48 protein-coding genes (2 of these 48 only partly in view) are annotated in these 57,671 nt (G+C 48.4%); 15 read left to right on the top strand and 33 right to left on the bottom strand.

Features of this window, described 5'->3' with window-relative positions; translation table 11 throughout:
- The 5 genes from Q5L94_RS07035 to ctlX all read right to left on the bottom strand — a co-directional run.
- Positions 1 to 777: the 5' portion of a GNAT family N-acetyltransferase gene (locus tag Q5L94_RS07035; RefSeq protein ID WP_317497738.1), read on the bottom strand. It extends 357 nt beyond the left edge of the window; only the first 777 of its 1,134 coding nucleotides appear in the window; its start codon is at positions 775 to 777; its stop codon lies off the left edge, out of view.
- A 3-nt stretch (positions 778 to 780) separates the two neighbouring features.
- Positions 781 to 1,617 carry a putative RNA methyltransferase gene (locus tag Q5L94_RS07040; RefSeq protein WP_317497739.1) on the bottom strand — a complete coding sequence of 279 codons (837 nt, stop codon included), beginning with the start codon at positions 1,615 to 1,617 and terminating at the stop codon, positions 781 to 783.
- 134 nt (positions 1,618 to 1,751) lie between these two features.
- Positions 1,752 to 3,917: a S46 family peptidase gene (locus Q5L94_RS07045; protein ID WP_317497740.1), complete on the bottom strand. Its 2,166-nt coding sequence runs from the start codon at positions 3,915 to 3,917 to the stop codon at positions 1,752 to 1,754.
- Between the two features lie 196 nt (positions 3,918 to 4,113).
- The gene (locus tag Q5L94_RS07050; protein WP_054490405.1) at positions 4,114 to 4,323 is read right to left on the bottom strand and encodes a cold-shock protein; all 210 of its coding nucleotides are present in this window, start codon (positions 4,321 to 4,323) and stop codon (positions 4,114 to 4,116) included.
- 238 nt (positions 4,324 to 4,561) lie between these two features.
- Positions 4,562 to 5,467 carry a citrulline utilization hydrolase CtlX gene (gene ctlX, locus Q5L94_RS07055; RefSeq protein ID WP_317497741.1) on the bottom strand — a complete coding sequence of 302 codons (906 nt, stop codon included), beginning with the start codon at positions 5,465 to 5,467 and terminating at the stop codon, positions 4,562 to 4,564.
- Positions 5,468 to 5,613: 146 nt separating this feature from the next.
- On the opposite strand from ctlX, the gene Q5L94_RS07060 reads away from it, so the two are divergent.
- The 3 genes from Q5L94_RS07060 (at position 5,614) to Q5L94_RS07070 (ending at position 9,461) form a co-directional block, all read left to right on the top strand.
- Positions 5,614 to 6,759 carry a PepSY-associated TM helix domain-containing protein gene (locus Q5L94_RS07060; RefSeq protein ID WP_317497742.1) on the top strand — a complete coding sequence of 382 codons (1,146 nt, stop codon included), beginning with the start codon at positions 5,614 to 5,616 and terminating at the stop codon, positions 6,757 to 6,759.
- The gene (locus Q5L94_RS07065; protein ID WP_317497743.1) at positions 6,759 to 7,229 is read left to right on the top strand and encodes a hypothetical protein; all 471 of its coding nucleotides are present in this window, start codon (positions 6,759 to 6,761) and stop codon (positions 7,227 to 7,229) included. The genes Q5L94_RS07060 and Q5L94_RS07065 overlap by 1 nt, the downstream gene beginning before the upstream one ends.
- Before the next feature lie 72 nt (positions 7,230 to 7,301).
- Complete coding sequence (locus Q5L94_RS07070) at positions 7,302 to 9,461, top strand: TonB-dependent siderophore receptor (RefSeq protein WP_317497744.1); 2,160 nt, start codon at positions 7,302 to 7,304, stop codon at positions 9,459 to 9,461.
- Positions 9,462 to 9,535: 74 nt separating this feature from the next.
- Here the strand turns inward: Q5L94_RS07070 and Q5L94_RS07075 are convergent, their stop codons facing one another.
- The 4 genes from Q5L94_RS07075 to Q5L94_RS07090 form a co-directional block, all read right to left on the bottom strand.
- Positions 9,536 to 10,192 (bottom strand): epoxyqueuosine reductase QueH, encoded by a 657-nt coding sequence (locus Q5L94_RS07075; protein WP_110013507.1) that lies wholly within the window; start codon positions 10,190 to 10,192, stop codon positions 9,536 to 9,538.
- A 92-nt stretch (positions 10,193 to 10,284) separates the two neighbouring features.
- The gene (locus tag Q5L94_RS07080; protein WP_317497745.1) at positions 10,285 to 10,758 is read right to left on the bottom strand and encodes a nucleoside deaminase; all 474 of its coding nucleotides are present in this window, start codon (positions 10,756 to 10,758) and stop codon (positions 10,285 to 10,287) included.
- A gap of 92 nt (positions 10,759 to 10,850) precedes the next feature.
- Complete coding sequence (locus Q5L94_RS07085; protein ID WP_317497746.1) at positions 10,851 to 13,271, bottom strand: TonB-dependent receptor; 2,421 nt, start codon at positions 13,269 to 13,271, stop codon at positions 10,851 to 10,853.
- A 141-nt stretch (positions 13,272 to 13,412) separates the two neighbouring features.
- Positions 13,413 to 14,123, bottom strand: coding sequence for a ZIP family metal transporter (locus Q5L94_RS07090; RefSeq protein WP_317497747.1), 711 nt, complete (start codon positions 14,121 to 14,123; stop codon positions 13,413 to 13,415).
- A 236-nt stretch (positions 14,124 to 14,359) separates the two neighbouring features.
- Between Q5L94_RS07090 and Q5L94_RS07095 the strand changes: the two genes are divergently transcribed.
- Positions 14,360 to 16,300 carry a S8 family serine peptidase gene (locus Q5L94_RS07095; RefSeq protein WP_317497748.1) on the top strand — a complete coding sequence of 647 codons (1,941 nt, stop codon included), beginning with the start codon at positions 14,360 to 14,362 and terminating at the stop codon, positions 16,298 to 16,300.
- A 74-nt stretch (positions 16,301 to 16,374) separates the two neighbouring features.
- Here the strand turns inward: Q5L94_RS07095 and Q5L94_RS07100 are convergent, their stop codons facing one another.
- Positions 16,375 to 17,655 (bottom strand): anti-phage deoxyguanosine triphosphatase, encoded by a 1,281-nt coding sequence (locus Q5L94_RS07100; protein WP_317497749.1) that lies wholly within the window; start codon positions 17,653 to 17,655, stop codon positions 16,375 to 16,377.
- Positions 17,656 to 17,904: 249 nt separating this feature from the next.
- Between Q5L94_RS07100 and Q5L94_RS07105 the strand changes: the two genes are divergently transcribed.
- Entirely contained in the window at positions 17,905 to 18,228 is a 324-nt protein-coding gene (locus Q5L94_RS07105; RefSeq protein WP_317497750.1) for a HigA family addiction module antitoxin, read from the top strand.
- 331 nt (positions 18,229 to 18,559) lie between these two features.
- Here the strand turns inward: Q5L94_RS07105 and Q5L94_RS07110 are convergent, their stop codons facing one another.
- The 7 genes from Q5L94_RS07110 to Q5L94_RS07140 all read right to left on the bottom strand — a co-directional run bounded on the left by Q5L94_RS07110 (position 18,560) and on the right by Q5L94_RS07140 (position 31,650).
- Positions 18,560 to 19,333, bottom strand: a complete 774-nt coding sequence (locus tag Q5L94_RS07110) for a substrate-binding periplasmic protein (protein WP_317497751.1) — start codon at positions 19,331 to 19,333, stop codon at positions 18,560 to 18,562.
- 94 nt (positions 19,334 to 19,427) lie between these two features.
- Positions 19,428 to 20,480, bottom strand: coding sequence for an alpha/beta hydrolase (locus Q5L94_RS07115; protein ID WP_317497752.1), 1,053 nt, complete (start codon positions 20,478 to 20,480; stop codon positions 19,428 to 19,430).
- A 203-nt stretch (positions 20,481 to 20,683) separates the two neighbouring features.
- Entirely contained in the window at positions 20,684 to 21,538 is an 855-nt protein-coding gene (locus tag Q5L94_RS07120; RefSeq protein ID WP_317497753.1) for an HNH endonuclease, read from the bottom strand.
- A 43-nt stretch (positions 21,539 to 21,581) separates the two neighbouring features.
- The gene (gene recD / locus Q5L94_RS07125) at positions 21,582 to 23,504 is read right to left on the bottom strand and encodes an exodeoxyribonuclease V subunit alpha (protein WP_317497754.1); all 1,923 of its coding nucleotides are present in this window, start codon (positions 23,502 to 23,504) and stop codon (positions 21,582 to 21,584) included.
- Positions 23,501 to 27,199: an exodeoxyribonuclease V subunit beta gene (gene recB / locus Q5L94_RS07130; protein ID WP_317497755.1), complete on the bottom strand. Its 3,699-nt coding sequence runs from the start codon at positions 27,197 to 27,199 to the stop codon at positions 23,501 to 23,503. Before recB ends, recD begins: the two co-directional genes overlap by 4 nt.
- A complete protein-coding gene (recC, locus tag Q5L94_RS07135; RefSeq protein ID WP_317497756.1) occupies positions 27,196 to 30,663 on the bottom strand; it encodes an exodeoxyribonuclease V subunit gamma in 3,468 nt (1,155 codons plus the stop codon). The genes recB and recC overlap by 4 nt, the downstream gene beginning before the upstream one ends.
- Positions 30,664 to 30,753: 90 nt before the next feature.
- A complete protein-coding gene (locus Q5L94_RS07140; protein WP_317497757.1) occupies positions 30,754 to 31,650 on the bottom strand; it encodes a glycosyltransferase in 897 nt (298 codons plus the stop codon).
- A gap of 182 nt (positions 31,651 to 31,832) precedes the next feature.
- On the opposite strand from Q5L94_RS07140, the gene Q5L94_RS07145 reads away from it, so the two are divergent.
- Positions 31,833 to 32,447, top strand: coding sequence for a LysE family translocator (locus tag Q5L94_RS07145; RefSeq protein ID WP_317497758.1), 615 nt, complete (start codon positions 31,833 to 31,835; stop codon positions 32,445 to 32,447).
- A gap of 86 nt (positions 32,448 to 32,533) precedes the next feature.
- The gene (locus tag Q5L94_RS07150) at positions 32,534 to 33,643 is read left to right on the top strand and encodes a sensor domain-containing diguanylate cyclase (protein WP_317497759.1); all 1,110 of its coding nucleotides are present in this window, start codon (positions 32,534 to 32,536) and stop codon (positions 33,641 to 33,643) included.
- On the opposite strand, the gene Q5L94_RS07155 is transcribed toward Q5L94_RS07150, so the two are convergent.
- Both Q5L94_RS07155 and Q5L94_RS07160 read right to left on the bottom strand, forming a co-directional pair.
- Entirely contained in the window at positions 33,640 to 34,506 is an 867-nt protein-coding gene (locus Q5L94_RS07155; protein WP_317497760.1) for a hypothetical protein, read from the bottom strand. The genes Q5L94_RS07150 and Q5L94_RS07155 overlap by 4 nt on opposite strands.
- A 15-nt stretch (positions 34,507 to 34,521) precedes the next feature.
- The gene (locus Q5L94_RS07160) at positions 34,522 to 36,393 is read right to left on the bottom strand and encodes a DUF885 domain-containing protein (protein ID WP_317497761.1); all 1,872 of its coding nucleotides are present in this window, start codon (positions 36,391 to 36,393) and stop codon (positions 34,522 to 34,524) included.
- A 94-nt stretch (positions 36,394 to 36,487) separates the two neighbouring features.
- On the opposite strand from Q5L94_RS07160, the gene Q5L94_RS07165 reads away from it, so the two are divergent.
- Both Q5L94_RS07165 and Q5L94_RS07170 read left to right on the top strand, forming a co-directional pair.
- Entirely contained in the window at positions 36,488 to 36,739 is a 252-nt protein-coding gene (locus Q5L94_RS07165; protein WP_011235762.1) for a hypothetical protein, read from the top strand.
- Positions 36,740 to 36,746: 7 nt separating this feature from the next.
- Positions 36,747 to 37,853 (top strand): threonine aldolase family protein, encoded by a 1,107-nt coding sequence (locus Q5L94_RS07170; protein ID WP_317497762.1) that lies wholly within the window; start codon positions 36,747 to 36,749, stop codon positions 37,851 to 37,853.
- A 2-nt stretch (positions 37,854 to 37,855) separates the two neighbouring features.
- On the opposite strand, the gene Q5L94_RS07175 is transcribed toward Q5L94_RS07170, so the two are convergent.
- Entirely contained in the window at positions 37,856 to 38,296 is a 441-nt protein-coding gene (locus Q5L94_RS07175) for a DUF6746 family protein (RefSeq protein ID WP_317497763.1), read from the bottom strand.
- Between the two features lie 117 nt (positions 38,297 to 38,413).
- Here Q5L94_RS07175 and Q5L94_RS07180 point away from each other — a divergent pair, with 117 nt between their 5' ends.
- Positions 38,414 to 40,246, top strand: a complete 1,833-nt coding sequence (locus Q5L94_RS07180; RefSeq protein WP_317497764.1) for an ABC transporter ATP-binding protein — start codon at positions 38,414 to 38,416, stop codon at positions 40,244 to 40,246.
- Here Q5L94_RS07180 and Q5L94_RS07185 read toward each other — a convergent pair.
- Together Q5L94_RS07185 and Q5L94_RS07190 are read right to left on the bottom strand one after the other, a co-directional pair.
- Positions 40,243 to 41,067, bottom strand: a complete 825-nt coding sequence (locus Q5L94_RS07185; RefSeq protein WP_317497765.1) for a mechanosensitive ion channel family protein — start codon at positions 41,065 to 41,067, stop codon at positions 40,243 to 40,245. The genes Q5L94_RS07180 and Q5L94_RS07185 overlap by 4 nt on opposite strands.
- A gap of 24 nt (positions 41,068 to 41,091) precedes the next feature.
- Entirely contained in the window at positions 41,092 to 42,096 is a 1,005-nt protein-coding gene (locus Q5L94_RS07190) for a hypothetical protein (RefSeq protein ID WP_317497766.1), read from the bottom strand.
- A gap of 225 nt (positions 42,097 to 42,321) precedes the next feature.
- Between Q5L94_RS07190 and Q5L94_RS07195 the strand changes: the two genes are divergently transcribed.
- Positions 42,322 to 42,795, top strand: a complete 474-nt coding sequence (locus Q5L94_RS07195; RefSeq protein WP_317497767.1) for an Hsp20 family protein — start codon at positions 42,322 to 42,324, stop codon at positions 42,793 to 42,795.
- 27 nt (positions 42,796 to 42,822) lie between these two features.
- On the opposite strand, the gene Q5L94_RS07200 is transcribed toward Q5L94_RS07195, so the two are convergent.
- From Q5L94_RS07200 to recQ, 3 genes are read right to left on the bottom strand one after another with little or no spacing between them, the layout of a single operon-like run.
- Entirely contained in the window at positions 42,823 to 45,615 is a 2,793-nt protein-coding gene (locus Q5L94_RS07200) for an EAL domain-containing protein (protein WP_317497768.1), read from the bottom strand.
- Entirely contained in the window at positions 45,608 to 45,868 is a 261-nt protein-coding gene (locus Q5L94_RS07205) for a DUF3630 family protein (protein ID WP_110013532.1), read from the bottom strand. Before Q5L94_RS07205 ends, Q5L94_RS07200 begins: the two co-directional genes overlap by 8 nt.
- A gap of 9 nt (positions 45,869 to 45,877) precedes the next feature.
- The gene (recQ, locus tag Q5L94_RS07210) at positions 45,878 to 47,722 is read right to left on the bottom strand and encodes a DNA helicase RecQ (RefSeq protein ID WP_317497769.1); all 1,845 of its coding nucleotides are present in this window, start codon (positions 47,720 to 47,722) and stop codon (positions 45,878 to 45,880) included.
- A 60-nt stretch (positions 47,723 to 47,782) separates the two neighbouring features.
- On the opposite strand from recQ, the gene Q5L94_RS07215 reads away from it, so the two are divergent.
- Positions 47,783 to 48,247, top strand: coding sequence for a thioesterase family protein (locus Q5L94_RS07215; protein ID WP_011235772.1), 465 nt, complete (start codon positions 47,783 to 47,785; stop codon positions 48,245 to 48,247).
- A 26-nt stretch (positions 48,248 to 48,273) separates the two neighbouring features.
- Entirely contained in the window at positions 48,274 to 49,209 is a 936-nt protein-coding gene (gene rarD / locus Q5L94_RS07220) for an EamA family transporter RarD (RefSeq protein WP_317497770.1), read from the top strand.
- On the opposite strand, the gene Q5L94_RS07225 is transcribed toward rarD, so the two are convergent.
- The 8 genes from Q5L94_RS07225 to lptM form a co-directional block, all read right to left on the bottom strand.
- Positions 49,186 to 49,608, bottom strand: coding sequence for an OsmC family protein (locus tag Q5L94_RS07225; RefSeq protein WP_317497771.1), 423 nt, complete (start codon positions 49,606 to 49,608; stop codon positions 49,186 to 49,188). The two genes, rarD and Q5L94_RS07225, sit on opposite strands and share 24 nt — an antisense overlap.
- A 75-nt stretch (positions 49,609 to 49,683) precedes the next feature.
- Entirely contained in the window at positions 49,684 to 51,855 is a 2,172-nt protein-coding gene (gene uvrD, locus Q5L94_RS07230; RefSeq protein WP_317497772.1) for a DNA helicase II, read from the bottom strand.
- A 97-nt stretch (positions 51,856 to 51,952) separates the two neighbouring features.
- Entirely contained in the window at positions 51,953 to 52,663 is a 711-nt protein-coding gene (locus Q5L94_RS07235; RefSeq protein ID WP_317497773.1) for an HAD-IA family hydrolase, read from the bottom strand.
- A 26-nt stretch (positions 52,664 to 52,689) separates the two neighbouring features.
- Positions 52,690 to 53,592: a tyrosine recombinase XerC gene (locus Q5L94_RS07240; RefSeq protein ID WP_317497774.1), complete on the bottom strand. Its 903-nt coding sequence runs from the start codon at positions 53,590 to 53,592 to the stop codon at positions 52,690 to 52,692.
- Entirely contained in the window at positions 53,579 to 54,274 is a 696-nt protein-coding gene (locus tag Q5L94_RS07245; RefSeq protein ID WP_317497775.1) for a DUF484 family protein, read from the bottom strand. Before Q5L94_RS07245 ends, Q5L94_RS07240 begins: the two co-directional genes overlap by 14 nt.
- Positions 54,271 to 55,098 carry a diaminopimelate epimerase gene (gene dapF / locus Q5L94_RS07250; protein WP_317497776.1) on the bottom strand — a complete coding sequence of 276 codons (828 nt, stop codon included), beginning with the start codon at positions 55,096 to 55,098 and terminating at the stop codon, positions 54,271 to 54,273. Before dapF ends, Q5L94_RS07245 begins: the two co-directional genes overlap by 4 nt.
- Before the next feature lie 2 nt (positions 55,099 to 55,100).
- Positions 55,101 to 56,363, bottom strand: a complete 1,263-nt coding sequence (gene lysA / locus Q5L94_RS07255) for a diaminopimelate decarboxylase (protein ID WP_317497777.1) — start codon at positions 56,361 to 56,363, stop codon at positions 55,101 to 55,103.
- A complete protein-coding gene (gene lptM, locus Q5L94_RS07260; protein WP_011235781.1) occupies positions 56,360 to 56,506 on the bottom strand; it encodes an LPS translocon maturation chaperone LptM in 147 nt (48 codons plus the stop codon). The genes lysA and lptM overlap by 4 nt, the downstream gene beginning before the upstream one ends.
- Positions 56,507 to 56,598: 92 nt before the next feature.
- On the opposite strand from lptM, the gene hemC reads away from it, so the two are divergent.
- Both hemC and Q5L94_RS07270 read left to right on the top strand, forming a co-directional pair.
- Positions 56,599 to 57,540, top strand: a complete 942-nt coding sequence (gene hemC, locus Q5L94_RS07265) for a hydroxymethylbilane synthase (protein WP_317497778.1) — start codon at positions 56,599 to 56,601, stop codon at positions 57,538 to 57,540.
- Positions 57,515 to 57,671, top strand: partial view of a uroporphyrinogen-III synthase gene (locus tag Q5L94_RS07270; RefSeq protein WP_317497779.1) — the 5' portion only. The gene runs 605 nt beyond the window's last position; 157 of the gene's 762 nt are visible here — the first part of the coding sequence; the start codon lies at positions 57,515 to 57,517; the stop codon falls past the right edge of the window. The genes hemC and Q5L94_RS07270 overlap by 26 nt, the downstream gene beginning before the upstream one ends.

The following is a 57,671-nucleotide window of genomic DNA, read 5'->3' on the forward strand; positions in this document are numbered from 1 at the left end:
GAAAACTATAATATAATCGGCTAAATGTTCAGCCCATAGTTTAAAGGTAGCAGGGGTTAAATAGCCGCCATGCCCCGAACGTTTTAAATAAGTACGCTGGTAGAACAGAGTAAATTGCTGCCAAAACTCCGCAGTTAACTCATTACCCTGCAGAGTTCGCATTTGCATATTTTGTTCAGAAACCTTTTGCCGCTCTTTACGAATCGACTTACGCTTACGCGACACCAGAGCCGCTAAAAAATCATCAAAACTTCTGTAGTCCCGGTTTTGCCAGAGAAACTGAATATCGAAGCGCTGCCACCAGCCTTCTTCGGTTAAAGCACGGCTTAAGTCAGGTTCAACATACAAACTCTGCAAGTTACTGACGTCATGTTGCTTTAACAACTCCGACTCAATAATAGACAGCATCTCTCCGCGGTTAACGCCCTCGCTAATAGCCAAACGCGGTCCCTGACATGGGGTAAAAGGTATTGCGTTAATCAGCTTAGGGTAATATTGAAAACCATAGCGTTCAAAAGCTTCGGCGAATGCCCAGTCGAACAGATACTCACCATAGGAATGCGTTTTCTTAAACCACGGCATAGCCGCAACCATGGTTTCATTGTCATCATAAACAACAGCATATTGCGGCAACCAGCCGCGCCGCAGCCCAAGACTGCCACCCTGCTCAAGCGCCAGCAGAAAATCATAGCGCGTAAAGGGATAATGGCTCCCAAACAGGCGATCCCAGTCGTTTTTGGCCACAGTGGTGATTGTTGAATGAATAACTGCTCGCATGCGTTAGGCGCTCAAAGTAAAAACCCGCACCCAGACATCAGCGGTCAGCTGTAAAGAGCTGATAGCCCCGGCGCGTTCGCGTCCATCGGCGCTGCTACGGTAGAGGTGTGGTGTCATAGTGAGTAAGTTTTTAATAGTATCATTATTATTCAGTTCAAATTGGAAGGTCACTCGCTGCTCTGATGCTAAAGACCAGTATTCTGAGTTTACAGGCAGGTTATCTGACTTTGTTTTTATCTCAGAATAAATAATGGCTTTTAGCTCTTTTAGGTGATCACCTGCAGGGTCTACCATAATCAGCCGCCCGCCGGGCTTTAGAACCCGCTTAAATTCAGCTTCAACAGGGAAGCCAAACACGCATAAAAGGGTATCGACACTGTTATCGTCCAGTGGAATAGAGTTATTGGAAGCAACCATCCAGCTTAGGCGTTTATCGCGTTTTGCCGCAGCCTGCACTGCCCATTTTGAAATATCCAGGGCAGCCACACTTAAATCCGTACCTTTTTGTTCCGCCTGTTCAACCAAGTAGCGCAGGTAGTAGCCTTCGCCGCAACCGGCATCGAGCACCGCCTGCTCGCCCTGTGCTAACACAGTATCTGCCAGAACCTGCGCCAGCGGTTCATAATAACCCTGCTCCAGAAACTCCCGCCGTGCCTGCACCATGGCTTTGCTGTCGCCGGGATCTTTCGAGCGCTTATTCTGCACCGGCAACAAATTCACGTATCCCTGTTTTGCCACATCATAGCTGTGACCATTATCACAGCGCCAGCTGCCACCCACCGCCTGCAAAGGTGAGTGCTCTATTGGGCAACGTAAGGCGAATATTTTTGTTATTGGCATACCATCTACTTTTACAGCGCTATTTTCCGACCATCTTATTCTTCCTGCTCGCCTTCTGCCAGCACAACAAAAAAACCACCACCGCTAAAAATTAACGATGGTGGTTTTGCTATAGCTACTACGTTAAATAATAACTACTGGCTTGTACTGACGCCTAACTCACGCAATACGTTATCTGCGTGATCAACATACTGCATTTGCCACAGCATGTATCTGACATCTACCTGAATAGAACGGGTGTTCTCCAGGTTGAAGTCCCAGTCGGAAATAATTGAATCTAGTGTGCCGTCAAAAGCCAGCCCGACAAATTCGCCTTTATGGTTCAGAACCGCAGACCCCGAGTTGCCGCCGGTAATATCCAAAGTGGCAAGGTAGTTCACAGGTACAGAATTTAAATCCGCTTTTTCATAAGGACCGAAGTCATCTGCTTCAATCGCCTTCAGTTGTTCTTGCGGCGCATTAAACTCGCCTTCACCCGTGGCTTTTTCTGTCACGCCCCGCAGGGTAGTGAAAGGAGCCCAGGCATTACCATCTTCAGTACCATGCGCACGGCCAGCAACGTTACCGTAGGTAATTCTCAAGGTGCTGTTAGCGTCAGGGTAAACGGCCTGACCTTTGCTCTGCATAAAGGCAATTTTTGCCCGCATATAACTGGCGTAAGCTTCCTGAATTTCGCCGGCTAGTTCTTCACTTTCTTTCTCTTCTTCTAAGTCAGAAGGGTATAAGGCGACAGCGGCTTTCACGAAGGAATCATCGCTTTGCTCAAACTGCTCTGGGTTGTATTCCAGCAAAGCCATGCGGCTATCCAAATCGGTTAAACCGGTTGCTTCATACCAGCTGTCAATTAAGTTGCTCAGCTCTTCTTCGCTCATGCCGTCGCGTAAGCCTAGAGCTTTATCAAAATCGGCGTCACGATCTGACTTAGGCTGCGCCATATAATTGCTTAGGTTGTGCAAGTCCAGCGCCTTTTCAACGCTAGGGTCAAAGTTACGCTCCATACCGGCAAGGTATGATTCAAAGCGCGGTACATCACGTTCCTGGTAACCCGCTTTACGCTCAGCATCCGGCTTAGTGCCTTCCTGAGCCAGGCGGTAAACAGCACGTGCAACCATAAGCAGGCGCGGAGTGGCGTTATTCAGCAAATAATCGGCACGACTTTGAGCGTGACGTTCCTGTAATAAGGTTTCAATGGTTTTAAGGTCGTCAGCATAAGCCTTTTTATTCTCGCGGCTGCTGTTAACCCAGGCGCTCAGCTCTTTATGTTCCTGCTGCTTGCGCTCTAACAAGTCGCTGTTCGCAAAACTGTCCAGCATGCCCTGACGGTTTTTCAGGTAGTTGTTCAGGCCCGCTACGCGACTGGCGTATTTAAGCTCTGCGTCTTTATTGTCTTTGGTTTCCCGCGCAATAATTTCCAACGAGTCCTGGAATTGCTCTACCGTTTTAGGGTAGCTCCACTCGAAGGTTTCTTTTACTTCAGACGGCAGGCGGTGACGGTTGGTACGGCCGGGATAACCCAGCGCCATAACAAAGTCACCCTCTTCCAGGCCTTCACTGGCTATCGTTAAGTGGTAATCCGGCTTATAAGGTACGTTGTCTTCACTGTAATCCGCTGACTCACCTTCCGGGCTGACATAAGCGCGTAAAAAGCTGTAATCGCCAGTATGACGTGGCCACATCCAGTTATCAGTATCGCCACCAAATTTGCCCACACCACTTGCCGGTGCATGGACTAAACGGACGTCTTTTATTTCCAGTTGCTTAATAAGGTAGTACTCCAGGCTACCGTAGTAAGCTGCAACCTGACACCGATGGCCTTCGTCCTCTTCACACTCTGCCACCAAAGCTTTTTTATTGTCTTCTATGGCATCCAGACGTGCTTTACCGTTTAGCTCGGCTGTACTGGCATCAATAACTTTGTCAGTCACTTCATCAACGGCTTTAGTCACAAAAATACGACTGCCCGGCGCCGCCGGTACTTCTGCACTTAAATTTTTGGCTAAAAAGCCATTAGCAAGCAAATCGTTCTCTGGTGTCGAGTTATGAGCAATGCTGTTGTAAGCGCAATGATGGTTCGTTGCCACTAAGCCTTCTGGTGACACAAAAGAGGCCGAACATCCGCCCAGGCTAACAATGGCAGCAGCGGGGAACTCGGTTAATTTAGAAATATCATTAGGGTCAATAGTCAGACCTGCCGCCTTTAGCTTATCGGCAATTTCCGGTAACTGTTTGGGCATCCACATACCTTCATCAGCTGCCGCAAAACAGCTGACTACAGACAAAGCAATCAATAACTTTTTCATAGTGTCTCTTCTGTTAATTGTTAGGGAGGGAAAAATAACCTCTGATAAAAGCTATAGTCATAGTCTTGCCGAAACTTGTCAATAATCAGACAAGTAATGTTACAAAATAACAGTGTCAAAATTCAGGCACAAAAAAAGCAGCCCGTGGGCTGCTCTTCATAATTTTTAGCTTGCTTAGAAGCTTAATCCATACAAATTAAATTGCTTGGATGTTCTCAGCCTGAGGACCTTTAGGACCCTGAGTTACTGAGAAAGAAACGTTTTGGCCTTCGGCTAGCGTTTTGAAACCGTCGCTAACAATCGCGCTGAAATGAGCGAATACGTCTGCGCCGCCTTTCTGCTCGATAAAACCAAAACCTTTTGCTTCGTTAAACCACTTAACAACACCGTTTACTGTATTAGACATAATAAATATCCTGAAATTTTATAAAATAAGTAATCGCTCCGGGCGTTCCCAGTTGCGATGATCATGCGGGGTAAAAAATGAAACTTAAAACTGCAGGACGAAGATATTACTAAGAGTAAAGCGACGTAGAGGAGTGTTTAACTAACTGTTTCTTATCCAACGCCGACTACTCTACGCACATTCTATATAATGTCAAATAATAGTTTTAATTTATTTTATAAATGATCTTTATAGTTTTTTAGGTCTTTGGAAACACCTGTGCCAACATACAACGAATAGAGCCACCGCCAAGTTCTATGGTGGGAACCGCTATTGGCAATAGCTCAACCCATTGTTCCAGTTGCTGGATTTGTTCTGCTTTTAATGAACGGAAAGCCGTTTCCGAAATAGCGAGAATTTTGCGACCGTTACCCCCTATTTCTAGTGTATTGCCTGCAAAGTTTCTTATCTGTTGTTCGGTTAATAGCACTAAGGCTTTGCCCGAGCTTTTAACTGATCGGACAAACTGCTGTTGTTGCTGAGCATCACGTATCATATCCACGCAAGCCATAACAAAGTGACTCCCAACCGCCATAAGCACATTAGTGTGATACACCGGCTTACCGTCACTGCTAATGGCATCAAAAGCAATTGGCTGGTAACCCAACTGCCCACTCAATTGCTTCAGCGCGTTCTCATCCATTCTTTTTGAGCGAGCTGCGTAGGCCAATTTCTTATCGTAATCAAAAACCACCGAACCAGTGCCTTCCAGGAAAACTTCTTCTTGCTCTAATGCACTAATGTCGAGTATTGGGTCATACCCATAAGTTTCTAGCAAAAAGTTGATAATGTCTGCTCGGCGTTCCTTACGGCGATTATTGCAATACATAGGGTACAGCACGAACTCTCCGGTACTGTGAGTACTAAACCAGTTATTTGGGAAAACTGAGTCGGGTGTTTCTGTGCCGGTATCTTCAAACAAGTGAACTTTAACGCCTTTACTCTGCAACTGCTCTGCAGCCTTTGTGACTTCATCGTAAGCCGCCTGAGCAACGTTTACGCCTTGCTCTGCTATCGATTGGAAAGCATTATCATCCATCGTTTCAGGGTTAGAGAAAAAGTGATGCGGACGCACCATAACGACGGTATCAGACGACTGACTCATGAGATTAAAACACGTTACAAAATTTGCGCGCAGTTATAGCAACTTGGCGATGTCATAGCAAACACCCCAAACCCAAATAGAAATGCATTTGATAATCATTACTATTAGCAATATCATTTACAAAAAATATTAACTGAGTAAGAAATATGACACAAAGGCAATGGTTTAAATTACATGGGTGGTGCTCGCTACCAATATGGATCCTGTTTTGCTTTATCTGCATTACCGGCACCATCGCTGTATTCAGTCATGAGCTAACCTGGCTGTTTAACGAAAATGCGCGTGCGGTCAATCCTGAAGGTTTGCCAGCTCAGCCGGTATCAGAGCTGGTTGCTACCGTCAAAGACCAGTTTCCAACGGCCAACGTTACGACGGTAATGGCTTTCGAACCCTACATTATTAATGCTGTCATTTTTTCAACCGAAAACATTCCTACCGGTATTGCCTATGTAAACCAGTACACCGGCGAAATTCAGGAAGTTAATCAGGGCATCACTTTTATTAACTTTATGCGCTCACTGCACAGCTGGTTACTATTCCCCTGGCAAGACGGCTACAGCGTTGGTTACTATTTAGTGTCCGCCATGTCCTTTGTCATGATTGGCGCTCTGGTTACCGGCCTGGTTATCTATAAGAGGTTCTGGCGCGCCTACTCGCAACCTAAAATTCGTACCGAGCAAGGCAAAAAAACTTTTTTAACCGACTTACACAAGCACGGCGGCGCCTGGTCCATTTGGTTCCTAATTGTTATGAGTTTAACTGGCCTCTGGTACTTTACACAGCAAGTGCTCTGGCACGCAGACATTGATATTGAAGAACACGCTCCTCTGGTTGAAGTATCTGACATTCCCCTGGGTGAAAAAGCACAGCCACCGGTGTCTTTTGAAGATGCTTTACTCATAGCAGAACGGCGTTTTCCCGATATCCGCCCCAGCTTCATTATGATGCCGGAACATAACCGCGACATGTTTAAAATTGTGGGCGGCGGCGACTTTATATTTTACGATCAGTATTCCTATCGCTTGGATATTAATCCATGGAACGGCGAGGTAGCCCGTGCGGTTTCACCCGACAACATGAATACGCTGCAAACCATTCAGCATATTGTTAATCCGTTGCACTACGGCACCATTGGCGGTATTTGGACCAAAATCATTTGGTTTATTTTCGGACTGATCTTGTCCGCCATGTCCATTACCGGATTTATGATTTGGGGTTCTCGCACGATGAAAGCGGCAAAAGCCAAACGCACACCATTGCAAGAGTCGTTACAGAATGAAGGAGCTAATTAATGGCGCGCCGTAAAAATACCTTCTGGAACCGGAATAAATTTAAACTTAGTGGCTTAATTCTTATTCTGCCCTTTTACTTTCTGTACCAGCAACTGCAGCTACCAGAGCTGCCTCCCGTCTGGGATGAAAAGCAAGCAGGCCCGTTTAAAGTAGCCTTACAACCAGCAAATAATGACGCGCCTTACGCGCATCACGAAGACTGGGTGAAAGACTTTTCAGCGTACGTTAACGAAGGGAAAGTCAGTGATATTCGGCAGGGTTACGTGAACATTGGCGAAAAGCCAATTGCTATTGAGGAATTGCAACAAGATGATGTCGGCATTTTGCACGGTAGTGAATTATTGCAGCACGTTCATGCCATCGCGCCACAAAAGTTTGAGCCTCAGCAACGCGTTTGGGTCACTCTGCAAACCTGGAATGGTGAGGTTCACAAGGCAAGTTGGCAGCTTCCTGAAACTTGGGTTAAATAAAACTTTAAACGCGAATTGTTTTCATTTACAATTCTTTTCAATTTAGATCACATCTAATATTTGAGGGGAATAATGAAGATTCAAAAAACTATACTGGCGGCTAGTATTCTGGCCGCTATCGGCTTACCCGTAAAGGCTACAGCCGAAGAACCGCAACAAACAGATAAAGTCATAGAACGTTTAAAAGTCATCGGACAGGAACAAGATGGATACCGAAGCTCTGATGCAGATGGTGCAACAAAGCTAGGCCTAACCATTAAAGAAACTCCACAAGCGATTACCGTCATAACACGTCAACAAATTGAAGACTTTGGTCTCAATGACATTAACTCTGTGCTGGAAAGCGCAGCGGCAGTCAATGTGGAAAACGTGGAAACTGACCGTGTTTATTACACCTCAAGAGGGTTTGAACTCAACAACTTTCAAATTGACGGGCTTGGTCTTCCGCTGATCAATAGCAATACGCATGGACGAGTTGATACAGCATTGTATGAGCGTGTAGAGGTGATTCACGGTGCCAACGGTATTATGACTGGTGTCGGTAGCCCCGCCGCCACAGTCAATATGGTTCGCAAACGCCCAACATCAGACACTCAGGTTCGTCTTGAAGGTAGTCTTGGCTCTTGGGATAACAAGCGGTTGGAAGTAGACGCATCAGGCAAAATCAATGATCGAATCAGGGCTCGTTTTGTCGGTGCAACTGATAGCGGTGAATCCTACTTAGACCGTTATGAAAACGATACTAAATTGTTCTATGGCGTTGCCGACTTCGCATTGTCTGACAATACACTTCTAACGGTAGGGCACAGCGAACATAAAAGTCACACCGATGGCAATATGTGGGGCGCTTTAACTCTTTATTATGGCGACGGCACCCCAACTAACTTCGACGAATCAACCAATGTCGCAGCGGATTGGTCAGAGTGGGAAGTTAGCGAGAGCCGCAGTTTTGTCGATATTGAGACTGCACTATCCGACAGTTGGACATTACGCGCAGCCTACAATCGAGTGCGCACTGACGAGGACAGCTTGTTATTTTACACTTATCTAGCTGACTCAGAAGTCGGTCTTGATCCTGAAACCGGACTAGGACTTATTGGTTATGGCAGCGAATACGATCTGGATGATAAGCAAGACACTCTCGATCTATACGCTAGCGGTTCATTTGCAGCCTGGGGTCAATTACACGAGGTAGTAGTGGGGGCTAACTACTCACGCCTCGACTATGTCGATTATTCACTTTATGACTACCATACCGGAAATGGTTTCCCTGCTATGCCGTCTCTTCAAGACTGGGATGGAGATACTCCTTTACCTGAATTCACCGATTCGCGGGCTGGAAGTGTTGTGGATAACACACAAAAGGCCGTTTACGCACAAACTCGGTTAGCGCTTAGCGATAATTTAAAAGTTCTACTTGGAGGACGCTACAACGACTTCACAACCGAGGGCGTAGGTTATGGTGTCGATCAATCGCGCGATGACGCAAAATTCATTCCTTATGTTGGGGTGACCTATGCTATCAGTGATGCCTTAACGACCTACGCATCTTACACTGAGACATTCCTTGCTCAAACTGAGCGTGACCAAAACTTTGAACGCCTGGAACCGTTGACCGGAAAGAACTCTGAAATCGGATTGAAAGCAGACCTCTTTAATCAACGCGCATTACTGAGTCTTTCTTACTTCCATATTAATCAAGAAAACTTAGCAGTCGGTGACGGGGATGCCATTAATCCAGAAACAGGAGTACCCGAACCAGTTTATCGCGCTGCCGACGGTATCAGCAGCGAGGGGCTGGAGATGGAACTGGCCGGAGAAATCGTCCCAGGCTTACAAGGTCAAATGTCCGCAACTGTATTTGATGTCGACGGCGATGAGTTAGTTGAGAACTATACAGCGGAAAAACTATTCCGGACGTCACTGACTTATCAATTCCCACAGCTACCACAGTTAAAATTGGGCGCAACTTATCAGTGGCAGGACGAAACAAGTCGAGTACAGGGTACTGTCGGATCTATTTATAACAATGCGGGAGAAACGATCATAACTCGCCAGCCCGCATACGGCCGGTTAGGTCTAATGGCAAGTTGGCAAGTCACCGATGCTTTATCGGTGCGAGTTAACGGCTATAACGTAACTGATGAAAAGTACCTCAATAGCTTATATTGGGCGCAAGGCTATTACGGAGCGCCAGCAAACTACTCGGCGTCACTAAGTTACCAGTTTTAATAAGACTTATAGCTTTCACGCGCAGCCCCGGGCGTCTCTCTTCCCAGCGTCCGGGGCTCTTTTCTAGGTGTGATTTATTCGTTGGTGTAGTATTGAACGCCTATTTCTATGCGATCACGGCCATTTTTCAGGCGCCAGCGGTTCATGTCTCGTAATGAGTACACACAGCCACAATATTCCTGCTGATAAAAACGTTCACGTTTGGCAATTTCCACCATACGCGCCGCGCCGCCTTGTTTACGCCAGTTAAAGGTCCAGTAATGCAAACCTGGGTATGGCGCTACCGCGCGCTTACCGCAGTCGTTAATCTGGTCCATGTTTTTCCAGCGCGAAATACCTAAACAACTGGTAATGGTGTCAAAACCGTTTTCATGAGCATACAACGCTGTACGCTCAAAGCGCATATCGAAGCATTCGGTGCAACGCTCACCGCGCTCCGGTTCCCACTCCAGGCCTTTAACCCGTTCGAACCAGTTTTTAGAGTCGTAATCGCAGTCAATAAAGTCCACACCCAGCTTTTCAGCAAAGCGGATGTTCTCTTCTTTACGCAGCAGATACTCTTTTTCCGGGTGAATATTCGGATTATAGAAGAAGATGGTAAATTTAATGCCAGCTTCCGCCATGCGCTCCATAACCTCACCTGAACATGGCGCGCAGCAAGAATGCAGCAGCACGTGATCAGACCCCGTCGGAGTCTCCAAAACAATGGATTCTTTCTTGTTTCTAGCCATAATTCTCTCTTCGCGGCTGAAATTTGTGCGAATTATAACTCAAACAGGCCTTGAGGATCACGACTAACTTTGCACGCGATAGCGGCTTAACCCTATTCGCTTTCTACGTGGCGCTTATGCAGCTCATACATTCTTGGCAACAGCTCTTCTACAGGCCCGTCCACTTGTATTTCGGGAACCACTGAATTAAAGGGCAACTGATTAACACGAGAGTGGTTACGTCCAAACTCCTGATACCAGCGAACCAAATGCTGAGTTGAATGAATGAAGACCACTCGACCCAAACCGGCCCAGCCGTGTGCTGCGGAGCACATTGGGCAATGCTCCCCAGAAGTGTACATTATTGTATTCTGTCGTTGCTTTGACGACAGGTTTTGTGCAGCCCATCGGGCGAGTTCAATTTCGGGATGATAGGTTTTATCGACTGAATTAACACGGTTTCTGTCTTCTTTTAAAACACGCCCATATTCATCGACTAAAACCGAACCAAAAGGAGCATCTCCGGCCGTTAAAGCCTCTTCGGCCAATTCAACACAGCGTAACAAATAGGAATTTATGTGGGTCATGGTTGCTCCTTTGATCCAGTTGGGTCACGCTGTTGCCTGACGCAGGCAGATAAAATCAGCTATCTTCGAATTATCCGCCTGCTCAGCCGATTTTAGAAGTTATACACTGCCTTAAATTCTACGTTGCGGCTTTCCCCAGGTAAACCACCTAAGAACAGCGCTTTAGTATAGTAAGCTTCATTCAGTAAGTTTTGCACGTTCAACTGGAAGTTCCAGTTACCCGCGGTGTAAGCCGCTGCAGCGTCCCACACGACATAAGAATCTACGGTTGAATCAGGCAGGCCAAAAGCAGTGGAATTAATGCTTTTCTCATCTTCGTAAGTCACACCAAGACTTAACTTAAGTGGCTCTGGCAGAGCACTAAAGCTGTAGTCATAACTCGTCCACAAGCTTGCAAACTTTTTCGGTACACCTTTAGACTGCGCTGAATGCTCGTCGGCACGAATACTAATCGCGTCCTGATAGGTTGCGTTTGCATTCATTGACCAGCGCTCGTTTAACGACAAATTTAAATCAAACTCGACCCCTTCGGTATTGTCTTCGTCGTCGTAAAAATACTGAGGCACATCAATATTATACTCTGGATCTTCCGGGTTATCGTTAAAGTCCGGGTTAGCATAACGTAAGTTGGTTCGACGTGTTTCAAACCAGACTAAAGAGCCCAGTAAATTATCATCAAAAGCGGTGAAACGAACGCCCACATCAAACGACTTCGATTCCGAATCCGGCCGGTCGTTTTCGCCGCTGATACCACCCAAAATACTGTATGCCGTTCTGCCTTTGGATAAATTAACAAAGCCGGCAATGTTATCCACAAAACGATAGTTTAAACCCACATTATAGGTGTAACCCGAGTCGTCCGTATCTGCTTCATCACTGATGCCCGGAGCGCGATCGGTTCCTTTGTGCTGGTAGCTCTGCTCGATTGTCGAGTGTGCACCGCCAAATCGTCCTGTCAGTTTCGGTGTAAAGTAAATGACCTCTTGTAAGCTAATACCCCAGGCACTTACCGACTTATCGTAGTTTGAACGTAAGATAGGATCGTAATCCATAATACTTCCGCTGCCCCAGTTCGGGTTACGAATATCCAGAATATAAGGAAGCGCGTTCGCTGAATCACTGCCGTCGGCATCATAAGCAGACCAACTTTTAACGGACATATCCCGATCTTCGTAGTTGGCACTAATTAATTGCTCACCATTCAAACCGAACAACTGCCAGTCGTGACGTAAATCTGCAAAGTACTGCCAACTGGACTCTTCTGAGACCTGACGGCGATACTCCTGCCTTCTGGCCGAAAAGGGGTACAGTTCGCCATCAACAACAAGCGGGGCACGAGGGTTTGCATTGATTTCCCCGCGTCGGTTCCAATAAACGTAATTGTACGCTCCGGTTTGACGGACATAGTCTGAATCGTATTTTCTGTACTGTAACTGTTGAGTTAAGCTGGCGGTTTGGCCGAACTGTAGATCATGACGTAATTTAATACGCTTTTCTGACCCGTCATTCGGCTCAGATAGGGGGGAAATCAGCCCTTGTTCACCTAAATCATGGGGTTCAAGACCATCGGTATCGGATAATGACTCAGCTAGTTGCTGTCTTTGCTCCTGAGTCAGTTGTAAGCCGTAAATGCCGTCGTTATCGGCGTCTGTACCGTTTGCTAAATCCTCACCGGTTACACTTCCCGGAGTGCCCGGCGTGCTGTCCCAGTTTATAATTCTGACTGGGTGGCCAACTGAATCGACCTGTAGCTCGTCTTCTATCCAGGCTGTGGATAAACGGACGCTGTTATCAGAGTTGAAACGATATCTTAATGAACCATAAAGCTCTGAGCGTTCCTCAGATAGCCCGCGATAACCATCACTGCTGTCGTGATTAGCGACCAGTCGATAAGCCAGCTTATCAGTAATAGCAGAAGTGGCATCCAACATTAAGCCATAAGCGTCCCATTGTCCGCCTTTTACCTTTACAGTGTAAGCAGGCTTATCTTGTGGCTTTTTCTCTACCAAGTTTATCACACCGCCTGCGGCGCCAATCCCGTAAAGCCCGGTTGCAGGGCCTTTCAGTACTTCAATGCTTTCAATGTTAGTCATCGAACGGGTGGGGTTAAAGGTATTACCTAAGCCCGCTCCCCCGTACATTCCATCGTAAGTATAATTGGCTCCCAGTCCGCGAATAATCAAGTTATCGCCCACACCATAGTTATTACCAGAATGAGTTAAACCACTGATGTTACGTATACTTTCCTGCAAACTATCGCTGGCTTGTTCGTTTAATAATTCTTTATCAACAACCACAACAGCAGCGGGAGTTTCCATTAGCGCCATTTTAGACTTAGTGGCGGTGCCTGAATCTAATATCAGTTGATTGTGATGACCATAAACACTGATGTGTTCCATGTCTTTTTCAGTTTCCTGATTGGCAACGGCCGGCACACTGACCGCCGCCATGAGCAAGGCAGACTGAATTGACTGAGATAACAGCGAACGCTTTTTACGGCATGGTAACGTCATTTGGAATTCCTGCTTTTTGAGTCGTTTGTTTTATCGGTGAATATCAAGAATTTAAAGCGGGAAGGATTCTATACGCCTAAGGCCTAAAAGTAAATGAAAACCATTACCATTTGCATTTAAAGGAAAACCTGAAGCCTCCCGTCACTGACCCAGCAACTGCTTACTCAGCATGCCAATAATAAAGCCTAATACGGCTCCGAGAGTCGGCATCCAATGCCGTTCCATTTTTGCCTGTGGTGCTATGTCCTGAAATACCAGATAAAGAATACCACCAGCGGAAAAACTCATGATCATCGCCGTAACCTGTGGTGCATTGCTTAACCAAAAATAACCCATTATCGCGGACAGGGGACCGAAAAAGGAAACACCTAAAAGCCCGATTAAAGCGGTTTTAGTGGCTAATTTTGCGGATTTTAGTTCACGATAGGCATTAAAGCCTTCCGGAAAATTTTGCGCGGCAATGAAAATAGCCAGCAAAATGCCCACTTTTGGGTTAACCGTAAATACCGCCCCCAAAGAAACAGCCTCTGGCACAAAGTCGAGTATCATTGCCATAAATTGTGAGACATTGCCCTCATGCTTTTGCAACCAAGCATCAACAAAGCAAAAAGTAACGCCGCCAGCGGCAAATAACCCTGTCAATTGCCAGGCATTCAGCTCTTTCATACCCTCTGGCACTAATGCAAAAGCCACAGCGGCCAGTAAAATACCACCACCAAATGCCGTAACGCCGTGTACGAATTCTTTCTTAACTGTCGTATTGGCTTTGCCTTCAACGTGCGCTAAAAAGCCACCGAAAACCGCCATTAAGCCAGCTCCCCAGGCAATGATCAGCATAATATAAACGTTCATAAGCCACCGTTATTAACATTGTTAATGGAAAAAGCGCAGCATCTTTTCCCTGATGATAAATTGTAAATATTTTGTAAAGATTGTTACAAAACCTCTTTAAATGCTTCATTTTTTGTTATTAAATACAACAATTGACGTCATTTGACGTCATTATCATGCAGCCAAACGTCGTATCCTCTGCTGCCATCTTAAGGGTCTCTCACAACCCAAAATAAAAACAAAGAGAATATTACGTTATGAAAAAACTAAGTATCCTCACACTGTCTGCTCTAGCAGTATCAGTTTCAGCAGCATACGCAAAGCCTCCCGAGCATTCTCAGGCTCAACCTTTGCTTCAAAACCAACAACAAGTTGAAAGTGATGCTCCACAGCGTTACATCATTAAATTTAAAAATAATGGTAACGCGGTCCAGAAAATGGGCAACCGTGGCCGCTCTGAGCTTGCGATATCACGCGCCAGTAATACGGTCAAAAAAGCCGGTGGCCAGATTAAACTCAGCATGCGTCACAATCTAGCTGTTGCAGCTGAACTTAGTGCAAAACAGAAAAAGCGTCTTGAGAAGAACCCGAACATTGAATACATCGAAGTTGATCATAAACGTCGCTTCATGGCTCAGGACGTACCTTATGGTATTAGCCAAGTTCAGGCGAACTTAGTCGATGACAGCGTTGCAGCCGCAACCGCAGGTGGTAAGAAGATTTGCGTTATCGATTCAGGATTAGAGTTACCGCATGAAGATATGGGGATCCGGGGCGGGACCATAACCGGAACCAACGACAGCGGTACAGGTAACTGGCACGACAACGGCGGTCCTCACGGTACCCACGTAGCCGGTACTATTGCTGCTTTAGATAACGGCCTAGGGGTTCGTGGCGTTATTGGCAGCAACCCGAACCTTCACATTGTTAAAGTCTTTAATTCTAACGGCTGGGGTTACTCATCGTCTTTGGTTTCGGCTATTGAAACCTGTGCAGACAACGGTGCAGACGTAGTTAACATGAGCTTGGGTGGCGGTGGTTCAAACCAGACCGAAGCCAACGCTATGCAGAACCTTTATAACCAGGGCGTTTTACTTGTAGCTGCTGCTGGTAACGATGGTTCAGCGTCTAGCGAGACCGATTCAATGTCTTACCCTGCATCATACAACGCCGTGGTTTCAGTAGCCGCTATTGATAACAACAAGCAGCTAGCGGGCTTCTCACAGAAAAACAGCCAGGTTGAAATTGCAGGCCCGGGCGTTAACGTTCTTTCAACTTACCCGGAAGGTACTGGCCAGCAAGGTAACTATGGCACCATGAGCGGTACGTCTATGGCGTCACCTCACGTAGCCGGTGTTGCTGCGTTAGTCTGGTCACATCACCCAAGCTGCAGCGCGCAGGAAATTCGTAGCGTTCTTAACACAACAGCACAGGATTTAGGCCCTGCAGGTCGCGACGTTCAGTTTGGTTACGGTTTGGCACAAACCAAAGACGCTGTAGACTATATCGACGCTAACGGCTGTGATGGCTCAAGTGGCGGCGGCGATCCTGAGCCACCAACAGATAATGAACTGGCAAATGGTCAGACAGTCAGCGACTTGTCAGCTACAACCGGTGATTCCCTTTATTACACCTTAGATGTTCCAGCCGGTGCAACTGACCTGAGCTTTAGCACGAACGGTGGTTCGGGTGATGCCGACCTGTATGTTCGCTTTGGTTCAGAGCCAACTCAGTCAAGCTACGATTGCCGCCCATACGAAAGTGGTAACACCGAAACCTGTACAATTTCAAACGTACAAGCTGGTACTTATTATGTCATGGTCAATGCTTACTCCAGCTTCTCTGGCGTTAACCTGACAGGTTCGTTCACAGAGCCTAGCTCCGGTGGCGGCGGTGAAGGTGACTCGGTATCAGCTACAGACTTATCTGGTAACAGTGGCGAGTGGACTCACTATTACGTCGACATTCCTGCAGGCATGTCATCACTTGACGTAACAATGTCCGGCGGAAGCGGCGACGCTGACCTTTATGTTCGCCGAGGCAGCCAGCCTACGGAGTCTAACTACGAGTGCCGTCCCTACCGCTCAGGTAGCAACGAAACTTGTAATATAGAGTCTCCGTCTGAAGACCGTTGGTATATTAGCCTTAAAGGCTACACTAACTACTCCGGCGTCGACCTGTTAGTTGAATGGGAATAAGATTATTCTCTAATCAAAACCACTCGTAAAACGCAAAGGGTGCCAATACGGCACCCTTTTTGTTCAGTAGCTGATTAAAACTTATCAAATACAGAACCGTTATCCGGACTGAATAACTTACTGTAGAGCTTAGTCGCGTAGTTGTCTGTCATGGCTGAAATATAGTCGCAAATAACGCGTTTGGGGTTTTCTGCGTTTTGATACTTTTGCAGAGTAGAACCCGGCAGCAACTGTTCAGGGTTTTCGCTCAGTACCTGAAACAGCTTCAGTATCATCATTTGGCCTTTGTACTCCAGAACCTGCACCGAAGAGCTACGAATAACATGCTTAAACACAAAGTCCTTCAGCACTTGCAGAGTATGTTCAATGTGTTCCGGAAGGCTTGCCTGCAGATCTAGCCAGGGCGATTCAAACAAGTTCTGTTCTGTAACTTCAATGGCATCCACAAAATGCCCGACAAGTTTACTAATTGCATGCTTGCGTGCCCGCTCTTGCGCTGAAAAAAGTGCTTCGGTATAAAAGCGCTCTTCCTGCATAATAACGCTGTTGTCGTCCAGCACCGCGAGTACGTCTTCGCGCCACTGCTTTTCAGTTACCAGATTCAGCGCCAGTGAGTCTTCCAAATCGTGCACGCCATACGATATATCGTCTGCCAGTTCCATAATAGAGGTATCAAAAGCTTTATATTGCGCTTTGGTTTTCCCCTCATTCGTTTTAGAGGAGCGAAAGGTCGCTTTGTCTTTGGGAGTCAGCGGTTCCAGTATCCAGTCCAACACATCATTTTCGTCGTCATGAATAGCTTTGGGCGGTTTAAAAGCATTTAAGTGGTCTTCGGCAGAAAGTGAGCAAGTACTAACTTCGCTATGCAACACCGGATACTTAAGCACGCCGAGTAAAGTGCGCCGGGTTAAATCCAAACCGTCGTGGTCGGAATACTCGCCCAGCTTAGAAATAATACGCAGCGTCTGGCCGTTGCCTTCAAAACCACCATTACCATGCATGTGATAGTTCAGTGCTACTTCTCCACCGTGTCCGAACGGAGGGTGACCAATATCATGCGCCAGACAAATGGCTTCAATTTGAAAATAAGACGGTATATGCATCGAAATAGCGTTGTTTTTTGCATACTTTTGCTTTAACTTCTCACAAATACCCGAGCCAATCTGAGCCACTTCCATAGAGTGCGTTAAGCGCGTGCGATAAAAGTCACTTTCGCCCACACCGAGCACCTGAGTTTTTGCCTGCAAACGGCGAAACGCCGACGAGTGAATAATACGCGCCCTGTCACGCTGGGCATCGCTGTCCGGCGTAGCCGAATTAAAGGTCGTAGTCTTTCTTGAGCGGCGTTTAAGCATAGCAAAATGTCTTCGTTTGTTTTTTCAGTTACTCACAGCAAAACAAATTTTTGCGGATTTGCCCAGTTTTAATACCGCCAATGTAAGACATTTATATCAATGCCCTACCAATTGATAGTTTAAGAACTCAAATTTAGTATAAATACACCAACTTGACGCACAACACTGTTGTGCATAAAGTAAATACAAAGTGATCAGTAAACCATGGCCGTTAAATTCAGGGACGATTGGCTAAAGGACGTTATAATTATGAGAGATACAAAACGTCGCCCGGTATCCGTTGGCCAGATGCTAATAACCGAGTTTCTTGAACCGATGAACATTGAAATAAAAGAGCTCGCTGATGCCATGAGAGTACACAGAAACACGCTCAGCCGAATTGTTCATGACAAAGGAGCCTTGACCGCACCTATGGCTATTAAATTAGCTGCCGCTTTGGGTAACACCCCGGAGTTCTGGTTGAACATTCAGCACGCCGTCGAAATCTGGGACGTACGCCACCGAGCATACGAACAAGCAGCTAAAAACGTAAAACGCTTGAAGCCTCACGCTAAACCTTATCCGCAGGCCTGAGGGAACGGCTGCTTTAAAACCTAATAAACCCGCTGCTTCTGTTGTTCGTAATTGAGTGTCATAGCGGCTTTCGCTAGTTCAATTTCACATTCTGGAATATCGCGTAGCTTTTCGTGACGGAAATATTCAAGCAGGTGGCACAAATGCCAAAGTGACGGGTTGCCCTCATGCACCGGTAGTGGAAATTTTGAACATCAGATAACGCAGAGCGAATTGCTTCTGTTACATTATTTGATTCACGTACAAAATTTAACGCCAATCGACCCGCAACTCCCACGCCAATAATGAGAGTGTAAAAATATCTGTGTAAATGGCGGTTTGTACTCCTTAATCAGTCTTTTTCTGTATAGTCTTTTAATAAAGCCTGTAACTTGCCGGTTTTGCGCATTTCAGCGAAGTGTGAGTCGAGCAGAAATTTGATTTTCTCCGACTCCGGATGTTCACGAGAAATCATCATATAAAATTTTTCGACGTCGTTATTCGGTATTGCGACTGCACTCATATCGTCCGCTAAATAATCAATACCTTTTGAAATCTTAAAACCGGCCAGAATTTCATAACGCGCCAAAAAAACATCGCAACGCCCAGCCTTTGTTTTTTTTACAAGTTGGTTATAGCTTGTCGCTGTTTTCGTTACCTGACTGTCGTTAACACCAAACCCTTCATAGTGATAACCTAATAAGCCACACATCCGAAGCTGATTTAAGTCATCGGCTGACGCAATATTCAAACCATCCGGGTATTTTACAGTGGAATATATATAGCTGGGTTGCAAGGTGTAGTAATAATCGGTGAGCAAAAAGTCACGGTCCCGTTGCTTACTGTAAGACGCGCTCAACGCGATATCATAGTGGCCCGATTGGGTTTTAAAAACACAACGTTTCCATGGCGGCAGCTCTGCGATTACATCAATATTTTTACCACTAAAAATTGCCCTAAGAACGTCAACATCATACCCTTGAATCTCGCCGTCTTTTTTAAAGGTATATGGTGGCCAACCGGAGCCATCGCCACAAACTTTCAACGACGATGTTTGTACAGCTGCAGAAGGTTTAATTACTGCCAAGCCTAAAACAAAAATCCCTACCAAAAAACCATTATTCATAACAAAATAGCAACAAAGGGTTAAACATTAACTATTGCTTATGATAGAAAAAATGCAAATCTAATTAACTTTTTTAAAGCTACAACAGCTTAGCCTAATGAGTTTTCAAATCACTATTCTGCGCTTCAATTTCACTAATGTACTTTGACTGATGCTCGTGTGCGAACTGCACGGCTTTATTCGAGGCCTTTAACGCACTTTCGTTGTTGTCATTCATTGAATAAACCGTTGCCAGGCTGTCCCATAAAATCTCGGACTGGCCGAATACCTCAACGCCTTTCTCCAGAATGGCCTGTCCCCAGTCAACTTGGCCTTCATAAGCGGCCTTTAAGCCATACACGTTGTATTGGTGAACCGACATAGGAAAGTCGTAACCCACCGCTTTTTTATAATCAGCGTAGAATGCCTGCAACTGCTCCAGCGACTTAATCTCAATGTTAGGTACCGCATTAAATCCACGAAAAACGGATTTAAGCCCCTCGACATTGCCGATTAGTGGCGTGCTGTCATGGGTTTCGCTGGGGAACTGCTTTGCTTCCCAGTCAAAAGCCGATTCCGGCTTCGCTTCCAGCACGTTCAATAAACGCTCATAGCTCTCGGCCATTTCATTGGGCTCATTCGCCATACTGACAAACCAACGTACCGCCGGTTTTTCTGCCTCTTGCTCTGCCACTTTTATGTCTTTTATAAGCGCAAAGTCATCCCACCAAAAGCTTGGACTAACCGATATTGCAGCGTTGATAAAATCCGAATGATGAGTCGCCAGATAACCGGTGTAGAGCCCCGACAGCGAGTGCCCGGTAACCACCGTATAAGGCGACACTCTGAACTTTTTCTGCAACGCTGGCATCAGCTCATCTCGCAAAAACTGGGTGTACTGCTCTGCACCGCCAGAGCGGTCAGCGTAGGCCTCCATTTTGGTGTGAGTAAAGCGCTTTAAGCGGTTCTTAGCACTGACCCCAACAACAATCATTTCCGGCACAATAGAAAACGTACTTAAAAAATTAACGTTGCCCGCTATGTGCTCAAACTGCGTTGAACCGTCCATAACCAGCAGCACCGGATACTGGAAACTGTCTGAATGCTCATAGCTTTCCGGTAAAGCAACCCGCGCCGTTATCCCTTCATCAAGGAGCTTAGATTCCATAGTGAAGATTTCGGACGCGTGCACGCTGGCAGCGGTGAATAGAACAAAAAGACAGACGAATGAATGGGTTAAGCTTTTAAAGGAAAGGGCCATGAGATCAGTAAGTTACTGGGTAGTGAGGGTATATTAGAACTATTTGGGGGCGGGGGCAATTGGGGAGCGGAGATGTAGATGTGCTACCTAAGCCTCTTAGTTATTCCCTTCTAATAACTACGAGTCTGCTTAAAAATCGTGTCCCTATGGTATTCGAGATAATCATTGGTTCTTACAGGAAGTTCTCGCAGCTCCATAGCGGTATCAATTCCTAACTTCTGATATTCCCAAGGAGACAATTGATTAGAAAGAACAATTTTTCTGTTCTGTCGAAATGTAACTATCCCCTCATCAAACAATCGGTCTAATGCAGGAGTAAGAAGTAAACCATTATATGCATCTAGCCGCTCACCGTCTGAGCTCTTCGACCATGGCTTAATATGAGATGCTAGCAACACTTCCTTTTTCCCAACTCCCGTTACCGCGCACGACTTCCACTTTTTCATCAACTGTCGTCTAAAGTGTCGCTGACCTACCCGAGCATCGATTATCGTTTCTCGTGTAGTATCTAAAGGTGAGCCATAGAGTTCAATTAAAGACTCTTTTAACTCCTTTTCATCAGATGACTCATATTGATTTATTAAAAATTGAAATTCACTCGGTTTATCTTCCTTTTCTTTGAACTGGATTAGAGTCAGCAGCCCCTTGTAAGTGAAAGCATCACGATGGTGATCTCGGTAAAACAAGTGAACTTCATCAGAGTTTACGTGAACATTCGCTATTCTACTGTCATTTGCGTGCCCTTTTTCTCCTTCCCAGTAAAGCACATCGCCTAATATATGATCATCATAAGGTGTCGAGTCGTCACGCTTATTGTGGGTCACAAACAGAATAATAATATTCGCATTAGCCGGCGTGAAAACGCCTCTAGCTATAGCTTGTGGCCCACCGAGCCCCCATATATCAGCTAACTGAGGCCGCGTGTAGGCTTTATTAATCCCAATATTTTTGAAAGAAATAGGCAACGGCACTAACCTTAGAGTTTGTACGAAATATCTTACCTAGAAATTAGCATGCTTTATTGTTTAGTCCTAATGCAAACCTACCCACCAAACTCAACCGCTCCTTAGCCCGAGTAATCCCGGTATACAGCAGTTCTTTGCTTAGCACAGGACTGTCGTGATCAGGCAGTACCATCACGGTGTGTTTGAATTCGGAGCCCTGAGACTTATGTACGGTCATAGCGTACACGGTTTCTATGTGGGTGAGGCGGCTGGGCAGTACCCAGCGCACGCCTTTATTTTCAGACTTGTTGACCTGGTCGGGAAAGGCGACGCGCAGGTGCCCGTGTTCGGGGTCTTTAAAGGTTAGGCCAATGTCGCCGTTGTTCAGCTTCAGTCCGTAGTCGTTTTTGGTGACCATAACGGGCCGGCCTTCGTACCAGGTGTTGGCGTTTACGCCGAGTATGTCGCCGACTTTTTGGTTAACGGCTTTTACGCCCCAGGGCCCTTCGCGCAGGGCGGTCAGGATTTGAAAGTTGCTTAGGTTTTGCAGGGCTTCTTGGGCGATATCGTTGATGTTGTTGGCATCGGTTGTTTTATCGGCATCGTTCCTGACGTGTAACGTCAGGCTACCCCTGATAAGAGCTTCAAATGCTGGGTCGTCTAGGCTGCTGACTTCATACAGGCTAACCGGGTAGTCTTCATCGGCGTTTTTGGATTTTTCGAGTTCCTTTTTTGTTGCGGCGTTGTCTTGTCGATTAATGGCGTTGGCCAAGTCGGCGATAGGGCCTTTAAAGCGATAACTTTTGCGGAATTTCACCACGTGTTGTAGGCGTTGCTCGCCGTTGTCGTCTAATAAGTCGCCTGGGAACTCGGGTGTATCGGCGACTTGCTGCAGCCACCGAGCGGTTTCTGTGTGGTAGCGGCCTTGGTCCGCGCCTTCACACAAATTGCCTAGCACGGCGCCGGCTTCTACGGAGGCAAGCTGGTCTTTATCGCCAATGAGCACCAAGCGCGCATTTTTGGGTGTGGCTTTTAGCAGCGCGGTCATCATTTCAATGTCTATCATTGAGGCCTCGTCGACTATCACCACGTCCGTGCGCAGTGGGTTGTCGGCGTGGTGTTTAAAGGCGCGCGAGTTCGGTTTTACACCCAGTAACCGGTGCAGGGTTTTACCTTCAGGTTTTATGGAATCTAAGGCGTCTTTTAAGGTGGCGAGCTTTGCATCACCCCGCAGCCTATTCAGCTCGCTTTCTATGGACTCGGTGAGTCGAGCGGCGGCCTTACCGGTAGGTGCTGCCAGCGATACGCGCAGCGGCGGTAGGCCGAGGAATAAAGTCTGATGCTGCAACGCAGTTAGCAAGCGCACTACGGTGTAGGTTTTACCGGTGCCAGGCCCGCCGGTTATGACGCTAAAGCGGTTTCGCACGGTATTAGCGCAGGCCACGCGCTGCCAGTTAATGTCGTCCGTCTTTTCATCCCCAGCTTGAGCAAACAACTTAGCCAGCGTGCTTTTCAGCAAGTCGTCATTCGTTACTGGCCGGTCGCTCATGCGCGCCTGTAAGTCACTCTCTATAAAGGCTTCGTATTGCCAGTAACGACGCAAATACAGTTTGCTGCCACTAAACACCAATGGCTGATTGCCTTTTCCGTCGGCATCTACGCAATGGCTTTGGCTTAATGCGGCTTCAACATCGGCACCAAATTGACGGAGCAACTCGCTGGGGTTAAAGCAGTTCGGTGAATAGCGGTTCTCGGGTGGTAAGTTTAGTACAGTTTCAGGTTCATTCTGCAGCGCATTTATGTCAATGCTGGTATGCCCGCGCCCGGCTTCGTGCGAGGCACACAGGGCTGCCAGTAATACCTCACTGCGCGTTTCTCCGGCTTGCTGCAAAAACTCGACAAAGGCCAGGTCTATAGAGCGTATCCAACCGGCATCGCGCCAGTCACGCAGGGCTTCAAATAAGGTGTTTGAGGTTACTTCTGTCATACCGACTCCTTATCTGAAAAGTCCCTACCCGCAAATAGCGCGTCCAACTGCTCTATCAGTTCCCTTGGCGGCCGGTCGCAGAACGCACCACCGGTTTCCGCCCGGTGGCCCCGCAAGAACAGATACACGGCACCGCCTACATGGGTGTCATAGTCGTAGTCGCTGCCCAAGCGCGCTTTTAACAAACGATGCAGTGCCAGCGTGTAAATGACGTATTGCAGGTCATAACGGCTGTGCAAAATTTTCTCGCGCATGGCCTGCTCGGTGTAGGCGTGGTCGTCTTCGCCCAGCCAGTTGGATTTATAATCCGCCACGTAATATTTGCCGTTATGCTCAAACACCAAGTCGATAAAGCCTTTCAGCATACCGTTCAGCACATTAGGTTCCAGTGCCGGGCGTTCATGCCCAGGCAGAATGTGTTCGCGAACCAGAGCATCCAGCCTTTGTGCGTTAACTTCACTGGCACCGAACCAGAATTCCGGCTCGGCTTTGTATTGCTCCAGAGTGCTTAAGCTAATGCGGTCACCACTGTCGTTAATGGGGAATTCATTGTGTAAATAGGCGTCCAGCCAATGCTCCAGGCTGTTTTGATGTTCCTGCCAATAAGGGCTGACACAAAAAACCTGTACCAGCTCAGTACGCTCGGCGGCGTCACTCGCGATTTGCGCAAAGCCGATATTGGCGGACTCTTCCAGCAAGTTATGCAAAAACGTACCCGGCCCCGCGCCTTTGGGTAAATGATGAATACTGTCCGGGCTTGGCTCGGCGGCACTGGCGACTTCTGCGTCATCGTCGCGCTCGTCCAACAGATTCATTTCGTCGGGCGACTGCGGTGCCTGCACGCTTTTTGTCACAGCGCCTTCATACTTCAGCGCGCTGTAACTGGCTACCCACCAGCGTTCCAGCTTACGGTCTGTAGGCATGTTGCGCGGTGTGAGTTTGGGCCTTGTTTGCTCCTGCTCCAGCGCACGGACTAAAGGCTCATCGTTTTCCAATCGCGTTAACTGCGTGTATGGCGTCTGCTGCCAACGTTCGCTGACTTCGTTGTACAGCTCATCGGTTAATGACTCGCCGCCGTTCAGCAGATAAAACAGCGGGTTGTTGCGATGCTCTTTAACCGCTTCCAGCGCAATAAAGGTCGCGTATTGCGCGCGGGTAACGGCCACGTACATTTTGCGTAAGTCTTCGGCGAGGATCTCATTACTCAAACGCTGTTTGTTGTCGTCATCTTTTGACCACAATACTTGTAGCTCGCCGTTTTCATCGTGGTACACCGCCGGCGGTTTTATCCGGTAGGCTTCTGCCTGGGTGTACGCCACAAAGGGCATGAACACCAACGGGTACTGCAGGCCTTTTGACTTGTGAATGGTGATAATTTTTATTAGTTCGTCGTCGCTTTCTAAGCGCAGTTGCTGCTCGTCACTCTGAGTGCGGCTGTTACTGCCAAAGCCATGTCGTTCGTTCACTTGCTCGGCAAAATGGTTCACCAGTGCCGGAATGCCATCCAGTACCAGACTCTGCTGTTGCAGCAGCTCGGCAATATGCAGCACGTCGGAAAGCTGGCGTTCGCCGTGAATACGATCTTCCAGCAGCTTGGCCGGCACCTGATGGTCGTGCAGCAGGCTGTGCAACATGGCCAGCACACCCTGTCGCTGCCACTGGTCGTGATAACTTAAAAACTGCTCCACCCGCTGTTCCCACTCGCGTTCGTGGCTGTGAATATGTTCCAGCTCACTCAGCGGCAGGCCAAGCAACTGCGTGGCTAAAGCACTGCGTATCAGCGACGGGTCTCGCGGTTCGGCGCAGGCACTTACCAGCGCCAGCAAATCCTTCGCTACGCGCTGCGCAAATACCGATTCCCGGTCCGATAAATAAACGCTTTTCAGTCCGCGGTCGCTCAGCGCCTTTTTAATGGCGTTGGCTTCGTTAAAGTTGTTCACCAGCACCGCAATGTCACTGGTTTTTACGCGTTGTTCGAGTTTATCGTCTTCATTGTAATACCCCGCCTGCGGGTCATTAAGCAGGGAGGCAATCAAGTTAGCGTGATGGTTCGCGGCAGCGCGGAAGAACCTGTCTTTATTACGTTTTTCTTCGCCGGATACTGACCACAAGAGCGCCGGTGCGGTTTTTAAATTGCTGGATAACAGGCAATGTTTGAAGGTTCGCTTAAGCCCGTTTGCACCGACCGGGTTAAAGGGCAGTTGGTTTTCCTCTTCGGTTTTAAACAGAAAAGCACCGCGCGGCAGCTCTTCGGCGCGCTCAAACAGGGCATTAACGCCGTCCACCATAGCCTGCGACGAACGGAAGTTTCGTGCCAGATTATAATGCCGGCCTTCGGTATCGCGCCGGGCTTTTAAATAGGTGTAAATATCGGCGTTACGGAAGCTGTAAATGGCCTGCTTGGGGTCACCAATCAAGAAAATTCCGGTGCCAGGATGCGGCTCCGCCAGGTTATAAATGCGGTTAAAAATCTCGTACTGAACCGGGTCGGTGTCCTGAAATTCGTCTACCATAGCTACCGGATATTGCTTTCTAATAGCGGCAGCTAAGGCTTCACCGCTCGGGCCTTTCAGTGCGTCACGCAGGCGGGTGAGCATGTCGTCGTGCCCCATTTCGGCCCGCTGGTTTTGCAGTTCAGCAAAGCGGCTGCTCACCCAGTAGGCGGCGTGTTGTTTTACTTTCGCCAGCTCTTCCTGCTGCTGCACCTTGCTGCGCTTAATGCGATCCTGCAGCTCGCCTAACACCGCCCAGCTGGTGGGCATACCGCCGAGCTTGGCATCGGCGAACTTCTGTAACTCATCGGTGCTTATATTCTTCCAGTTAGCCGCGGTGGCTTCGGGCTCAACTAAGTCAGGATTGCCGCACCAGTCCGCAAATTTCTGAAACTGCTTAAGTTTGGTTGCTGCACCCTTAGCTTGCGAGGTTTTATCAACCAGTTGCTGCACAATAGGCGCAATTTCTTGCTTTATCTCAGCCACTCGCTGTTGATGCGCGCTTTCAGCTTCTTTCAGCAGGCTATGCAAGTCACCGTCGACTGGCGCCTGCCCGCTTTTGCTCAAGCTATAAGTGAGCCCTAACAAGGCTTCGGGTGATTTAAAATCTTCCAGCAATCGGGCACTAAGCTCGGCATCCGCCGGGTAAATAAAACGCCGGAAGTAGTCTTCGGCCGCTTGCAAGCGCAGCTCTTCGTTGTCGGTTTCAACGTCCTGACTGAACAAACTGCCGCTGGCAAAAGCGTGTTCTTTCAGCATCGACTGGCACCAACCGTGGATGGTTTTCACCGCCGCTTCGTCCATGGACTGCGAGGCTAAATCTAACAGTCGCGCCAGATGCATCAGGTTTTGCCCCTGTGCCGCGCAGTCTTCGCGCAGACTGGCTAAGAAGGGGTCGCCTTCTACGGCTTCCGGGTCACGGAAGTAGGCGGCGGCTTCCGCCAACCGCGCGCGAATACGATCGCTCAGCTCTTCAGTGGCGGCTTTGGTAAAGGTCATGACCAGAATGTTTTTCGGCACCAGTTCGCGCTCAAACCCGGTTTCTTCCGCACCATTATGCGAGCCATGGCCAATCACCAAACGCGCATAAAGCGCAGCAATGGTGTAGGTTTTACCGGTACCCGCACTGGCCTCAATGAGTCGGCTGCTGTTCAACGGAAAGTCGAGCGGGTTCTCTAACGTATGAGAAGGCAAATGACTCATGATTTATCCTCCGGCACGAGAGTTAAGCGCATGGGGTCATAGAGTTCGTCCATAAAACGGCGGAAGTGCTTTGATGCCTGAATGGCTTCGTAACTCTCGGCAACGCGCCCGCAATAATCGCTTTTGGTGACCAGCGCCGGGTCTTGAAACCCTTCTTCTTCGTATTTCTGCCGCGCCGCTTCGTGCGCCAGCGTTTCATCATGCTCGTTCTTGTCCATTGCACTTAGCCAGGCCATGCCCACATCCAGATGCATAGGTTGAGGCTGCCTCGCTGATAAAGCCACCAGCTCCAGTATTTGTTCCAGTTGTTGTACCGCAAGCTCAGCCTGCACTGGTGCCACCTGCAACTGACACCCGCCTTTGGACACAATTAAAAGCCGTGTCGGCTTTTGTAAATTCAGCAACAACAACCCTATATAATAGGCACTGGCGTGCTTCCAGCCGCCACTGTTTATACCTTTACCGTTTTTAGCCGCAATATTGCTGGCAGAGGTAACAACCCACAGACGCTCGCCGTTCTCATTGCTGTGAAGCCCGGTTACTGTGTCATCAATAGTCAGGCCGCTGTGCTCAAAAAACACCTCGACCGGAAACTCATTCACACCCGAATAACCGGCAATGCTCTGCTGATAGGTTTCCAGTATCTCCTGCGACTGCTCCAACAACTGAAACCCGTTTTGCTCGGCTATTGCGCCAATACCTAAAGCCCCTTCGCGCTTTATGCGGTTCAGCTCTTTTAGTAGCGAGGCTTCAATGCCAGCCCCTCCCAACAGCGCGCGCTTGCCCGTATCCACCAGCCGCGTGGTCAGCGACCAGCTTTGCAGGTTATCCATGACAAAGGCTTCGCTGTCGTCCAGGTCTTCGCTGTTGCGGCTAAAATAGGTATCCAGTCGCCAGTTAAAGTACAGCCGTGCGGGCTCTTCAATAAAGCGTTTAATGTCGTTAATGCTCAGAGTGCGTTCCAGTTCGTCGTCCGTGGCAGTCGCCGAGCCCGTGCTGCTAGTAGAAGCCACAGCGCCCTGGTGCGCCTGTGCCCATTCACTGGCATAGGTAAAGTAGTCCGGGTCTTCCTGATTAAAATAATACGGGTTAAACGGCTGTAATTTGTGTTCAACGGTCAGGCTGTTGATATCCGCGTTCCAGCCTTGCTGCAGGTGGTCACGCAATTGCGCCACCAGCACCGACGGTGTGCGTTCGCTGTTATCTTTGGCGCTGTAACCTACCCAGCTTAGGTAAAAGCAGTCACGGGCTGAGAGCATGGCTTCCAGGAATAAATAGCGGTCATCGTCACGACGCGAACGGTCACCGGGGCGGTAACGGTCGGTCATTAAATCAAAGTCGACACGCGGTGTTGAACGTGGGTAATCACTTTCGTTCATACCCAGCACACACAAGTATTTAAACGGAATGGCCCGCATGGGCATTAAGGTGGCAAAGTTCACCGCCCCAGCCAAAAAGCGTTGGTTCAGGTTCTGCTGATCGACGCGCTCCAGCCAGGCGTCTTTAAATATGGGCAGGCGCAGTTGTGATTCGTTATCCGCTTCTACGCAAATGTCCCGCAGTTGATACAGCTCGTCACCCAGCTTGGCTAACAGTAAGCGATCACTGTCTTCTTCGGCCTCGAAAAACTCTTCCAGTAACCACTCGCCCTGAGTGACCCACTCCGGCAAGGTGTGTTCACCTTGCGCCTGCTGCTGCCATTTTTCCAGCGTGCGCACCACGTCTGCCAGGCAGCCCACCAGTGCGGCACTTAGCCCAGCCACTTCAGTATAGGGTTCTACGTTAGCCCAAGGCGAATCGTTTTCTAAACCAACTTCTGCCAAATCGCCCATGGCGTAACCGGCTATCATGCGTTTTAAGCCGAACCACCAGCTGTTGGTTTCTTCCGCTTCCGGCATATAAAACTGGCCGCGTTGCTCAGCATTTAGCCCCCAACGTGCCCCGGCTTCTTTTACCCAACGCTTCAACTGCGGCAGGTCATCGTCACTCATATCAAAGCGTTGCTGCACCGCCGGTACCGACAGTAAGTTGAATAAGTCAGTCTGGGTAAAACGCAGTTGATCAACTTGCAGCAATAGTTCCAGCGCTATCATTAACGGCCGCTGATGGCGCTCACCCTGGTCGGCAATGGTATAAGGAATGGCACGCGAGTCACGTTCGCCAAAGCGGTTGTGGTAGCGGCCAAATACCGCGTCAATGTATGGCGCGTAGGTGTTGACGTCGGGCAGCATCACCATAATGTCGCGCGGTTTTAGTTCCGGGTCTTTTGCAAAGGCATCCAGTAGCTGGTCGTGCAGCACTTCCAGTTCCCGTTGCGGGCTGTGGCAGACATGAAACTGTAATGACTTATCCGCAGCATTAGGCGCTGGCCAAAGCTCGCGGGTTTCCTGTACCGGTCGCAGGTTTAAAATGTCGTCCTGCAGCTGAGCCAATAAATGGTTGGTGTTATGCGGCTCAAACAGCTCCAGCTTAATGGTGTTAAACGCTTCCTGTTTGGCCAGGGTTTCGTCGTATAAATCCAGCAGGCGAATGTAGTCCCGCCCCTGCTTACCCCAGGACGCCAGCAACGGATGCGCCAGCTGATGCAGTTCGTCGTCGTTCGGGTCGTCGGGCAGCTCGGGTTTGTGTTTTAACCGCGAAGAGGCCTTTACCGCCTGCCGCAAGGCTTCTTTACCATCGACAATATCCGCCCAGTGGTATTGCGACGGGTTATGCACACACAACAGAATTTGGGTGTAGCCTTTTATGGCATCCAGCACCTGCAGCATTTGCTGCGGCAGCGAGGAAATACCAAACACCACCACCCGTGGCGGCAAGCCTGCAGGACGTTCAGTTAACGCCTTTGCCGTATCAATAAAGCGTTGATGCAGCTCGGCCCGGTTATTCCAGTAGTCATCTATGCCAATGTCGTTACTGACTGCGCGCCACAATTCCGGCTGCCACAACTGTTCGGCTTCAACGGGCTGTTCCTGCTCCAACACATCCTGACCACGCACCCAGTTATCCAGCCAGTCGGCACGATACACCGCGTACTGATCAAACAAGTCAGCCAGTCGGCCACTCAACTGATACAGCTTGCGGCCGTCGTTGTCGTCGGAGGTGTAGTGCTTAAGCGGCGCAAAGTGTGGGTTGTGCTCAATTAGCCCGGGCAACAAGCGCATTAATCGCCAGGTTAAGCGGTCTTTATCAAAAGGAGAGGTTTTGGGAATGTCGTTGCCGAGCACCGAGCGATAGGCTTTCCACTGAAACCGTGCCGGCAGGGTGACATCTATCATGGCAGCAATGCCGCTGGCCTGGGCTAAGTTAATTTTCAGCCACTGGGCAATACCGTTACTCTGCACCAACACAGTTTCCTGCTCCAGCGGCGCCAGCGGGTAGTTTTGGGTGAATGTAACCGCCACATCGGTTAAGTCTTCCAGCCGATGTCCATGCGCGACAATAAAGCCGGGGGTCAATTCACTCACTCGCTGCTCTCCCTGTAGGGTTACTGTAAGACATCCATCCTAATCAATAGGGAATTATCTTACTAGTTATAGAGCAACTTATCGATGCGCTTATTTGGTCAGTAACTTGTCTTTGGCCTGACGGTTGGCCTTGCGCATTTCGGAAAAGGCCGAGTCTTTTTTGTAACGGCCTTTTTCTACATGGCGGATAATGGATACGTCTTCTATATCCAGCGGCTTTCCGTGCGTGCCCAGTAACCAGCGAAACGCTCTGTCTTCGTAGGCTTTAGCCCAATGGTCTTTCGGCTCCTGATAACAACTTGTCTGTTCACAATAACCATAACGGCGGGCGGTATCACCGTGAGTAATTTGTACGGGGCCCGTTGCTTTACTGAAGGTGTGGTGGTTATAACCCGCTTTTTCCAGGCATTCATCTGCCGAAATTTCTTTGCCGTTACACAGAACGTCGTGCTCTTTGCTTAACAAAGCCGTACGCGCCACTTTTTCAGGGAACACCAAAATACAAGACTCTTTGCTTAGAGCTTTTTTCAGACTGGGAAAAGTATTCTCTCCAAACATCAAATCGCAGTCGGTAAACCAAATCCAGTCGGCTTTGGTTTCTTTCGCGGCTTTATTACGGCCAATAGCGCGTCGCATTAAATCGTTCTTGTTAAGCGCAACGAAGTTCCACTCGATATTATCAATTTTCTTACTGGCATATTCTTCAATTAAAGCAACGGTGTCTTTGTCTTCCGGACAGTAAAAACCGGTAAGAGTCACTTTCAAATCTTTCGGTGCGTTCTCAACCAACGACTTCAACTGGTACACGAATAAATGCGAATAATTCCAGCAATGACTGACTATTTCGATATGCTCTGGAGGACTGGTTATATCATCAATTTCTGTAGATTGGGGAACATCGTAAAACCAACTGGCAGGAAAAGGGCTGGAAACTGCAAATCGTAAAATGAATTCTTTACTCTGCTGTAGCCAATTTTGTGTCGCCATTAAGTTATTGCCCCATTTTCGTTTTTTAAAAAGAATGTGATATTTTCGACACAGGCTACAGAACATTAGTTCACTTTGTAACCTTTATATTATTAATGTAGCTTGAAATTGTTAAATTTTTATTATTAGCAATTAACTTTAACGTCGCTTCATATCCGCTAAGAAGTCAACAGGGCCTGCTAATGGAAATCTTTATCGCGGTATTTTTCTTTGCTTTCTCAACCACCATAACGCCGGGTCCTAATAACATTATGATCATGTCGTCGGGGGTAAACTACGGAGTTAAAGCCAGCCTGCCGCACTTCCTGGGCATTTGTTTTGGTTTTCCGGCGATGGTGCTGGTGGTTGGTATGGGCTTCGGTTCAGTATTAGAACAGTTTCCACTGCTACACCAACTGATAAAAGTTGCCGGTACACTTTATTTGCTATGGCTGGCCTGGGTTATTGGCTCACAAACACCAAAAACAATTGAAAAAGGCGACCGCAAACCCCTCACTTTCTGGCAGGCTGTGTTGTTTCAATGGGTTAACGGTAAAGCTTGGGTTATGGCGACTGGTGCAGTTGCGGCGTTTACTACCGTAGCTGGAACGCTTTGGTCCGAGGTAATAGAGATAACAGCCGCCTTTTTAACTGTAGCCTTCCCTTGTGTAGGAATTTGGCTCATTGCAGGCGCCGGACTGCGTCAATTGCTGACCAACCACACCGCACAAAGAATTTTTAATATTTCCATGGCCTTACTACTGGTCTTTTCTGTGCTTCCTGTCGTAGAGGATATATTGCAATTTTATTTTGTTTAAACCCTTATTGAGTTAACATAATAATAACAATGTAAACTAAACTCGTTAATGGTTACTTAAAAGTTAAAACAGCACAGGGGTGAGCTATGGATTTAAAATCTGAGCAAATATCTTTTGATCAGCTTATCTCTGAACTGTCGACCCGTCTTATTAACAGTGAGCCTGCCGAAACTTACGACTGCATAGAAGAAGTTATTGCTGCCATAGGTAACTATACCGAAGCGGATCGCTGTTACGTATTTGAGTTTGATGACCATATCGAGAATATGACCAACACTCACGAATGGATCAGGGACGGCAATAAAGCACATATCACCGAGTTACAGTCTGTAGCTTTACAAGACTTACCCTGGTTTTTTAAAGAAATTAAAGCACGCCACAAATTTATTGCTAACGATGTTGAACAGTTACCCGCGGAAGCAGCCGCTGAAAAAGCCGAATTTGACCGCGAAAAAATTCAATCCGTCATCTGTGTTGGTTTGGTAGCTAATCAGAATCTGCTAGGGTTTGTCGGTTGTGACATGGTGCGGCATAAACGTCACTGGGAGGCTGTTGACATACGACGCCTTGGTCTGGTCGCGGACATGATAGCAAATACCCTTGAGCGGCAACGCACCTACGCTGAACTCATTCATACCCAACGCCAACTAGAAAAGGCCAACCGACTTTTGCAGGCACAAGTTGCGCAAGACGGCTTAACCGGCATAGCTAACCGCCGCGCTTTCGATGAGCGTATTACTAACGAAATACAGCGAGCCTCGCGTCATAAAACACCATTAGCTTTGCTTATTATTGATATTGACCAGTTCAAACCATATAACGACCACTATGGGCATTTGCAGGGTGACCAAGCTCTGAAGTCTGTTGCTGACGCCATGTTTGATCAGTTACAGCGGAATACCGATTTTCTGGCACGTTATGGTGGCGAGGAGTTCGTTGCGGTTATTTCGGCTACCGATGAAGAAAAAACGAAAGAAAGTATGAACCAGCTGTTAGAAGCTGTACGGAAGTTGAAGATAAAACATAAGCCCTCGGAAGTTGAAGATTATCTAACCATAAGCATTGGGGGCTACATTCTTAAGCCCGGGGCCGATGAAAGCACCGAGGACTTAATTGCCTGCATGATATCTAAAGCAGACTCAGCGCTGTATCGCGCTAAGTCTGATGGTCGCAACCGGGGTTACTTAGACACTTAGTTCCAGCCGGACAGCTGTTTCTGAAGCTCTTTATCGTCAACCTTTTTCAGGTTGGCAATAACCTGCTGAGACTGCTCGTCATTGCCTTTCAGGGCAAGAAGTTGAGCTAACCGAAAGTTTGCCCAGTGGGCTTTTGGCGCGCTGTCCGGTAATTCAGCGTCCAAATATTGTTGCAGTGCCTCAATACCTTTATCCAGGTGTTCTTCCGCCAAAACAGAGGTTTTACCGAATTGGTATAAAGCCATTACAGGAGCTTCACCTTTTCGCGATTCACCCTCAGCCGCTTGTTCAAAAAAAGAGAACGCTTTTTCATAGTTCCCGTCTTTTTGTTCCTGAAAGCCAAGATAAACCAGAACGTCGGCGTTATTCGGATGCTCAGCTAAAATTTCATTCACTAGCGTCCGCGCCTGCTCGCCTTTTTCATGATGTTGCAGGTACTTAACTCGGGCAAATGCCCCTTCCACCGCATCGATTTCTCTCATCGCCTCAATTTGCGCTAATGCTTTTTCGTCATCACCACCGGCTATTGAAGGTGCCATCATATAAAACTGCAGTAACGCCGTGCGATATTCCAGCGAACCAGGCTCAAGCTCTACGGCTTTTTCGAAAGAGTCGACAGACTTTCCGGCATAACTGAGCGCACTGAAAAAAGAGTCCTGCGCCTGCTGGGCCATAACAACACCTCGTATATGCCAGGCTTCAGCATTCTCGGGCTCATTTTTAACCCAGTCTTCCACGGTATCTTCAGCGTCGTCCAACCGCTGTTCGGACAGATGATTTTGAATAATTTGCTTAGTTGACTCCCCGGCATAAGCGCCAGGGAGAAATAAAGCAGCAGTTAGTACTAATACTAGCCATTTCACGATAACTCTCCTTAGTTAGGCTTTTTCCTGTTCTTCTACCCATTGCTCAACACGACGCTCCAGAATGTGCAATGGCAGTGCGCCACCACCAAGAACGGTGTCATGGAAACCACGGATATCGAACTTGTCACCCAGAGCTTCTTTGGCTTCTTCGCGCAGTTCCAGAATGCGGATCATGCCAATTTTATAAGCGGTTGCCTGACCCGGCATAACCAGATAACGACGAACTTCTGAACGCACAGCCCCTTCAGCAATTGGGGTGTGCTCCTGGAAGTACTTAACCGCTTCTTCTTCAGTCCAGCCTTTAGCATGCATGCCGGTATCCACAACTAAGCGCACGGCACGCCAAATTTCCGTGGTTAAGCGGCCAAAGTCAGAGTAAGGGTCTTCATAGGCACCCATTTCCTTGGCTAACTGCTCTGAATATAAACCCCAGCCTTCGCTATAAACCGTAAAGCCAGCCTGAGTACGAAACTCCGGTACGGACTCCAGTTCCTGCGCAATGGAAATTTGCATGTGGTGACCCGGATTACCTTCATGATAAGCAATAGCTTCCATCTCATTTTTCGGCATCGAGCTCATATCGGACAAATGCGCATAGTAAATACCCGGACGATCACCATCAGGCGAACCGAGGTAATAGTGCTGGGCGGCGCCGTCTTGTTCGCGGAAGGGTTCAACGCGTTTTACTACCAAATCGGCTTGCGGCAAAATACCGAAATATTCCGGCAGCTTCTCATTAATGTAAGCCAGATATTCACGCGAATCTTCCAGATACATCTCTGCGCCTTCGTCGTTGTTCGGGTAGAAGAAGCGCTCATCAGTACGTATATAATCGAAAAAGTCCTGCAAACCGCCGTCAAATTCGACTTTCTCTTTAATAGCTATCATTTCATTAGTCAGACGCTCGACTTCACTCAGGCCAATCTCATGAATTTCATCGGCCGTTAAGTCGGTGGTCGTATAGTTGGCTAAACGGGCATTATAGTAAGCTTCGCCGTTTTCCAGACGATGCACGCCGGTTGCGATTTCGTCGGTGTTTTCAATGTCACTTTCCAAAAAGCTAATAAGCGCTTCGTAACTTGGCTGGAAACGTTCTAGTAGCACTTTACGCACTTCTTTTTCGTATTTGTCGGCCTGCTCAGCGGAGATCGCATCACTTTCCTGAAGAAAGCTAAGTTTGTTCTTAGCATCTTCGAGTAAACTTGAGTTGCCTTCTTCGTCAAACGGCGCGCCGGAGATCAGCCCTTTGGCTTCTTTAATAATTTGCTCGTACGCAAAACGCGGCGCTCGAACACCATTCTCTACTTGCTGTTCAGCACGCTGCAATAATTGCTCAATAGCCGTTGCCCCGCCTTCCAGACGGGAAATATAAGCTTCCATGTCTTCGGCATCATCAACCCGGTGAAAGTTAATTAAAAACTGCGGCAGGAAGGTGTGCGCACCACGCATTTGGTCAAAGACGTAGTCCATGCCGCGGAATTCAGCATTACGCTTGGCTTGTTCGTATTGATAAACCCAAACGTCGTAAGACGTCTGAGCTTCAAGGTTTAGCTTGTTGTAGTCAAAGTTCGCTTTCAGCTCTTCAACGGTTGCTTCCAGCCAATCTAACTGCTTTTTCTCTGCGGCTATGGTCATATCATCAATGTCGCCGTAGCGATCTTTACGGCCCAGGAAAGTCATTTGAATGGGGCTTTGCTGAAGTTGTTCTTCGTACTTTTCCTCAAACCACTGATTCAGACGTTCGGTTTCAGATTGCGAGCTTTGCTCAGTCTGTTTAGGTTGCTCAGCAGCCGTTTGAGAATTTTGGCCAGAATTGTTCTCTTGCGGTTGCCCACAAGCCGTTAATAAGCCCAAAACAGCCAGGGCGACAATGGAATAACGCATAGCAGTGTCCTTTATTCTTCTTTTGATACAGCAAGAAAAACTATAGCGTGCTTGTTACACTAATGGAAATGCTTAAATTATAACCGAAGAGTTTATGGCGAAACCGAACAAGAAAGGGCCGGTTCGCACCGTGCAGATTTCTTGTCTGCAGTGCAAAACACCCATATTTAAATATCGCAAAGGTGGCAAAGGCGCTTTGGTAAAATGCTTTATTGAGCGGATTGTTGAAGACCACACGACCACACCATGTCACTGCCCGGGATGTGGGCAGGAGTTTGCGCGCGAAACCATGATACGCGGCACCCCTGCTTACAAAATTATTGGCGGTAAAGTCCATTCAAAATAGGTGCAGCATGTCAGTTTCAATTAGTGAAAAAACCAAACAGGCATACCAACACGCCGTTGAACAGGCCAGCGCGTCGCTTTTGCGGCAACCGCAGAACTCAATGGCCGACGAACTGAGGCTGCTTGCGGAACAACTGCAACCGAATGAGAAAAAAGACGTTTATGGCAGCGGCTCGCTTATTAATGACTTTGAAGACGAAGTGGCGGAGTTATTAGGCAAACCCGCAGCGTTGTTTCTGCCAACCGGTACTCTGGCACAGCCTTTGGCCTTGCGCGTGCATGCCGATGAGCGCCAGCGCAACGGCGTGGCATTGCACCCAACCTCGCATTTAATGCTGCACGAAAAAATGGGCTTTGAAGCTTTATGGAAGCTCAACGGCACTACCACGGGTTTTGCCGATAACCCCATAACGCTTAACGACCTCAAGTCGGTGCAAACGGATGATTTAGCGAGCGTACTACTGGAATTGCCCATGCGCGAAATTGGCGGACAACTGCCCAATTGGGACGACTTAGTCATGCAGTCAGAGTGGGCCAGACAACACAATATTGCGATGCATCTGGACGGGGCGCGCCTATGGCAGGTGCCGAGAGCTTATGACTGTTCACTACCTGAGGTCTGTGAGTTATTTGACTCGGTTTATGTCAGCTTTTATAAAGATTTAGGCGGCATTTCAGGAGCCATTCTGGCAGGCTCAGAGAGCTTTATTGAGCAAGCGAAAATATGGGCTCGCCGTGCTGGCGGCAATATTATTACTCAATACCCCCAGGTGCTGTCTGCCCGCTACGGCCTAAAAGAAAACCTGCCAATTATGCCGGAAGCCGTAAATTACGCCCGCGCACTTGGAGAGGCGCTGAACACGCTAGATGGCGTACGGGTTAACCCAGAAATGCCGCAAGTAGCCATGTTTCATCTGCATTTTGCTTTAAAAGCCAATGAGCTCAGTGAAAAAATAACGGATTACGCCAGCAATACCGGAGTCGTATTATTACCCCTGCCAAGAGCTGAAATAAGCGATGAAGCCATTTGCGAGATTTCAATTGGCAGAAACGCCATGTCGCAACCACAAAGCTTTTGGCTGCGACACTTTAAGGCGTTTTTGAAAACATTCTAGGTTTAATGGTGTTTTTTGTGGTCGCCCATGTGGTGTTTGCGGTCCCCTTCATGGTGTTTGCGATGCCCACCCAAGATATGGTTCAGCGTGTCTAAGTAGCTCTTACCAAAGCCTTTAACGCGCTGTTTATTCATTTGCTCAGAGCCCAGATGAACTTCTTCCAGCGAGTTTGCTGCAACATTCAGCTCTTTACTTAAACGCGCTAGCGCCACTTCCAGTGTGTACGTCAGTTCATGAACTTTGGCCATGTCCTGAGAGGTTAAATCGCCATTCACGATTTCCTCTAGCTTCGCGTTATACTCGTTCAGGTTCATAATAGCCTGCTCCAGATTCTCGGCTGGCTCTGGTTTAAAATGTTGGTATTGCTGATCATCGTCGTCGGCCATTGCCGCTACGTTAAAAAGTAGTGCGGCGCCTGCGGCCATCATGGAAAAAAGCTTCATAAAAACCTCATTTGTTGTTAATAGTTATCATTATTGTCCATATGTCGGTTTTTTACAAGATGAACGGCGGTGAACCTGATACCCTTTAGCTTGATGTATCTCAAGGAGTGAAAAGCAATGTTTTCCTGGTTTGAGCGCCGATTAAACCCTTTTCCTACGGAGGAACCCACTCAGGCTCCTACCGGATTTTTTGCATTCTGCTGGCATTTCACTAAAGGGGCGACCCCTTTTATTGCACTAACCGCGCTACTTATGGCCGCTATTGCCATTGCCGAAGTCTGGTTATTTGGCTTTTTAGGGCAAATTGTTGACTGGCTGGCAGCGCAGGACAAAGAAACCTTATTAAACGATCAGTTTTGGCCATTGTTTGGAATGAGCATTCTGGTGTTAGTCGGTTTGCCCTTGCTGGTCTGGTTTCACTCCCTGCTGACTCACCAGACATTGCTGGGTAACTTCCCCATGCGCATTCGTTGGCTGGGTCACCGTTATTTGATGAAGCAGTCCATGAGTTACTATCAGGACGAGTTTGCCGGCCGGGTCGCCACCAAATTAATGCAGACTTCACTCGCACTGCGGCAGTGCATCATGACCTTTATTGAGGTTGTGAACTACGTCGCTGTCTACTTCCTTGGTATGTTTGTCATTATTGGTAGTGCCGACTGGCGTATGATGCTGCCACTGGCTTGCTGGCTCATTCTGTACGCTCTGTTGTTACGCTACTTTGTGCCTAAACTGGGTAAAATATCAGCCGAACAGGCTGACGCCCGCTCTAATATGACCGGGCGCATTGTCGACTCCTATACCAACATTCAAACCGTTAAGTTGTTCTCACACTCGCTGCGCGAGGCCGAGTTTGCGCACGAGGGCATGGACACTTTTCTGGGAACAGTGCATAAGCAAATGCGCCTGGTTACGCAGCTTTACGGTTTTCTCTACTTTATAAACTGCGCATTGTTGTTCAGCTCTGCCGCTACCGCCATTGTGTTGTGGATGGATAATGCTGTGACCTTAGGTGCTGTTGCAGTGGTTATCGGTCTGGTTCTGCGCTTATTTGGTATGTCGCAAATGGTTATGTGGCAAATGTCGACGCTGTTTGAAAGCATTGGTACCGTTCAGGACGGTATTGGCTCAATTGCTGTACCACAGCGCATTGTCGATGAACCCAATGCGCCCGCTTTAAACGTGACTTCCGGCGACATTAATTTTGACCACGTTCGCTTCCATTATGGCAAAGGTCATGGCGTTATGGATGACTTTAATTTGCACATTAAACCGGGCGAAAAAGTCGGTATTGTCGGACGCTCCGGGGCGGGAAAGTCCACGCTGGTGAATTTGTTATTACGCTTCTACGACGTTGAGGGCGGCGAAGTTCGTATTGATGATAAACCCATTCATAAAGTGCAGCAGGACAGTTTGCGCGCCAGCATTGGCATGGTGACTCAGGACACTTCTTTGCTGCACCGCTCAGTACGCGACAATATTTTGTACGGACGCCCCGACGCCAGTGAAGAGGACTTAATGAAGGCAATACGGCAGGCGCATTGCGAGGAGTTCATTGCGGACTTAAGTGACAGCAAAGGTCGTACCGGTCTGGATGCCCATGTCGGCGAACGCGGCGTGAAGCTTTCAGGTGGTCAGCGCCAGCGAATTGCTATTGCCCGTGTCATGTTAAAAGATGCGCCCATTCTGATTCTGGACGAAGCAACGTCAGCGCTGGATTCCGAAGTAGAAAACGCCATTCAGGAAAACCTGTATAAACTCATGCAGGGTAAAACAGTTATCGCTATTGCCCACCGCTTATCCACTATTGCTGCTATGGACAAACTAGTGGTAATGGATCAGGGGCAGATTATAGAGCAGGGCAGCCACGAACAGCTGCTTGCTCAGGATGGACTCTACGCCAAATTATGGCGCCACCAGTCCGGTGGCTTTTTAGCGGAAGAAGCTTAATGAGCTAGTTCGTACGCTTCGTCCGATTCAACCTTGGCGAAGCGTACGTCCAGTTCCATTAACCGTTTTTTGCCCCGGGCGGTCATGTCGGTAATAAACTGAAACTGTTGCCTGGGGTCAATTGGGTAGGCTTTTAAGCGATACTTTGTGCCCCAGGGTTGTTCTGCGGCGGTAACCGCTATTGGCTTACCGAGTTGCAGATAAGGGCTGGTCAGTGCCACTTCTTCCAGCGCGTCACGAATTTGATAGGCGTCGGCTTCCGGCTGCGTATAAAACTCAGCAATACACATTAAGCTGGGCCCGCCATTATTGGCATTATGAATTAAGTTATCCCAGAGCTTCAAATGTGGCACCCAAATAACGGTGTCATCATTAGTAACCAGTTCAACTGTTCGCATGCCAATATGGGTGACTTCGCCATAGCTGCCATCCACTTCTATCCAGTCGCCCGGACGGTAGGGCATTTCATGAATAGCTACCACGCCGGCTATTAAGCTGCTGACATAATCTTTTAACGCAAAACCTATTGCCAGACCCGCGGCACCTAGTGTCGCCACCATATTTTGTATAGTCGGCTCTATAACTCGGGGCATGATCATGACCAGTGCAATGACCAGAACCACTATACGGACCATTGGCACCATAGCCAAAATGTATAACCGCCTTTTGCCATGCAAATGTGCTGCAACCCAGGGCAAAACTCGTTGGGTGAGCCATACAGCAGCTAGTGCCACGGCAAAAATCAAAGCAATTTCAAAAATGGCAAAGCCGTCCAGTGTCTTAAATAGCCCGGCAACGTCTTTTAATGAATCGGTTTCCATTCCTTACCTCCTAAGCTCGCACCGTTAGAACCGGTCTAACCAAAAACCACGGGACATAAGTAACTCCCGGACAACCGGGTAGCCTCGCGGGGTGACGTACCAAAGCTCTTGCTCAAGCTCAATCAGGGCACGTTGTTTGAGCACCTGTAACTGAATTTCAAGCTGGCTAGCGGAAACTATCGGCAATACCTGCACTAACTGCGTTTTATTCATGCCCCGGTGAAGCAGCAGAGCATAACAAACAAAAGCCGTTGCATCGTTTATCTCTGAGGGTAGCGCCGGTGTTTCAAAGGCCTTTTCACTACCACGTTGATAACGGTCGGAATAGGCCGCAGCGACACCGCCATTGCCCCGGCTTAATGCGGCTAAAGCCCGTAAACGACCATCTCCGCGAGCCAGTCCCAGCTGCTCAAGGGCATTTTGATCCAGCCCCTGCAATGTCCATAACTGATTTACCGGCACCGGCCAGACTTTTTCCAGAAAAGCCCAGGCCCAGCTGTCACAAACAATAACGCCTTTACCCGCTTCACCGGACAGTACCTGAGAGAAGAATTCCCGCACCCAGCGCAAACCGTTCGTCTGGCGCAGGAAACTGTGTGCTAACTGAGGCATTATCCAGGGTTTATTATCATCGGACTGAGGCTGAAACTCCGGCATAGGAGAATCGTCAGGGTTGCAAAGTGACTCTCTGTCGGGCAGGCTCACTTCCCGCAGACTATGCTTCTCAGACCACTTTTGCACCGCTTCCTCAACACCAGAGTGGGGTGGCGCAATAATCCAGCGTAAGCTGCTATCGTCATTGTCATTTAACCAGTCAGAAAAGCAATCATTCAGAGCCTCTGCAGCGGTATCAAAACTCAGTTCCAGTACTTGCGATTGCTCTTCCTCACCTTCCTGTTCTTGTTCTGGTGTTATCCAGCGAACAAATTTTTCCCACCACTTTTTTATTTTTATGGTAGTGGGTACGGCCGGTTTTTCATAGTCATCAACTGTTACCCATTGCCACGTTTTTTCTGGCTCTTCGGCCATCCTGAGAGTCCTTTTCACAAATAAATAAAGTATTGCTTAGCTCCGATAATAGAGTGCCTTGAAGCAGAGTCCAATGAAAAATTTTGCAACCCGACTCTTGAAACCAAATTGAGCAGTACACATATAGACGTTAAGGCCGGTGTCTCTGAGAGAGCCGCCTTAACCGACACATGGTGTGTCACTTAATTAAACATTTTAAAGTTATTGCTTCAAAGGAGAATGACTATGGCAACTATCGACTTAAGCCCTCTATATCGTAGCAGTGTAGGTTTCGACCGTATGGCATCTTTGCTGGATTCGGCACTACGCTCAGATACTGGTGCAACCGGATATCCTCCCTACAACATTGAACTGGTAGCAGAAAACCAGTACGCCATTACGCTGGCAGTTGCAGGTTTTGAAGAGGATGATCTGGAAATTGAAGTAGAGAACGGCGTGCTTCGTGTGACCGGCAAAAAAGCCGAAGAAAACGAAAAACGCGAGTATCTGCACCGCGGCATTGCAAACCGTGCCTTCGAGCGTAAGTTCAGCCTGGCTGAACACATTGAAGTCACCGGCGCAGCCTTAAAGAACGGTCTGTTAACGGTCGGCTTGGTGAAGAATATTCCTGAAGCCATGAAGCCGAAACGTATCAACATTGGCAGCTCAACTAAAGACCTGCTGGAAAATCGTTCCAAAAGTAAGGAAAGTGCTGCTTAAACTTAAGCACTGGATGAGGGGCGGCAATTAGCCGCCCTGTTTTTCCTGACGTTGCCACTCTACTGGGTGCCCACAGACGAACCCCTGGATATAGTCTACGCCCAGCTGAGTGAGCTTAATACGCGCTTCGTCACTTTCCACGCCTACTGCACATACCTCAATATCAAGAACCTTAGCAATGCGCACACAGCTGGCGACCAGTTCCGCATCAACCGCATCTACCAGCATGTCCTGCACCCAAAATCTATTAACCTTAATTTGCGTTAACGGTAACTGCCTCATAAGCCGGAACGAATTGAAGCCGGTACCAAACTGATCTAAAGCAGTACCTATGCCTAAATCCTTAAGCTCTCTGAACAGACGGTAAGTTTCATCAAAGTACTTGTCGGCGTCAGGCTCTGCCACCTCAAATACCAACTGTTCCGGCTGCAATATAGAATGCTTCAGGCTTTGCTCTATAAAGCGAATAAAGTCGACATCTTCGAGGCTTTGCGCGGACAAATTAATATGGCAGCGCCAGGTGCGATTAGCGGCAAAGGGCTGTTCTTTAAAATGTTCAATAACTTCCCTGACCAGCCAGCGGTCAGCCTTACCCATAACGCCGGCATTAAGAGCTGCCCGTAAGAACTGCTGCGGAGCAATAGCCTCGTCACTCTCGTTACCCGGCAGCCGTAGTAGTAACTCGAAGCAATGCTTATCTTCACTTTTTGCGGCACTGACCAGTGGTTGCGCAAACAACTGCCAGTTTTCTTCCCGTAGTGCCTTCTTCAGCCGCGCTTCCCACTCTTCCTCAGCTTGCCCAATCAAGCGTTTCTGATCGGCTTCGCTGTGCGAATGAACTCGATAGTCACCCTGCTGCATTGCCAGTTGCACGGCTTCCCGAGCCTGGCGCATGATCGTGCTGGCGGCCAGGCTTTCACCAAGACTGTAAGCAATACCGGCGTGGCCTGTCAGCTGAAAAATACGTTTTTCACTACTAAAGCGAAACTCTCTGCAAACTTGCAGTAAACGATGTGCCTGGGCAAACGCCGCTTGTTCATCTTCGTTCGTCAGCAACGCAATTTCTGCTTCACTTATGCGTGCGACACGTGCGCTTTTAGGTGCTTTTTGCTGCAACGATAATGTCAGCTGCAGTATGGCCTGATCGCGACCGTCAGCACCGGCTTGATCCGCAATAACCTGCAAACCATTAAGACGAATAATGGTAACGCTGGTTGTCTTTTTTCTATCCAGGCGAGATTGCAGCAGGCGTCGAAACTCGCGCACATTTAACAGACCCGTCAAGGCATCGTGGTGTGCCAGAAAGTTAAGATGAACTTCCGCTTCCATGCGTTTTGTTACATCAGCCATACGCCCGGTATTGTCAGGAAACAACTCAATATCTAGCCATACTTTACGACCATCAAGCCGCTCAATAGAAACCAGTTGGCGCTGCCCTTCAATGCTAAAACCTTTTGGCCAATGCGTCTGAATTTGCTTCAAAGAATGAGCTGACAAAATTTTTATCATTTGTCGGTTAACCTGTTTAATACTGCCGTCAGGGTTAACTCTGAACCAACCTTCTCCGGTTCGTTTTAAAATACGCCATAAACGCCGCCTTAAAATTTTTCGGTTACGTTTTAAATTGCTAATGCGCTGTACCAGGCGACTAAATCGATAGCGCTCTAGCGCCAGCAAAAACATGGTTGTGACTAACGTCAGGCCGCTGTACAACAATAACCCGGAAAGCCCTTCCCAAATTGGGTTATAGCGCGGTGAAACCAGCAGCCAGGCAGATATAATGGTCAGAACCATCAATACCGTTTGCCATTTATGACCCGCCACAGGTTGTTTCTGCAGGCTACGACCAATAACGACTCCTCCCCAGAGCAGTAGCGCATTAATTTGCCAGGATACAGAGGCCAACCGCCAGGGCTCGGACAGCCACGGCAGCAAAATGGTCAGTGCAATTGACACCATCATTACCGCATAACCAATACGGTTGAAGCGGGAGAATTTGAAGCGAAAACGCGACCACTCCCATATAAACCAACTAAGAGCCAGAACCAGAAGCTGGCTGATATACACCTTCAGCTCCGCAGCAATGTCCGGCGAGTATGGCGTAAAATAGGTAATCCAGATGCCACTGTGTGACAGCAGCGAAAGAGTAAAGGTTAATGTCAGGCCGCCAAAGGAAATTAACAGGCGGCTACCGAACAACCGCGCTGAAACAGCCGCTGCTAAAGCTAACAGAATAAGAATACCGGCGTTAACGCCCAAAGCGGTTTGTTGCTGCTGAAGGCGTAATTGCAAGTCGCCTGGCTGCCACAGACCTATAGACGGCATTTGTTCAGGCCATTGCTGCACCGACACCGCCAACCAGACAATTTTGTTGGCCGGTAAAGTTACGGGCAATACTTGCTCATGCGACAAGTATTCGCGCTGCAACAACGGAGTGGAAAACCGGCTGATATTGCTGTTCTCGATTTGCCCATTTTTATCCAGTAAATAAACCCCAACTTGCTCCAGGTAAGGATCGCTAAAATGCAGGTGAAGAGTAAGCGGCGCGTTACTGCGATTAAACAGGGGAACTACACCCCAGATATTCGGTCGTTCACCGGCGTAGTTATGATCCTGAAGCTCCTCAGAGCTTAACCAGCGCTGCGGTTCATTAATAGCAATGCTCTCAACTTGCAGATTGGCGTTGACCACCCGGTAGTTGAGATGTTCATTCAGCATTAACCGCGAGCTTTGCGGAGAAACGGTCAGAGGGTCCTGAGCAAAAGCCGATGGTATCAGGGTTAACGCTAACAGTAGTGCGGCAAACCAATAGTTAAACATAACCATACTCCGCCAGGCGTGCTTCTACTGTAGCTTCGGGTTCTTCCAGAGCTTGTAACCAGACGGCATCACAAATTTCTGAATAAAACAGCAGCCAGTGCCGCTGGTTAATACTCAAACGCCAGCAAAACTGGTCTGCTGCCCATTCTTTTTCACGGACCGTAGCACCAATGCGCTCACAAAGTTCGTTTACCCAAAGCTCATGGTCAGCTTCCGGCGGTGTACTTTTTAGCGTAATGATGTTGTCTTCCATTATTATTCTTTACCCATTAAATAATTGTCGCTCGCTGGCACCGGACAAGAACGCTTCCACAGCCTGCATAAACTCATTGCCATAACGTGCCAGTTTAACTTCTCCAACACCATTGATTTCTAACATATCTTTGGCTGTTGTGGGGTAGTGCACACACATTTCCACCAGTGCAGCGTCGCTGAATACGACAAAGGGTGGCACCTGGTCACGGTCAGCAATGTCTTTACGCAACTTACGTAAACGCCGGAACAAAATTTTATTATAGTCACCCCGGTCGGTAATTCGGGTTTTGGTTGCGGTTAATTCTATTCGCGGCTTAGCCAGTTCCAGCGGCACTTCGCCTTTTAAAACAGGACGTGCGGCGTCAGTCAGTTGCAACGCCGCAAAACGCCGAATGTCCTGCAGAATAAGCCCCCGGTGAATGAGCTGTCGTAATACCGAAAACCAGTGCTCCTGGGTTTCCGATTTGCCTAAGCCGTACGTGCTAAGCTGATCGTGTCCCAGCTCAATAACACGCTGGGCTTTTGAGCCACGTAAAACCTCCACTACATGGTTGATACCAAACTGCTGACCTACGCGGTACACACAGCTCAATGCTTTTTGGGCGTCCTCCAGACCGTCGTAGCGCTGCGGCGGGTCCAGACACAAATCGCAGTTTCCACATTCTTTATCGGAGTACTCATTAAAATAGTTAAGCACAACCAGTCGTCGGCAAGTTTGCGCTTCAGCCATGGCCTGCATAGCTGAAAACTTTTGCGCCTCGACCAGACGCCGCTGCTCATTCTCCTGATCTTCTATCATTCGCCGTATCCACTGCGCATCACGTGGGTCATAAAGCATGACGGCCTCGGCTGGAAGGCCATCGCGCCCGGCACGCCCGGTTTCCTGATAGTAAGACTCAACACTACGGGGAATATCAAAATGAATAACAAAACGAATGTTGGGCTTATTAATACCCATACCAAAGGCCACCGTCGCAACAACAACGTCTATGTCGTCACGCAGAAACTGGCGCAGGGTACTTTCCTTTATCTGGTGCTCAATACCGGCGTGGTAGGGTGCAGCACGCACTCCGGCTTGCTGCAGACTTTCCGACAACTCTTCGGTTTTTTTGCGACTGCCGCAATAAATAATACCGGCGGCGCCTTTTTGCTTTTTAACGTAGTCACGAACCTGCTTCAGTGGCTTGTACTTTTCCTGCACTACGTAACGAATATTGGGCCGGTCGAACGAGCTGCGGTGCACCAAGGGTTCGCGCAGACACAGCCGTTCAATAATATCGTGCTGGGTTGCAGAGTCAGCGGTTGCCGTTAACGCCATAAAAGACACATTGGGCAAGTAATTACGCAGTACTCCAAGTTTGCCGTATTCAGGCCGGAAGTCGTGCCCCCACTGGCTAATACAGTGCGCCTCGTCCACCGCAATAAAATTGAGCTTTAATGACTGCAGGCGTTCAATAAAAGACGGCTGTAAAACCCGCTCGGGACTCACATACAAGAGTTTAATGTCACCGTTCTGCAAACCTTGAAATGTTGCCATTGATTCCTGCGACGACACACCCGAATGCAGGGTTGCCGCTGAAATATCCAGAGCTTTAAGCGCCTCGACCTGATCCTGCATTAACGACAGCAATGGCGAAATCACCAGAGTAAGGCCGTCACCGCAAATAGCCGGCAACTGATAGCATAGCGACTTACCGCCGCCGGTTGGCATCAGCACCAAAGAATCACGCCCCTGCATAGCGGCCTGCATAATATCCTGCTGGCCATCACGAAACTGGTGATAGCCAAAGGTAGATTCAAGCTGCTGCTTAAGCGGATCAAATTGTACTTTTTCGGCGGTACTGCTGTGCATGGTTATATTGACTTCCCGAGTAACATGCTCTTATTGTAAGCGTCCTGTCCGCTAATCACCATGCCGAAAATGAATACACAAACAATACTGACAAAAGTTTCCGAGTTTATGAACACTCAGGTTCCGTTCCAGGCACTGCTTGGCCTGGAAATTACGGAGTTTAACCCTGCGCGTGGTGAAATTCGATTTAAATGGCAGGAGCAACTCATGGGTAATGTGCCACAGCGTATGCTGCATGGTGGGGTTACCGCTACTGCGCTGGATACCGCCGGGGGACTGGTCGCTATAGCCGGCATGGTCGACAGACTGGAGTCTCCTACTGAAGCTTATTTAATGGAGCGTCTTAGCCGTTGTGGTACTATTGACCTTCGGGTTGATTACCTTCGTCCAGGGCGCGGTACCGAATTTATAGCCAGCGCAACCATCATCCGCTCAGGTAATAAAGTCGCGGTGGCACGGATGGAGTTGCACAACGAAGAAGGCACGCACATTGCGTTCGGAACCGGAACTTATCTGGTCGGCTAACGCTGATAAAAAAGGATTCTAGAGACATGTCCGATGACGCCGTTCGGGCGCGGCAAGGCGTTTTCTTCGCACTTGCCGCCTATACTTTTTGGGGCATAGCACCGGTTTACTTCAAGCTGGTGAAACAAGTACCTGCGCTAGAAATACTCTCCCATCGAATTATTTGGGCATTTTTGATGGTGTTTGTACTAATAGTTGCCATGAAACGACTGGACCGCATTCTCCCTATACTAAAAAGCCGCAAATTGGTGCTGCGTTTAACCCTGGCAACCTGTCTGCTGGGTGGTAACTGGTTTTTGTTTATTTGGACCGTCAACAGTAACCACATGTTAGATGCCAGCCTTGGCTACTACATTAACCCGCTATTGAATGTGGCTATCGGAATGGTGTTTTTTGCCGAACGTATGCGCCGCCTGCAATTAGTTGCCATTGGTATGGCCGTGGTGGGCGTTACCATCCAGATTGTTACCTTTGGCGCGGTACCCTGGGTGGCTTTGGCTTTAGCGTCCAGCTTTGCTATTTACGGCGCCATTCGCAAACGCCTGCCGGTCGATTCTATTAGCGGACTTTGGCTGGAAACCGCTATTCTATTCCCGGTAATGCTTATTTATCTATTGGTGTTTGCCGAATCAGCCAGTAGTGATTTAACCGCTAACCCGTGGACGTTAAACCTGTTACTCGTTGCCGCCGGGCTGGTCACAACCATTCCGCTACTGTGTTTTACCGCGGCGGCACAGCGCCTGCGCTACGCCACGCTGGGCTTTTTCCAGTATATAGCTCCAACATTAATGTTTGCTTTGGCGGTAGTGGTTTACGGTGAGCCTTTAGAAGAAAGTAAGCTGGTCACTTTTATTATTATCTGGAGTGCGCTGGCACTGTACAGTTTCGATTCCATTATACAGCGCCAGCGTGATCGTAAAGCGAAAAAGAAGCTAGCTTCAGCTGAGGCTGGCATCCATTGAGATCTCAGCCTTCAGCACTTTGCTGACAGGACAACCTTCTTTCGCTTTTTCAGCCAGTTTCTGGAATTTGTCTTCGTCAATATCCGGAATACTGGCTTTCACCGTCAGGTGAATTTTAGCGATACTGAAGCCATCGCCATCTTCTTCTAACGACACTTCAGCTTTGGCATCAATACTGTCCGGCTCATAGCCAGATTCACCCAGCATTAACGAAAACGCCATGGCGTAGCAGCCTGCGTGCGCTGCCCCAAGAAGCTCTTCGGGGTTCGTACCCTTGCCATCTTCAAAGCGGCTCTTAAATGAGTATTGGGTGCTGTCTAAAACACCACTTGGCGTTGAAACAACGCCTGAACCTTCTTTTGTACTACCTTTCCACTGTGCATTTGCAGAGCGTTTCATATAATGCCTCCGACATTGTATGTATGTACCCTAAGGGTAGTCGAAGAACGCGGTTTTTGATCACATCTTTACACTTTAGAAAACCGGATCAAGTCGCGCATAGGCAACCACCAGCCACTTGCTGCCGACATTGTCGAAGTTAATCTGAATTCTGGATTGCGGTCCGGTGCCTTCATAGTTCAACACAGTACCATCGCCAAACTTCGGGTGACGTACCCGCTGGCCTAATGAATAACCCGTTTGCTCAAAGCTTTCGTGGCTGGCAGCATTATTGAAGCGGCCATAACTGTTAGGCTTTTCTACCCTCGTTTGCAGCCGTACTTCGTGCAAAGTATCCGCCGGAATTTCACTGATAAAACGACTGATTTTATGGAACAATTCCTGGCCGTAAATACGGCGCTGCTCGGCGTAAGTAAGCACCAACTTCTCCATTGCCCGGGTCATACCGACGTAACAAAGCCGACGCTCTTCTTCCAGTCTTCCGGGTTCATCCATCGACTGCTGAGACGGGAATAGACCTTCTTCCACGCCGGTCATAAATACCAAAGGAAATTCCAAACCTTTAGCACTGTGCAGCGTCATGAGCTGTACGGCATCCTGATATTCATCGGCCTGTTCTTCACCAGCTTCAAGCGAGGCATGTGCCAGAAAAGCATTCAGCGGTGTCATATCTTCTTCGGCATCATCCAGAGTGAAGTTTTCACAGGCGGTGACCAGCTCTTTTAAGTTTTCGACCCGGGTTTCCGCTTTTTCGCCTTTCTCGGCCTCATACATGGCCATCAAGCCGCTTTTCTTAATCACTTCGTCGCTCAGGCGGCCTAACGAAAACTCTTCGGTTTCGTCGTCTAAGTTCTCGATAAAGTCCAAAAAAGAACCCACAGCGTTGCGCGCCCGTCCGGCCAGCTGCTTTTCGTTAACCATATATTTTGCCGCCTGCCATAAGGACTCTTCACGCTCTCGCGCCGCCTGCCGGATCATATCCATAGTACGGTTACCGATACCCCGCGTTGGAGTGTTAATCACCCGCTCAATGGCCGCGTCATCATCGCGATTACCCAAAATTCGCAAGTACGCTAGTGCGTCTTTTATTTCCTGACGGTCGAAGAAACGTAAACCGCCATAAATACGATAAGGAACACGCGCATGCAGCAACGCTTCCTCTAAAATACGCGATTGTGCGTTACTTCGGTATAAAATAGCCGAGTCCTGTAGCGAACCACCCTGATCACGCCATTCTTCAATTCGCGCCACAATATAACGGGCTTCGTCCATTTCATTGAAACCGGCATACAAGCTTATTGGTTCGCCGTCGTTACCGTCGGTCCATAAGTCTTTACCCAGACGCCCCGAGTTATTGGAAATAACCGAGTTTGCGGCGCGCAAAATGGTGCTTGTAGAGCGATAATTTTGCTCCAGACGGATAGTCTCAGAGCCTTCAAAATCCGATAGGAACTGATGAATATTCTCGACTTTAGCACCGCGCCAGCCATAAATGGACTGGTCATCGTCACCCACGATGGTCACGCTATTCTGACTACCAGCCAATAAGCGGATCCAGGCATACTGGATGGAGTTGGTGTCCTGAAACTCGTCGACCAGAATATGACGAAAACGGTTCTGATAGTGCTCGCGGACAATGCGGTTATTACGCAGTAACTCGTGTGCGCGCAGCAGCAGCTCGGCAAAATCCACTAGGCCGGCTCGGTCACAGCTCTCCTGATACAAAGTATAGATTTCTTTTAAGGTTTGCTCTGTAGGGTCGTAGGTTTCAATGTGCTGCGGGCGCAGACCTTCGTCTTTTTTACCATTGATGTACCACTGTGCCTGCTTGGCTGGCCAGCGTTTGTCATCCAGGTTTAAGCTTTTAATTAAACGCTTAATGAGCCGTTGCTGATCATCACTGTCGATTATCTGAAAGTTTTGCGGCAGACCAACGTCCATATAATGAGCGCGCAATAAACGATGCGCCAGACCATGGAAGGTACCAATCCACATACCGCGCACCGAGCTGCCTACCAGTTGCTCAACCCGTCCGCGCATTTCGGCAGCTGCCTTATTGGTAAAGGTAACGGCCAGAATACTAAAGGGCGAATACTGCCGTTCCTGAATAAGCCAGGCAATGCGATGCACCAACACACGGGTTTTGCCACTACCGGCTCCGGCCAGAACCAGCATGTGACCGTCGGTTGCAGATACGGCCTGCTGCTGCCGTTCGTTTAAATCTGCCAGAAGCGGGTGTGTACTCATTAGCGGTCACCTAAATCATTAGTAAGAACTGTATTACGTTATGGCGTCAGTGTAATAGTGCATCACTGTATAAGCAACCAGTAGTTGTTCGCCGGCTTTAATCCAATAAAAGCCGTTGTAGCTGATTCAGGTTATGCAAAGTAACGGTTGGCAAGACCGATAAGTGCGCAGTGGTTCCCAGCCCCGAGGTTAGCCAGGCGGACTGCCAGCCATGCCGCTGCGCGCCAAGAATATCGGAATATGGATGATCGCCTACATGCAGAAACTCATGCGGTTGCAACTCAGGTAGTTTTCGTTCGGCGGCGGCGAACATATCCGGCAGGGGTTTACCGCGAATGCCATCTCCGGGCTGAATCACTAACTCGAAGTACTTAGCCAGGCCAATTTTATCCGCATTTACATTGCCATTACTCAGTGCAATTAATTTGTAACGCTGCGACAGGGCATCCAATAATTTTATACTGTCTTGTGGCACTTCAAAGTTACTACGCTCGGACAAAAACACATCCATAATGGTGTTCGCTGCCCGTGCCGAATCATCAACACCGAATTTCTCTAACCCCAGCTCCAGGGTTTTCAGGCGCAGTTTAGTCATATCGCTGGCGAGAGTTTCGTCGGTACGGCTCACCTCATCTCGGAAGCGGCGCCAGTGATGCATGTCCCACTCAGCAGTTTGCGGGTATTGTTCTGCAATATAGCTGTGAGCGACTTCTTCTGTACGCTGCATAACCGGCACGTTGTCATAAAGCGTGTCGTCTAAATCAAAACTGATAACTTTGGGTAAATGCCAGCGGCGGTGGAACTGCATAACGCGGTACTCTTATTTGATAAAAGTTAAGTCGATTTTTTCCGGGCGCGCGGGTGGGCGCTGTCATAAACACTGGCTAAACGCTTAAAATCCAGATGGGTATACACCTGAGTTGTGGATAAGTTGGCGTGTCCAAGCATTTCCTGCACCGCACGCAAATCACCACTGGATTCCAGCATATGAGAGGCAAACGAATGCCGTAACTTATGCGGATGCAAGTCGCCAACCACACCTTGTTGTTTACCCCAGTAATTCAGCCGCTGCTGCACAGTACGAGGGCTGATGCGCTGTAGCCTTTTACTCACAAAAAGCGCCAGCTCGGGCTTTTGGTTTAACCAGGCCTGACGCACTGACAGCCATTTTTTTAAGGCTTTTTCAGCACAGCGGCCAAAGGGCACAATGCGCGTTTTGCTGCCTTTACCGGTCACCCGTAGTTGCATCATACGGTGGTCAATGTGGTCCAGATCAAGACTGACCAGCTCTGCCAGACGAATGCCGCTGGCATAGAGCAGCTCCATCATGGCTGCATCGCGAATGGCTAAGTCATCATCTGTGGGTAAGTCCAGCAAATGAGAGATACTGTCCACATCGAGGTTTTTGGGTAAACGTTTGGGAATTTTCGGTGCCGATACTGACATGGCGGGGTTGTCGTCCATAGCGTTAGATTCCACCATGAACTGGCAAAAGGTACGCCACGCTGACAATTTTAAAGCAATACTGCGTTCACCCAATCCATTACGCCGCCAGCCAACTAAAAGCCGTTCAATAACAGGGACACGCAGCGCTTTAGGTTCCGTTATTTTTTGCAGTTCAAGATCCGCGATATCAGCCGCAATAAGGCGCTGATAATTCTTAAGCGTTAGCTCCGCTAAACCACGCTCTCCCTGCAGTTGTTGCATCCATTTTTGCTGCCAGTCATGCAGCTTCATGGTTTTGCAGTAGCCCCGGTAACAATGCGCTGAGCAAGGCCTGTAGCTGATTGATCAGTAACTTGTCCATTGCCGGCTCGAAGTGACTGGCGTTAGTATTACCGACCGCCAGCATACCCAGCTCACCGTTATCGCCCAACAACAGCAGTGCCACGGAAGCAATCTTTTCGTCCTGGAATAACAGCTTATGCTCTTGCTCCGTTAAGCGGCCAAGATAGATAGAGCTTTCATTGAAACGCTTGCTTAGTAGCTTTTTGTGAGTGTCGGAGGCAAAGCTGTACTGCTCGCCTAAATCTACAGGGCTGTCGAAAAACTTCAACGACAAGGCCGGCATTTCCAGCTCATTCTCAAAGGTGTTTTGCAACTCATCCAGAACCTGACTCAGGCTCTGACAGCGCAACAAACTCACGTATAAGTTGCTGTAAGCCGAGAAAATAGCTTCATTGCGACGCGCGTTTATCATCAGCTCGGTAATTTCTTCTTCCAGCTGCTGTACGCGCAAACGCAGCTTTTGTTGCTGCCGTTCAATTAACGAGACGGCGCCTTTTTCACTGTGTTGAAACTGTAACTGAGCCAGCAAGTCATCATTTTTCGTGAAAAAATCAGGGTTCTCTTGTAAGTATTCTCTTATAAGACTGTCGTCTAAACGTTCATTTGCAATCATTTTTGATTCGCTACTCATAACACCATCTGTCCATCGTAAACTAATTCTGCGGGGCCGGTCATTTTTACAGGCTGCCCCTGCTGCCAACGGATAATTAAGTCCCCGCCGGGCAAGCTGACTTTTACTCGCTCATTTAATAAGCCTTGCTGAATGCCGGCTACAGCTGCCGCACAGGCGCCACTACCACACGCCATGGTTTCACCTACGCCACGCTCAAACACGCGCAGTTTAATTTCATCAGCCGATACTTTCTGCATAAAGCCTACATTCACGCTTTCCGGGAAGCGCTCATGCGCTGCAAGGGCAGCTCCGAGGGTTTCCACTGGTGCAGTGTCGACGTTATCCACAGCGATAACACAGTGCGGATTGCCCAGACCCAGAACACCACAAAGAACCGTTTCTTCTTGTACTCTTAAAACGTAAGTCTGCTCTGCTTTTTGCGCTTTAAAAGGCACCGCCGCCGGTTCGAATAAGGGTTCGCCCATATCCACCGTCACCTGACCGTCTTTCTCTAAGTGCAGAACCATTTTTCCGGCCTTGGTACTGACCTTAAGGTGATTCTTATTGCTTAAGTTTTTAGCTTTTACAAACTTCGCAAAACAGCGGGCGCCATTGCCACATTGAGCAACTTCGCTGCCATCGGCATTAAAAATGCGGTAGTGAAAATCCAGGTCAGGGTCATAAGGCGGCTCAACTAACAGCATCTGATCAAAACCAATACCTGTGTGTCGGTCTGCCCAGCGGCGTATTTGATCCGGATTCACATATAAATTCTGAGTGACGTTATCCACCACCATAAAGTCGTTGCCAAGCCCGTGCATTTTTGAAAAATGTAATAACATTTTTATTTGCCTTCCTGGTGTAACAAGTGCTCGCCCCGGACGAGATCGTTAAAGCTTTCACGTTCGCGGATCAGTGTAGCATTATCACCCGAGACCAAAACCTCGGGCGGGCGGCCACGACTGTTATAGTTAGACGCCATAGTAAAACCATAGGCACCGGCATGTTTAATGGCCAGTACGTCGCCCTGTTGCACATTTAAATGCCGTGCGTGTCCGAAAAAGTCACCGGTTTCACACACCGGGCCGACAATATCATTCAACTGGTCGCCGCCGCGCTTATTTTCGTGCGCCGGTAAAATATCGTGCCAGGCCTGGTACAAAGACGGACGTAATAAGTCGTTCATGCCGGCATCGACCAAAACAAAATTCTTATCGTCTGAGGGTTTAATGTATTCCACCGTGGTTAGCAGAACTCCGGCATCCGCCGTAATTGCGCGTCCGGGCTCCAGTACCATAGTAATTTGCGGGTAATTTTCGGCTAACTTAACCAGCTCCTTTAAATAAAAGGACTTATCCAACGGCTCTTCCGGCTGATACGCCACACCAAAACCGCCACCTAAATCCAGATGTGTCAGCTGGATACCGTCTTTTTCCAGTTCCGAAACCAGATTAAACATGCGCTGCGCGGCATCGAGAAAAGGTTCCGCTGTCATTATTTGCGAACCTATGTGGCAATCCGCACCAATCAGATTAATGTTGGGTAAGCTATGCGCCTTAAGAAACACCGGCTTAGCCAATGACATGCTGATGCCAAACTTGTTGGCTTTCATGCCCGTAGCAATGTACGGATGCGTTTTGGCATCAACGTCGGGGTTCACTCTTAACGACACCGGGGCCTGTTTATCCATGGCAGCAGCAATGTCCTGAATACGCTCAAGCTCCGCCTCAGACTCTACATTAAAGCAGCCGATGCCCGCTTCCAGCGCCATAATGATTTCGTCTTTGGATTTAGCCACACCGGAAAAAACCACGTCGTCAGCTTTACCGCCGGCCATTAATACACGCTGAAGCTCGCCACCGGAGACAATATCGAAACCCGCGCCATGCTCGGCCAGTAACTGCAGAATAGCTAAGTTGCTATTGGCTTTTACCGCATAACACAGCTTATGAGGTGCGGGCCAGTATTGCTGAAACTCGCGCCAGTTTTTTAGAATCTGACCTTTGGAGTAAACATACAAAGGCGAACTAAAGCGCTCAATAAGACTCTCGACGTCGCAGTTTTCAATATGAAACTGGCCATTTTTATAGTCAATTAACTCGCTCATTTGGTGTCTTCCGCCGGCGGCTCTGCAGGTGTATTTTGCTCTGGCATAGGCTCAGGCGTCAGTGGCCCTTTCTGACCACAACCGACTAAAGTCATTAAAATGGCTGATAGCACCAGCGTCTTGATTACAATTCGACTAAACATCGCTAAACTATAGGTATTCCGTTTGGGTTTCTATGGTGCCTATCATCGCACCAGATACCTAAAAAGTCATTAATCGTCGTAAAGGAAAACGAATGACCCAAAGTGTTAGAATTGCAACACGCAAAAGCAAGCTGGCTTTATGGCAAGCTGAACACATTCAACAACGCCTTGAAGAGCTGCATCCGGGCCTGTCGGTAGAACTGGTTCCTATGTCGACCAAAGGCGATGTCATTCTCGATACCCCGCTGGCAAAAATTGGCGGTAAAGGTTTGTTCGTAAAAGAACTGGAAGTGGCGATGCTGGAAGGCCGTGCAGATATTGCCGTACACAGCATGAAAGACTTACCGGTTGAGTTCCCACCGGGACTGGAGCTTCACACCATTTGCGAACGCGAAGATCCGCGCGATGCTTTTGTATCCAACAACTACAAAAACCTTAATGAACTGCCGGAAGGCGCAGTAGTCGGAACCTGCAGTTTGCGCCGCCGCTGCCAGGTAAAAGAGCAATTTCCGCATTTAGTTATAAAAGATTTACGCGGCAACGTTCAAACACGTTTACGCAAACTGGATGACGGTGAATTTGATGCCATTATCCTGGCGGCATCGGGTCTCATTCGACTGGAGCTGGGCGACCGCATTACCTCCTTTATTCCGGTAGAGCAGTCATTACCGGCTAATGGGCAAGGCGCACTGGGTATTGAATGCCGCAGCGATGACGACAAAATGAAAGCCTTATTGGCGCCACTGCAATGTCAGGAAACTCGTACGCGGGTGTTAGCTGAGCGGGCAATGAACCGCGGGCTGGATGGCGGTTGTCAGGTGCCTATTGGTGCTTATGCTGAGCTGGAAGGTGATGAAGTCTATTTACGCGGCCTGGTTGGTGAGCCTGATGGGGGAAAAGTGCTTCGTGATGAAGTGCGCGGCCCGGCGTCTAGAGCTGAAGAGTTAGGTTCAGAGCTCGCTGAAAGGTTACTTAAACAAGGTGCAGCCGAAATTCTGAGCGCAGTCTATGACAGTGAATCCAGTCACTCATAAAGCGGTTTTACTGCTGCGTCCGGGCAGGAGTCCGGACGACTTTACTCAACAGCTGCGTGAAACGGGCAGAAAGTGCTTTGTTCACAGTTTTATTGAGATAGAGCCTTTACCTGTGAATAAAGAACAGCTGA

The sequence above is a fragment of the Idiomarina sp. Sol25 genome (assembly GCF_033052775.1).
In the GTDB taxonomy this organism is placed as follows: domain Bacteria; phylum Pseudomonadota; class Gammaproteobacteria; order Enterobacterales; family Alteromonadaceae; genus Idiomarina.

Bases quoted from the DNA above. Each gene is read 5' to 3' on its own strand.
- Q5L94_RS07090 (WP_317497747.1), bottom strand. From the start codon at position 14,123: ATGAACGTTTATATTATGCTGATCATTGCCTGGGGAGCTGGCTTAATG.
- Q5L94_RS07080 (WP_317497745.1), bottom strand. From the start codon at position 10,758: ATGACCCACATAAATTCCTATTTGTTACGCTGTGTTGAATTGGCCGAA.
- Q5L94_RS07150 (WP_317497759.1), top strand. From the start codon at position 32,534: ATGGATTTAAAATCTGAGCAAATATCTTTTGATCAGCTTATCTCTGAA.
- dapF (WP_317497776.1), bottom strand. From the start codon at position 55,098: ATGTTATTACATTTTTCAAAAATGCACGGGCTTGGCAACGACTTTATG.
- Q5L94_RS07110 (WP_317497751.1), bottom strand. From the start codon at position 19,333: ATGAATAATGGTTTTTTGGTAGGGATTTTTGTTTTAGGCTTGGCAGTA.
- Q5L94_RS07190 (WP_317497766.1), bottom strand. From the start codon at position 42,096: ATGGCCGAAGAGCCAGAAAAAACGTGGCAATGGGTAACAGTTGATGAC.
- Q5L94_RS07050 (WP_054490405.1), bottom strand. From the start codon at position 4,323: ATGTCTAATACAGTAAACGGTGTTGTTAAGTGGTTTAACGAAGCAAAA.
- Q5L94_RS07245 (WP_317497775.1), bottom strand. From the start codon at position 54,274: ATGAGTAGCGAATCAAAAATGATTGCAAATGAACGTTTAGACGACAGT.
- recQ (WP_317497769.1), bottom strand. From the start codon at position 47,722: ATGCACAGCAGTACCGCCGAAAAAGTACAATTTGATCCGCTTAAGCAG.
- Q5L94_RS07205 (WP_110013532.1), bottom strand. From the start codon at position 45,868: ATGGAAGACAACATCATTACGCTAAAAAGTACACCGCCGGAAGCTGAC.
- lptM (WP_011235781.1), bottom strand. From the start codon at position 56,506: ATGTTTAGTCGAATTGTAATCAAGACGCTGGTGCTATCAGCCATTTTA.
- Q5L94_RS07160 (WP_317497761.1), bottom strand. From the start codon at position 36,393: ATGCGTTATTCCATTGTCGCCCTGGCTGTTTTGGGCTTATTAACGGCT.
- hemC (WP_317497778.1), top strand. From the start codon at position 56,599: ATGACCCAAAGTGTTAGAATTGCAACACGCAAAAGCAAGCTGGCTTTA.
- Q5L94_RS07070 (WP_317497744.1), top strand. From the start codon at position 7,302: ATGAAGATTCAAAAAACTATACTGGCGGCTAGTATTCTGGCCGCTATC.
- Q5L94_RS07060 (WP_317497742.1), top strand. From the start codon at position 5,614: ATGACACAAAGGCAATGGTTTAAATTACATGGGTGGTGCTCGCTACCA.
- Q5L94_RS07140 (WP_317497757.1), bottom strand. From the start codon at position 31,650: ATGGCGACACAAAATTGGCTACAGCAGAGTAAAGAATTCATTTTACGA.
- Q5L94_RS07085 (WP_317497746.1), bottom strand. From the start codon at position 13,271: ATGACGTTACCATGCCGTAAAAAGCGTTCGCTGTTATCTCAGTCAATT.
- Q5L94_RS07225 (WP_317497771.1), bottom strand. From the start codon at position 49,608: ATGAAACGCTCTGCAAATGCACAGTGGAAAGGTAGTACAAAAGAAGGT.
- Q5L94_RS07170 (WP_317497762.1), top strand. From the start codon at position 36,747: ATGTCAGTTTCAATTAGTGAAAAAACCAAACAGGCATACCAACACGCC.
- Q5L94_RS07105 (WP_317497750.1), top strand. From the start codon at position 17,905: ATGAGAGATACAAAACGTCGCCCGGTATCCGTTGGCCAGATGCTAATA.
- ctlX (WP_317497741.1), bottom strand. From the start codon at position 5,467: ATGAGTCAGTCGTCTGATACCGTCGTTATGGTGCGTCCGCATCACTTT.
- recB (WP_317497755.1), bottom strand. From the start codon at position 27,199: ATGAGTCATTTGCCTTCTCATACGTTAGAGAACCCGCTCGACTTTCCG.
- Q5L94_RS07200 (WP_317497768.1), bottom strand. From the start codon at position 45,615: ATGTTTAACTATTGGTTTGCCGCACTACTGTTAGCGTTAACCCTGATA.
- Q5L94_RS07180 (WP_317497764.1), top strand. From the start codon at position 38,414: ATGTTTTCCTGGTTTGAGCGCCGATTAAACCCTTTTCCTACGGAGGAA.
- lysA (WP_317497777.1), bottom strand. From the start codon at position 56,363: ATGAGCGAGTTAATTGACTATAAAAATGGCCAGTTTCATATTGAAAAC.
- Q5L94_RS07100 (WP_317497749.1), bottom strand. From the start codon at position 17,655: ATGCTTAAACGCCGCTCAAGAAAGACTACGACCTTTAATTCGGCTACG.
- Q5L94_RS07095 (WP_317497748.1), top strand. From the start codon at position 14,360: ATGAAAAAACTAAGTATCCTCACACTGTCTGCTCTAGCAGTATCAGTT.
- Q5L94_RS07065 (WP_317497743.1), top strand. From the start codon at position 6,759: ATGGCGCGCCGTAAAAATACCTTCTGGAACCGGAATAAATTTAAACTT.
- recD (WP_317497754.1), bottom strand. From the start codon at position 23,504: ATGACAGAAGTAACCTCAAACACCTTATTTGAAGCCCTGCGTGACTGG.
- Q5L94_RS07215 (WP_011235772.1), top strand. From the start codon at position 47,783: ATGCCGAAAATGAATACACAAACAATACTGACAAAAGTTTCCGAGTTT.
- Q5L94_RS07075 (WP_110013507.1), bottom strand. From the start codon at position 10,192: ATGGCTAGAAACAAGAAAGAATCCATTGTTTTGGAGACTCCGACGGGG.
- Q5L94_RS07195 (WP_317497767.1), top strand. From the start codon at position 42,322: ATGGCAACTATCGACTTAAGCCCTCTATATCGTAGCAGTGTAGGTTTC.
- Q5L94_RS07115 (WP_317497752.1), bottom strand. From the start codon at position 20,480: ATGGAATCTAAGCTCCTTGATGAAGGGATAACGGCGCGGGTTGCTTTA.
- Q5L94_RS07165 (WP_011235762.1), top strand. From the start codon at position 36,488: ATGGCGAAACCGAACAAGAAAGGGCCGGTTCGCACCGTGCAGATTTCT.
- Q5L94_RS07240 (WP_317497774.1), bottom strand. From the start codon at position 53,592: ATGAAGCTGCATGACTGGCAGCAAAAATGGATGCAACAACTGCAGGGA.
- uvrD (WP_317497772.1), bottom strand. From the start codon at position 51,855: ATGAGTACACACCCGCTTCTGGCAGATTTAAACGAACGGCAGCAGCAG.
- Q5L94_RS07235 (WP_317497773.1), bottom strand. From the start codon at position 52,663: ATGCAGTTCCACCGCCGCTGGCATTTACCCAAAGTTATCAGTTTTGAT.
- Q5L94_RS07145 (WP_317497758.1), top strand. From the start codon at position 31,833: ATGGAAATCTTTATCGCGGTATTTTTCTTTGCTTTCTCAACCACCATA.
- Q5L94_RS07045 (WP_317497740.1), bottom strand. From the start codon at position 3,917: ATGAAAAAGTTATTGATTGCTTTGTCTGTAGTCAGCTGTTTTGCGGCA.
- rarD (WP_317497770.1), top strand. From the start codon at position 48,274: ATGTCCGATGACGCCGTTCGGGCGCGGCAAGGCGTTTTCTTCGCACTT.
- Q5L94_RS07185 (WP_317497765.1), bottom strand. From the start codon at position 41,067: ATGGAAACCGATTCATTAAAAGACGTTGCCGGGCTATTTAAGACACTG.
- Q5L94_RS07040 (WP_317497739.1), bottom strand. From the start codon at position 1,617: ATGCCAATAACAAAAATATTCGCCTTACGTTGCCCAATAGAGCACTCA.
- Q5L94_RS07175 (WP_317497763.1), bottom strand. From the start codon at position 38,296: ATGAAGCTTTTTTCCATGATGGCCGCAGGCGCCGCACTACTTTTTAAC.